The following is a 56,137-nucleotide window of genomic DNA, read 5'->3' on the forward strand; positions in this document are numbered from 1 at the left end:
GTGTCGCGTCGCTGTCGCGCTCCGGGGTTGCCACCACATCGGCCTCCCGTCGTCTGGGTTCGCGGTGGTCTGGCCTCACGGAAGGAACGGTAACCATACGCTGTTGTTCGGCAACGAGCGGAATGAACGTACCGTTCACCCGGTTCGTCTTCGATGCGATAGCTGATTGGCAGCATCAACGAGAGTTTAGGCATCCGCCACGACCGAGCCTCATGGCCGATCTCAACCCGCTCGCAAAGCGGATTCACAACGTATCGCCCGACCCGGTCCGGCTGACGCTCGACGACGGTACTGCGGCCGTCTTTCGCATGGCCTCGACCGAGTTCTTCCAACAGGAGTTTCAGGCCGAGGGATCCCGCGAGGACGACGCTGCCGACTACCGACTCGTCTCCAGTGAGGACAACGAGTCGATTCTCGTCGGGCGACAGCCCGCCGACGCCGAGGGCTGGGAGATGATCGGGACGGTCGTCGAGGCCGAAGCCGCCGACGGCGACGACTAACCGGCGTCTTCCCCCGAGTCTTGGGCGTCGACGACGGCGACACCGGCGAGGTTGACGATGTCCTTCACTTCGTCGCCGCGCTGGAGGACGTGGACCGGTTTGTCCATGCCGACCAGCATCGGTCCGATGGCCGCCGCGCCGCCGAGCCGTTGGAGGAGTTTGTAGCCGATGTTGCCCGATTCGAGGTTCGGGAAGATGAGGACGTTTGCGGGGGCGTCAAGATCGGCGAAGTCGTAGGTATCGGAGAGGATCTCTTCGACGACGGCGGTGTCGGCCTGCATCTCGCCGTCGACCGGGAAGTCGACCGAGGCGTCGCCGTGGAGCCGCGAGACGGCGTCGCGGACCGTATCGGTCGCCTCGTTGCGGACGCTGCCGAAGTNNGAGTACGACAGCANCGCNNCCCGCGGCTCGACGTTGAACCGNCGNGCNANNTCNGCGGTGTGGCGNGNGACCTCCNCCANCACGTCGGCGTCGGGGTNNTGGTTNACCGTNGNGTCNGCNCAGAANACGACNCGNTTNTTGAACGNCAANANGTAGACGCCGGCGNCGTANTCGGCATCGTCGGCGGTGCCGATCACCTGCANCGGCGGNCNGAGCGCGGNNGGGTAGTGNTGGGTCAGCCCGGTNAGCATCGCGTCGGCGTCGCCGGCCTCGACCATGACGCTGCCGAGGTAGTTGGTGTCCCGTTCGATGAGTTCGGCCGCCTCGCTGCGGGTGATGCCGCGCCGACACCGCAGCTCGTGGAGGTGGTCGGCGTAGGCGTCGAGTTCGCGGCCGCTGGGATCGACGACTTCGGGCTCGAACGCGAGACCGAGCTGATCGGCCGTCCGTCGGATTTCGGTTTCATCGCCCAAGAGAATCGGCTCGGCGATTCCCTCCTCGTCGAGCTGATAGGCCGCCCGGATCATCTTTTCATCCGTGCCTTCGGCCAAGGCGACNCGTTTGGGGTCGNNTTTNGCCTTGTTGAGNACGANCCGCATCATCTCGCGGGANTTGCCGAGGCGGGCTTCGAGCTGTTCGGCATAGGTGTCGAGATCGTCGATCTCGGTACGGGCACAGCCGCTTTCCATCGCCGCCTCCGCGACTGCGGGCGCGACCTCGAAGAGGACGCGCGGATCGAGCGGTTTCGGGATGACGTAGTCGGGACCGAACTGGAGAGGTTGATCGCCGTAGGCTTTNACCACCNCGTCNGGCACGTCCTNNCGGGCNAGCTCCGCCANCGCCTCGGCTGCGGCGCGTTTCATCCGTTCGTTGATTTCGGTTGCGCGGACGTCGAGCGCGCCGCGGAAGATGAACGGGAACCCGAGCACGTTGTTNACCNNNTTCGGGTANTCNGAGCGGCCGGTGGCGACGATCACGTCATCCTCGCGGGCCGCTTTGGCGTCCTCGTAGTCGATTTCCGGGTCGGGATTGGCCATCGCAAAGATGATCGGATTGTCGGCCATCGACCGCACCATCTCTTGGGAGACGATGCCGCCGACCGAGAGCCCGACGAAGACGTCCGCGTCTTCCATCGCGTCGGCAAGGTCGCCTTCCGGTACGTCGCGGGCGAACCGCTGTTTGTACTCGTTGATCCCCTCGCGGTCGGTCGTAATGATTCCCGAGGAGTCACACATCGTGATGTTCTCGCGGGCGACGCCCAGCGAGACGTAGAACTCCGCGCTGGCGATGGCGGACGCACCCGCCCCCGAAAAGACGACATCGAGATCGCCGAGATCCTTGCCAGTGATGTCGGCGGCGTTCAGCAGAGCCGCACCCGAAATAATGGCTGTTCCGTGTTGGTCGTCGTGGAAGACGGGAATATCCATCCGGTCGCCGAGGCGGTCCTCGATCTCGAAGCACTCGGGGGCCTTGATATCCTCCAGGTTGATGCCGCCGAAGGTCGGCTCCATGGCGGCAACGGACTCGACGAAGGCGTCGGGATCGCTGATATCGAGTTCGATATCGAAGACATCGATGTCGGCGAACCGCTTGAAGAGGACGCCCTTCCCCTCCATGACGGGTTTGGAGGCCTGCGCGCCGATGTCGCCGAGGCCGAGGACGGCCGAGCCGTTGGAGACGACGCCGACAAGGTTGCCCTTCGCGGTGTACTCGAAGGCAGCACCGGGATCGTCGTCGATATCGCGGCAGGGGGCAGCGACGCCCGGCGAGTACGCGAGGCTCAGGTCCCGTTGGGTGTTGGTCGGCTTCGTCGTCTCGATGGCTATCTTCCCCGCCGGCGGCTCCCGGTGGTACTCGCGTGCATCGTCATCTAATCCCATAGCTACCGATTGCGGGGCAGCGACAAAACGATGGTGGCGAATTACTCGCCGTCCGCAGCCGATCCCCCGGCATCCCGCGTCGGCAACGTGACACGAATCCGGTTGCCGCCGGATTCGGGTGTCTCGACTGCAACCGACCCCTCGGAGAGTTCGACGACCCAGTAGACCAGCCAGAATCCGAGCCCACTGCTGTGATACAGCGCGTCCATTTCGTGGTCGCCCGTGAGGACGCTGGCCTCCATCGAAGGGATCCGCACGCCGTCGTCCGCAACGGTCAGCGTGACCACGTCGCCGACGCTGACAGTCACATCGACCACGGGCTGTGCTCTCTCGTTGTGTGTCACGGCGTTTTCGATGAGTTCGAGGACCGCCGCTTCGAGTTCGTCGATCCCGCAGGTCGGGGCGGTCTCCGGCATCGACACCGTGAGTTCGGCATCAGGGTAGCGGTCGCGGACGGTGTCGACGCTTGCCTCGACGATCGGGACGAGATCGAACGGGCCGACCGATGACGACCCGGTCAGCACCTCGATGACTTCACGCTGTTTCTCCGCGCTGTCGAGGAGATCCGCGCCGGTGCGTCTGATGATGGCCGCGCGGTCGGCTGCCTCGGGGATCGTCTCCTCGATCAGTTCAGCGTGTCCGAGGATCGTCCCCATGTCGTTGCGGACGTTGTGCCGGAGGAGGTTGTCCATCACAGAGAGCTGTCGTTCGCGGCGACGGCGGTCGGTGATATCACGGACGAAGCCCGTGATTCGAACGACCTCGTCGTCCTCGATGATCGGGTCCGCCTGGACCCACACCCAGACCTTGTAGTTCTTTGCCGGATTCACACGGTACTCCATGTCGACCGATCGGCCCGCCGAGAGGCACTCCATCGCGCTTTTGACGGCCGGTACGTCGTCAGGGTGGATCGCATCGAGGAACGCTGCAGGATCGGCCTTGGCGACATCGATCGACTGGCCGAACACCGATTCGTAGGCGGGATTGACAAAGAGGAGTTCCGACCAGTCGCTGTTGAACATCCACAGCACGTCGCTCGTCGTCGAGGAGAGTTCCCGGAGCCGCGTGCTGATCTCTTTGCACTCGCGTTCGGCCGTCACGCGGTCGGTGATGTCGCGGGAACTCACGACGTAGCCGTCGAGGGCCTCGTCAGTGACGTTCGACATCCGGCTTTCGAACCAGACCCACGAGCCGTCGGCCGCCCGGAAGCGGTACTCGATGCTGCCGCTGGTGTAGGTCTCGCTGGTGACCGCATCGATGAACTGGTCGCGGACCGCCGCGACATCGGCAGGGTGGATATAATCGAACGTGTTGGTGCCGATGAGTTCGTCGGGGTCGTAGCCAAGGATTCGTTCGGCCGCGTCGTTGACGTACGAGAACTCACCGTCTTTGTCGAGGAGGGCGATCTTGTCTTGGGCGTGATCGAGGAGGACGCCGAGGGAGGCGGATTGGGACATGGAGGGCGATACCGGGGCTGTGATCGTGGCCGACTGGCTGGACGTTTAACTAGTGTGACACTCTGAGCGGATAAAAACATGCGGGTCGGTTCAGTCCTCACTGGCTGACTTGTCGGCAGTGTTGGCGTCTGCGGCGTCGGCGTCAGCGTCCGCGGTTTCGGCGGGCTCAGTGTCGGTATCGGCGGTGTCGGTGTCGGCGGTTCCGGCAACAACCAACACGAAAGCGACGACAGTGACCGCAAACGTCAGCAGGATCGCCACGGTGTAGCCGTCGGTGTAGGCGATCGTTGCAGTACCGAGCGGCGGCATCAACAGCGAGCCGAGGCCGCCGGCGACGTTGAACACGCCGATGATCGCCGTATCCTTCTCCGGCGGATAGACCGTCATCAACACCGGGATATACAGCGTCGCGGAGCCACCCAACCCGAGGCCGACGAGGCCGATACTCCCGATCAACACGGCCGGGGTGGGAACGACCAACAAAACGATCCCGGCGGTCGCACAGCCCAACGAGAGCAGGAACGCCCGCCGGGAGCCGAGCCGGTCGCCGAGGTGACCGCCGCCGATCCGGGAGATGATGCTCACGCCGCCGATGAGCCCGAACGCTGTCGACGCTGCAGTCTCGCCGAGCCCGCGAGCGGCGAAGAGATCGACGGCGTAGGCCGCCAGCAGTTGGTACCACGCGAAGGCCAGCCCCATCCCGACGAAGAGGTACTGGAACTGTCGCGTCCGCGCGAGGCCGCTCACCCAGCTCAGCAGGTCGCCCGCCGTTGCCGACGACTGGGAGGCCCACGGCGGCCGGCGACAGACCAGCCCCGTCGCCAGAAACGCGAGTGCCGAGACCGCAAGGATCGCCAGAAACCCCTGTCGGACGCCGAGCCTTGCGAAAGCGACCTGCCAGATCGGCGGCAGGATGAACAGCCCGAGGCCGTTGCCAACGAAGATGAGCCCCGTCGCCGCGCCGCGTCGCTCCTCGAACCATCGCGGGACGATCGAGGCTGTGAGGACGAACACCGTCCCGAGTGCTAACCCGAGAATGGCGAAGATGAACAGCAGGCCGACGTAGGAGTCGACGAGATACAGCGACGGCGCGATGAGACCTGTCGCGGCCGCCGCCGTCAGCAGGACGCCGCGGGCTGGCCACCGGACTGACAGCACGCCGACGACGCCCGAGCCGATGAAAAAGGTGAACAGCATGACGGAAAACACCGTCGAGAGCGCGACGGGCGCGATGCCGAAGGCGTCGCTGAACGGCGCGCGGAAAATACCGTAGGACAGCGGCGTGCCGAACGTGAAGATCATCGCTACCGCGCCGACGGCCGCGACCAGCCAACTGTGACGACTATCAGCGACATGGCCGGAGTGCACACCTACAGGTTCGCGGCGCGACGGCCGAAAACGTTCCCTTTGTCGTGACCGCGGCGAGGGACTTTACATACTGGCGTCGAACGGCACGGTATGGCACCGACACACGTCCTCGTCGCCCTCGACGGCTCGCCGCTGGCCGACGAGGCGTTAGCCCACGCGCTGGCCGTCTACGAGTGCCGACTGACGGTCCTCAATATCGTGACGCCGCTGGACGCCGGGATGGCCGAAGGCGGTGTGTTGACGGCCGACGACAGCCGGCTGGAAGCCGCCGAAGAGCGAGCCGAACGCCTGATCGAGCGCGCGAAAACACAGGCCACTGCGGCCGACCGCGAAATCGACACCGCTGTTCGATCCGGTGATCCGGCCGAGACGATCGTCGAGTACGCCGACGCGAACGACGTTGATCATATCGTGATGGGCAGCCACGGCAGTGAGCGCGGCGCGGTTACCCGTCGGCTGCTCGGGACCGTTTCGACGGACGTGCTCGGGGAGGCACCCGTGTCGGTGACGGTCATCAGATAACGGCTACCGCATATCATCTGAGGCACTCACCTAACTGAGTGAAACAACAATCAGATTAGCGATATTGTTATTGCTTGGCGTGCAAGATGGACAGCGCGAGTCTTGCACGGAGCCATTGTGAAAAAGCGGCAGTCCAAATAGATCAGTCAGGTTACACACTGACTGAGATCTCCGAACAATTATAAGAAATATGTTAGAAATACCTACAATTATAAACGGTGAGTTCAGCATGTCATCGACGGCATCACGAGTGCCTCTCAGTGATGTGCCTGAGACAGCGGATTTGCTGCACTTTCGAGGAGAATACACATGGCTGCCATATGGACGTTTTTATACACACTGAGCTGACATCTTTGCTACCATTTACCGACATCTATATACGTTAACATAACAATCATAACATGAATGAAAAATTCTACAAATGGTTATAATGTTGATATCGATGACGAATCTGGGTTCTCACTCACCCGCCGGTCGATGCTCGGCGCGCTGGGTGCCAGTGCAACCGTTGGGCTAGCCGGTTGTTCCGGCGTCACAAATCAGAGTTTCACGGCGCCGTGGGTCGGCATGACCGGCGAGACATTCCCCCATCCCGAGCAGGGCGACCGGCCAGTGACCCTGACGAACGACGAGACGGCCTCCATCGTCGAGACGCGGGATGCGGGCCCGCTAGGCGAGGTCAGCGCGACGCTAAACATGAAAGGGACGAGCTACAACTGGCAGCTGGAAGAGGAGTACCCAGCAACGGTTGGATTCGTGCCGATTCCGATTCCGATTTTGGGCGGCACGGAGATCGCGGGCCCCCTCGACGACCCGCTGGTCTCGCTGGTGTCCGGTGAGTGGGGGCTAGAGCTGTTCAATCGGATGGGGTTCACAGACGAGCCTGTAGACTCTGTTAATTACGTTCGCCAGGATTATGAAGGTTCCGGTGAGTTTCGCCATCCGGACTTCACAAACCTCATTGATTACAAGGTTTTCACCGCGACGGCGACAATGAACGACGAGTCGACCGAGGAGTACTGGATAGGATTACTTCGCATGCGGACGAAGACGGAGGTACTCCCGGACGGCACGGACGATAGCTACGTATTCACTGGTGTGGGAACGTTGGCTGAGAATGTGGACAGCTTCGGATATAACCCAGAGTTCTACGTTGATGAAGCTTCCGACGACTACGGTATCATTGACGAGCCGTAGCACGGCGTCTGGGTTTCGAGTGACTCCACGTGTGCGGAGTGACGCCGGTCGTCGGGGCCTTCGATGGCGGCAAACCAGCGACGGTTCGTCCGCAGCGACTGCCGGCAGTCGCTGCAGCACTCGCAGCTTCTGTTTTGCACGACTCCGAGAACAGCGAAAGTTTCTGTCAGAACCCACAGCGGTCGGTTTCCAGGTATAGCAGGCCCCTGATTCAGTTGATTTCGGCCCGTAACGAAAGAAAACACTGTGCTGGATAGAACCTCTGAATCGGTCACTGGGCCATCTATCAACTACCATATAGAATAATTCGCCGAGTGATGAATACACCGCGCGAGTCTTGCACGGAGCCATTGTCAAAAAGCGGCAGTCCAAATCGGTCAGTCAAGTTACACACTGACTGAGATCTCCGAACAAGTATAAGAAATCTGTTATAACACCTGCAAGTATAAATGGTGATTTCAGCATGTTATCGACGGCATCACGAGTGCCTGTCAGTGATGTGCCTGAGACAGCGGATTTGCTGCGCTTTCGAGGAGAATACACATGTCAGTTATATAAATGGTTTTAGCTGCATCTGAGATGACATCTTTGCTACCAGTTACCGACATCTATATACGTTAACATAACAATCATAACATGAATGAAAAATTCTACAAGTGAACATAATGTTGATATCAATGACAAAAATGGGTTCTCACTCACCCGCCGGTCGATGCTCGGCGCGCTGGGTGCCAGTGCAACCGTTGGGCTAGCCGGTTGTTCCGGCGTCACAAATCAGAGTTTCACGGCGCCGTGGGCCGGCATGACCGGCGAGACATTCCCCCTTGGCGGGCGGGGCCCCCGGCCAGTGACCCTGACGAACGACGAGACGGCCTCCATCGTCGAGAGGCGGGATGCAGGCCCGCTTGGCGAGGTCAGCGCGACGCTAAACATGAAAGGGACGAGCTACGACTGGCAGCTGGAAGAGGAGTACCCAGCAACGGTTGGATTCGTGTCGATTCCGATTCCGATTTTGGGCGGCACGGAGATCGCGGGCCCCCTCGACGACCCGCTGGTCTCGCTGGTGACCGGTGAGTGGGGGCTAGAGCTGTTCAATCGGATGGGGTTCACAGACGAGCCTGTAGACTCTGTTAATTACGTTCGCCAGGATTATGACGGTACCGCTGATTTGGGCCATCCGGACTTCACTCCGCTCGTTGATATCAATGCTTTCACCGCGACGGCGACGATGAACGACGAGTCGACCGAGGAGTACTGGATAGGATTAATTCGCCTGCGGACGAAGACGGAGGTACTCCCGGACGGCACGGACGATAGCTACGTATTCCTTGGTTTGGGAACGGTGTCCGAGAATGTGGACAGCTTCGGATATGCACCTGGTTTCCACGCTGAAGAAACTTTCGACGACTTCGGTATCATTGACGAGCCGTAGCACGGCGTCTGGGTTTCGAGTGGCTCCACGTGTACGCGGAGTGGCGGCGGTCGTCGAGGCCTTCGATGCCGGCAAACCAGCAACGGTTCGTTCGCAGCGACTACCGGCAATCGCTGCAGCACTCGCAGCTTCTGTTTTGCACGACTCCGAGAACAGCGAAAGTTTCTGTCAGAACCCACAGCGGTCGGTTCCCAGGGATAGTAGGCACCTGATTCAGTTGATTTCGGCCCGTAACGAAGGAAAACACTGTGCTGAATAGAACCTCTCTGTCTTGCACAGCGCGATATCTCTCTTTCTAGACAGATACTGCTGTTTCACTATCTTCGGTAAGAGCCTTATCTGATACCGAACAGCATCGACAGCGCGGCGTAGAGTCCGTAGCCGATACCAATCGACCCNGCGAGCGTGATGAGCCANAAGNCGANNGTNACNCCGATTTTCCGGCGNGAGACGCCCGCGGAGCCGCCGGCGAGCCCGCCGCCGATGACGCCGGAGATGATGATGTTGTTGAACGAGATGGGAATGCCCAGCGCGATGGCCAGCTGTGCGATGATGAAGCCGGGAACCAGCGCGGCGATCGAGCGTCTGGCGCCCAGCTGTGCGTACTCGCGGGAGGTCGCCTGGAGTAGCTTCGGCGCGCCCATCCACGCGCCAGCGAGGATGCCGGTCGCGCCGAGCGACAGCAGCACGATGCCGGGTAGGCCGAGTTCGNNNCCGTAGAGGTTNTCNAGCGGNCCGGTNGCNAGGCCGACCTGACTCCCGCCGCTGGAAAAGGCGACCGCACTCCCCAAGCCGAGCAGCAGCGTCCGAATCCCGTTGTCGACCGAGGCCTGCGTGCGTCGGCGAATTATGCGAAACCCACCGGCCGCGAAGGCGAGTGTCACGAGCCAGACGACGGGCTCGAACCCGCCCACTGAGGGATCGCCGGCCAGCCGCGCGATTGCCTCGGCGACCGACCCCTGGGCACGGTCGGGGTGTGGAATCACGCCGAGGCGGACGTTGGCGAGGATGCCAGCGACGATCGCCGCGAGCAGCGGGATGGACAGCGTTTCGGGGATGTCGTCGCGACGGAGGAGTTTTGCGGTGCCGTAGGCCAACCCGCCGGATGTCGGTGGGACAAGCAGCCAGAACAGCCCGATCCGCTGGTAGGTCTCGAAGGCCGGGTCGCCGCCCAGCGAGAGGCCGACGCCGATCATCGCGCCGGTCGTTGCGAACGCCGCCGGGACGGGATAGCCGCTGTAGACGCCGAAGGCCATGAATCCGGCTGCGACCAGCAGGCCGGCGGCCGCTGCGAGCGGTGAGATCGTAACGCCGTCGATCAGGTTTTGGCCGACCGTCTCGGAGATCGCACCCCCCTGTGTCAGCGCGCCGGCGGCCGCAAGAATCCCGATCAGAAACGCCGCCCGCATCGTCGAAACGGCGTTGGCTCCGATCGCCGGTGCGAACGGCGGCGAGTTGCTGTTCGCCCCGAGCGACCACGCCATAAACAGCGAACTCAGCGTGGCAAACGCCACGAGTGCCCAAAAGACGAGACTCATCAGGATCGCACCATCTTCCACTACGTACTCGCCGGAGACGGTATATACCTGTGCTCGGCTCCTCGCGTCTCTCTCGGCTCACCCCGCGCTCTCGAATCGACGGCGGTCGACCGCCGAACGGTAGTTCTTTTTATCGACCGGCCGACCCACGGCTATGACCAGTTTGGGACTCGTGGTCGCGCAGTTCAACAGCGCGGTCACCACGGAGATGCAGGCCGCCGCCGAGGACGCCGCCGCCGAGCGCGGTGCCGAGATCAGCGAGACGCTTGAGGTACCCGGTGCCTACGACGCCCCGCTGGCGGCCGACCGTCTCGCGCGCCGCGATGACATCGACGCCGTCGCCGTCATCGGTGCGATCGTCACCGGCGACACCAACCACGACCAGGTGATCGCTGACGCCGCCGCACAGGGACTCACGGATGTAAGTCTTGACCGCGACACACCGGTCACGTTCGGCGTCAGCGGGCCGGGCATGAGCGGGGCCGAAGCCCGCGAACGCGAGGCGAAAGGAGCGGAAGCCGTAAACGCCGCCGTAGATATGGTTGAGGTACTAGCATGAACTTCGAGTTTGCCGACCGGGTCGAGCGGGTGGAACCGAGCGCGACGCTGGCGATCAGTAACCTCTCCAGTGAGCTTGAAGCCGAGGGCATCGACGTGGTCGACCTCTCGGTCGGCGCGCCAGACTTCCCGACGCCGGAAAACATCGTCCAGGCCGGTAAGGACGCGATGGACGCCGGCCACACCGGCTACACGACTTCGAACGGGATCCTCGAACTCCGCGAGGCCATCGCCGACAAACTCACCGGCCAGGGCGTCGACGCCGACGCCGACGAGATCATCGTTACCCCTGGCGGGAAACAGGGGCTCTACGAGACGATCAACACGCTGATCGACGACGGCGACGAGGTCGTCTTGCTTGATCCGGCCTGGGTCTCCTACGAGGCGATGGTCAAACTGTCGGGCGGCTCGCTCAACCGTGTCGACCTCTCGCCGTACGACTTCCAGCTCGAACCCGGCCTCGACGACCTCGCCGCAGCCGTCTCCGACGAGACGGAACTCCTCGTCGTCAACTCGCCGTCGAACCCCACTGGAGCCGTGTACTCCGACGACGCCCTCGAAGGCGTCCGCGACCTCGCCGTCGAACACGACTTCGCCGTGATTTCGGACGAGATCTACGAGCGGATCACCTACGGCGNNNTTGAGCCGACTTCGCTGGGCTCCCTTGAGGGGATGGAAGACCGCACGATCACGCTCAACGGCTTCTCGAAAGCGTTCTCGATGACGGGCTGGCGACTCGGCTACATCCACGCCCCACAGGACCTCATCGACCAAGCCGGCAAACTCCACTCGCATTCGGTCTCCTGTGCGGTCAACTTCGTCCAGCACGCCGGCGTCGAAGCTCTCTCCGAGCGCACCGACGATTCGGTCGTCGAGATGCGCGAGGCCTTCCGCGAGCGCCGCGACATGCTCGACGAGCTATTTGCCGAACACGGCGTCGATGTTCCGGTCGGCGACGGCGCGTTCTACATGATGCTGCCCGTCGACGACGACGATCAGACGTGGTGCGAGGAAGCGATTCAGGAGGCTCACGTCGCCACCGTTCCCGGGAGTGCCTTCGGCGCGCCCGGTTACGCCCGAATCTCGTATGCTGCCAGCGAAGAACGGCTCCGCGAAGCGGTCGACCGGCTCGCCGAGGGCGGCTTCATCTAACGTCGCTAGCGACAGCCGCTGTCGACGACACCGACGGGTTTCACTACCACCGCGGTCGGCACATCCTTTTGCCACAGCAGGTCCCAGTCCCGGATAGATGCACGTCGGTGAGTTACCGTTGGCGACGCCACACGTTGCCCACTTCGAGCGACAGGGTATCGAGGAGCTGTACCCACCCCAAGCCGAGACCGTCGAGGCCGGAATCTGCGATGGCGAGAACGTCATGGCGGCGATCCCGACCGCCAGCGGCAAGACGCTGATCGCCCAACTCGCCATGCTCACCGCCGACGGGCCGGGGCTCTACATCGTCCCGCTCCGAGCCCTCGCCACGGAAAAACACGCCACGTTCAGCGACCTCCCGGGCGCCGATGTCGGGATCGCGACCGGCGACTACGACTCGCCGGCCGCGGAACTCGCCGAGCACGATATCGTCGTCGCCACGAGCGAGAAAGTTGATTCCGCGATTCGCAACGGCGCGTCGTGGGTCGACGACATCGGCTGTGTCGTCGTCGACGAGGTCCACCTGCTGGGCCAGACGGATCGCGGCCCGACGCTGGAGGTGACGCTGGCGCACCTCCGCCGGCTCACGCCGGGCGTCCAGCTGGTCGCGCTGTCGGCAACCGTCGCCAACGCCGACGAGATCGCCGACTGGCTCGGCGCGACACTGATCGAATCCGACTGGCGACCCGTCGATCTCCGGACCGGCGTCGCTGACACCGAAAGCGTCGCCTACGACGACGGCACGACCGAGACGGTCGCCATCGACGAGGGAGCGATCCCGCCGAGTGCGGATCTCGAAACCGAGACGACGGCCGCGCTCGTCGACCGCGCGCTCGGTGACGGCGGCCAGTCGCTGGCGTTCGTCCGCTCGCGGCGCGAAGCCGAGTCGCTCGCGGATCGACTCACACGCGATGTTGACGACGCGAGCGACGCTGGTGAAAATAGTGGCGACGCAGACGACGACACGGCAGCCGAGCAGCGGGAGCGGGTCGCCAGCGAGATCGAATCCCTCGACGGTACCGTCACGGGCCAGCGACTCGCCGATTGCGTGCGCGAGGGCGTCGCCTTCCATCACGCCGGCCTCCGGAGCGGCCACCGCGCGCTCGTCGAGTCAGCGTTCCGGAACCGAACGCTGGATGCTATCTGTGCGACGCCAACGCTCGCAGCCGGTGTCAACGTCCCCGCCCGCCGGGTTGTCGTCCGCGACCAGCAACGCTACACCGACTCGGCGATGGAGTGGCTTCCCGTCCTCGAAATTCACCAGATGTGCGGGCGGGCGGGGCGGCCGCATCTCGATCCATACGGCGAGGCGATCCTCGTCGGCCTCGACGACCCCGAGGCATTAGCCGAGCGGTATCTCGGCGCCGAGCCCGAGGCCGTCGAGTCGAAACTGGCCAGCGAGGCCGCGTTGCGAACGCACGTCCTCTCGATCATCGCCTCGGGTTTCGCCGAGACCGAAGCCGGAATCCTGGATGTGTTGTCGGCAACGTTCTACGCCCACCAGACGCCCGTTGATGATCTCGCCGGGATCGTTGCCGCCGTCATCGAGGATCTAACCGAGATGGCGATGGTCGTCCGCGAACCGGCTGCGGCGACAAACGAGGAAAGCAGCGAAAGCGATCCGGCGACCGTCCTCTCGGCGACTGAGATCGGCGCGACGGTTTCGACGCAGTACATCACGCCCGAAACCGGCGCGCGGATCGTCGATGGGCTCCGGACGGCCGCAAAGATGGACGCACCGACCGCGCTCACCGCGCTGGAAATCATCTGCGACACGCCGGACATGCACGACACCTATCTCGGCAACGAGGAGCGGGCAGCGATCTACGAGTACGCCCGACAACACGCCGACGAGTTCACCACGGCGATGACCGAAGCCGACGACTTCGAGACGTGGCTTGAGGCGGTCAAAACCGCCCGGATTCTCGCCGAGTGGAGCGAGGGCGCGAGCATCGAGACGCTCGTCGAGCAGTACCGCCTCGGTCCGGGCGATCTCGACTCCCGGCTCGAACGCGCCGACTGGCTGTTGGGCGCGGCCGACGCGCTGACCGACGTGCTCGAAATCGCGTTCCCGGCAGTCAGGCGGGTGCGAGACCAACTCTGAGAGTTGGGATTGTGCAACTCCGCGGCGGTCGATTGGGTTGAAAAGTTGTCATTCAAAAGAAACGAACGCAGTAGGCCACATCATGACAACGAAGTAACTACTATCAGACTGAAATTATTTATATAGCCGGTGAGTGATACGTTTTCGTACTCGTGGGAGAAACGGAACAGGCCCAAAAGCCAGTAGGGGGTGCCGATCCCCCACCCCGCAAGCAGCCGCTGGAGGTGATCGAAACCGACCGCGGCTATCTCCTCAGAGAGTTCCGACGCGACCCCGACAAGTCGACCGTCTTCTCGGTCCATCACGACCGCGTGAAGGCGATGGCGGCGGCCTCGGACAAACTCGAAGGTAGCCACCATCCCTGCCTGCTCCGGTGGGATTCCCACAACAGCGTCGGCGACATCTACTGGAACGACGTGTTCAACACCGTCCGCGTCGAGTACAGCCCGATCCTCCGGAAGTGGGTCGTCGTCCCGAAGAACAACCACTTCATTTTCGCCTCGACGAACGACGTGAAACAAGCCTACGAGTACGGCAAGGACGTCCAACAGCAGTACCATTTCAAGGAGCTTGAGGTCTGTTCGCAACGCGGCGAGGTCGAAAAGACCGTCGAGCACCCGTTTCTCCGCCGGTCGATCACCGATCCCGACGTGAAATTCAACCGCTGAGCCGGGCAGTGTGCCCACAGCAGCGACCCGTCCCGGCCGCAGCCGACCGGTTGCGACAGCCTCAACACGCCGGCCGGTCGTGAACCGATATGACCGACATTCACCCGAACCAGCGGGTTGCCGTCCTCGCGGATTCGCAGAACCTCTACCATACGGCCCAAAGCCACTACTCCCGAAACATCGACTACGAAGGGCTACTCAGCGAGGCCGTCGCCGGCCGCGAATTGACCCGCGCTATCGCCTACGTGATCCGGGCGGACGCCCCCGAAGAGGAGAGTTTCTTCGAGGCCCTCGTCGACATCGGCTTCGAGACGAAGATCAAGGAGATCAAAACGTTCGGCGACGGCTCGAAGAAGGCCGACTGGGACGTGGGGATGAGCCTCGATGCGGTGACGCTGGCCGACCACGTCGATACGGTCGTCCTCTGTACCGGCGACGGCGACTTCTCGCGGCTCTGCTCGCACTTGCGCCACGAGGGCGTCAAAGTCGAGGTGATGGCCTTCGGCTACTCGACGGCCGAGGAACTCATCGACGCGACAGACGAGTTCACCGACCTCGCTGACGACGAGGAGACGTTCCTGCTCTAAGATGGTCGACGCTTCGACAATCGAGGGCCTCGCGCTCCCGTTCGTGTTCGGGATGGCCTTCGGCCTCGCAGTCGGCCGGACACTCCTCGGAAACGCGCTGCTCGGCGTCATCATCGGGCTGGCCTTCTTCGGCCTGTTCGCGGTGATCCGCAACCGAATCGTCAGCTGACAGCGAGCCACCACGGAACCGGCCCTGTTTTCATCTCGCGGATTGAATCCGAACGTATGAGCGACGAGCCAGCCGACCGGTCGGGAACGGCACCCGATGCTGACCCGGGCGATAGCGATAGCAGCGGCGATGGCAACGCAGCTGCCAGCGGCGACGACACTGCTGACGGCGACGACGACTTCAACCGCGATCTCGACGACCTGCGCACGGTCGCCGACTACCAGTTCGGAGCCGGCGCGGGCGAGGCCCTGTTTCCACTCGAGGAGGACATCGAGATTCACCGCTCCAGCAGCGGTCGCCCGCGACAACTCGTCGCCGACAGCGGTCGTTTGGTTTCCTACGGCGTCGACGGCCGGTTTACGCTCGGTATCACCGGCGGCCGCCGGCTGGCCGCGGCGTTCGACCGCCCGCAGTGCCGCGTCGTCGTCGGCGACGAGTCNGAGCCGTTCGTCCGCGACGGNAAGAANNCNTTCGCNAAGTTCGTNNGCGNGGTCGNTCCNGAGATNCGGCCGGGCGACGAGGTGNTNGTCGTCCACGACCGCGGCGACCTGCTGGCGGTCGGGCGCGCCGAACTCTCAGCTGACGCGATGGGTGATTTCGATACTGGAATGGCCGTCAAAATACGCGAAGGCGTCGATGACTGATCGCGCTGCTGCGGCTTAGAGGAAGCCGGTGATTCCGAGGGCTTCGGCGAGTGGAATCCCGACCCAGAGCGCGCCGAGCAAGTAGCCGCCGATCGCGCCGCCGTTGAGCAGTGGCAAGCCCGCGTGGGGTTTGCCTTTCATCACCATCGACATGAGGACGAGTAGTCCGCCGAGCGTGCCGACCAGTGAGAACAGCGCGGGCGTGTTGAGTTCGATGATGGGCACGGCATACTGCGGGGCCGACGAGAAGAAGGCCGCGCTGGCGACCATCACGCCCGGGATCACGGCGTCGCCGAGGCCGATGAAGAAGGCCTCGCGCTCGTCGTCGCCGGGTGCGATGTCATCGCTCGGGTCCTTGTTTGCGTCGGCTGGGTCGTCGCCGTCGTTATCAACGATCTCGTCGGTTGCATCGTCAGTGTCACTGTCGTTCTCGTCGTCACCAACGTCCTCCAGCAGCGAGTACGACCACGACAGCGGAATCACGAGGATCACGGGTATCCGGAGATCCATCACGCCGTCAGCAAGATCCAGCATGTGTTCGGTTTTGTAGACGCTGATGGCGTCATAGACTGCCAGCACCGACAACAGGACGATAGCCGGCAGCAAGCCGAACGTAATGCCGAACAATCCCGCTGCGCCCGCACCCATCAACACGCCGGCGGTGTCGACGACGTACCACTCGGGGTAGACCCACAGCCCGACAGCGACGCCGGCCCCGAGTACCGCGGCCGCCGTGGAGGGGACAATCGCACTAAAGACGTACCACGAGAGCATCCCGCTGGTGGCGACAATAACGACCCGGACGACCCAATCGAGGTCGTATTTGAACGCCGCCAGAAAGAACACGGTGGCGAGCAGCACGGCCCCGATATAGACGATACTGTTGGTCGGATCGCTGGGATCCTCGACCGCTTGGTAGCCCTGATCGAAGAACGTCTGCACCAACGCGAGCGCGCCGAGTTGGACAAGTAGGAACAGCACGACGGCGACGGCGACGCCGCGGTACTCCCGAGGGAACATGGTCGCGTTTGGACCGTGGGGGCTTTGGCCGTTGTGTTTGGCGATGGAGGAGACAACCGTGGAAAACAGACGCTACTCGGCGTACAGCGTCGTCCCAACGAGATCGGTCAGCGTCGCCCCGTCTGTCGGCGTGATCGCAACATACGGCGCGGCAACGGGACCGAACACGTCAACGACGCGGCCGACCGTCGACAGCGACTCGTCGATGACCATTAGCCCGATATCGGGTGTCTCATCAGTGTCGAGTCCGACGATGGCGAGCCCTTGGGCGGTTTTACCGACAGTGCCGATTCGCTGCATACTACTCCCGGAGGACGCCGAGGTACGCGCCGATCGCTTGCACGAGGTCGTTTTTCGTGTCCTCCGCGCCCTTGACGAGTACGCGCCCTCGGGGTTCGAACTCGCGGGGATACGTCTTGTCGCGTTCGATCACGGCGTCGTAGCCGATCTGCTGGACGGCGGTGGCGATCTCGTCGACCGTCGGCTCGTCGACAGCCATGTCGGTGGCGACGCGGCGACCGCCCGACCGCGTGTGGTCGGCGTCGAAGTACGCCGGCCAGAGTACGTTTTCGACCATATCGACGCAAGACAGGGCGCGGGTAATACCGTTACGACTATCGAGTCGGTGTCTGACGGCACGGTGAAAGTGGTTTTTCGTGGTGTCGTCGTGTCGCTGTAGGGCGGTTTCGATCCGAAGACGAGGGGTCGTCCGGGTCGACAGAACGAGGAGGAGGGCGAAAGCGGCGTTATCGGTTCAGCCAGTAGCCAGCGACGCCGACGAGGCCGAACAGCAGCGTCGCCGGCAACCAGTAGCCGGCGTCGGTGTCAGTGCGGCGGCTATGGAGAAACACGCCGACCGCGAGTATCGTGTGGGCGACGGCTGTGCCGACGGCGAGCGTCGTCAGTCGGCCCATCAGTCGCTGGCGACCTTTCGGCTGAGATCGGCGTCGCGCAGGTCGTCCCCATCGACCGAGGAGCGCAGGCTGTCCATCCCGTCGTCGCGGTCGATCCCGAAGTTGTCGGCGTAGAGTTCCTCGACGCGGGCGCGCTCGTCATCGGAGAGCGGCGGCACCTCCGCGGCAGCGGCCCACTCGGTGACATCTTCCTTCGTGCGGAACGTCGGCGTCACGGTGGCGACGGGGTCGTAGCTCAGCAGGTAGGCGATAGCGGCTTGGCCCATCGTTCGCGTGCCGTCGCTGTGGTCGGGATCTTCGAGGAACCGCAGCGACTCGATCTTCTCCCAGCCGGTTTCGTACCACTCGTCGGGTCGGAAACCGCGGTGATCGCCCTCGTCGAGTTCGGTCTCGGGGGTGACCTGCTCGTTGAGCAGCCCGGAGGAGTGGGGGACACGGGGGATAAGACTCGTCGACGAGCCCGTTTCCTCGATTGTGTCGAGGAAGTGGTTGCCGACCTCCTGTTCGAGGACGTTCCAGACGAGTTGGAGGGAGTCGAACTCTTCGGTGATCGCCTTGTCGCCCTCGGCGAGCCAGCCGATGGAGGGACCGAGTGCCCAGCCGGTCGCTCGGATCAGGCCCTCCTCTTCGAGTTCGTCGAGGACTTCGAGGATGTCCTTGTCAACCTCATCGACATCGGCGTTGTGGAGTTGGAGGACATCGACGTACTCCACGTTGAGCCGGTCGAGGCTCTTTTCCGTGGCTTCGCGGATGTACTCGGGAGTGATTTCCTTGGGGAGTTCGCCGTGGCCGGCCTGTGGATGATTGTAGAAGTCGTAGCCGACCTTGGTTGCCAGCGTGACCTCATCGCGGTAGTCGGCGAGCGCGCGGCCGACGACCTCCTCGGAGTTGCCGTGGCCGTAGACGTCGCCGGTGTCGAAGTAGGTGATTCCCTCCTCAATGGCGTGCTGGATCAGCTCGATGGCTTCCGGCTCGCTGCGGTCGCCCCACCAGTCGGTGCCGACGACCCACGCGCCGAAGCCGACCTCGCTGACCTCAACGCCGCTTGTGCCGAGTTCTCGATGCTGCATACGCTGCCGTAGGGGATCGGGTCACTTAGCGAAACTGGTTCGTTTTCACACGGTGGGAACGCGACAAAGCGTTATTCCTCGAACGGCCCGCGCCACTCCGTGGGATCGCGGTCGCCGCGGCCGCGTTCCAGTTTCCGGGCCTCGTTGAGCAGGTCGCTGTGGGAGCGAACGATGTCGGTCATCGTGATGATGCCCTGGACATCCAACTCGTCGACGACGGGCAGTTTCTTGATATCCTCGTCGATCATCCGCTCCGTGGCAGTCCTGACGGTCGCCGTCGGCTCGATGGTTTGCAGCGGATGGCTCATCGCCGCAACGACCGAGACTTCGGAAAACGGCTTGTTGGCAACGTACCCGACCGTGAGTGCGTCCGTCTCGGTGACGATCCCACAGGGCGTCCCGTCGTTGGTGACGAGCACGCTGCCGACGCGGTTGTGCAGCATCCGTTCGGCGACCGTCCGCATGTCCGTCTCGGCGGGCACCGTCACGAGATCGGTGCTCATCAGCTCACGGACGCGCATTGTTTGGTATTGTATCGCACGGTACAAAACATATTCGGCAGCTAACAGCTCGTACCGTTCGGGTACGGTGAATACACAACCGAATCCATTTATCCGCGCACGGACAATCGAATCCAATGACCAAGCGACACGTGTCCCTGCCGGCCGAGGCGGCCGACGGGGTCGACCGCTTCATCGAGTCGGTTGATGAACGGCTCTCGGGCGATGAGGACACCTGCGATGTCGTCACCGACGTGCTCGTGGATCTCTTCGGGGACAGGGAGGCATACGAGGCGTGGCAGGCCGGCGAGGACGTGTCGCCGGCGACTCGGGTTCGACTGCAGGGCTACGACCCCTGTAATACGACACTCGAATCCGAATANTANGCNGANAAGGACGAGNANNNNTTCNNNCGCTCNAAACACCTNCAGTGGCTCTGGCGGCAGTTCGACGCGACGCCGATGGCCGACAACNTCGCNTTCGCCNTNCNGTTCCGNNAGATGCTCGCNNNNCACCTNTTCGACGAGNNCGGNGACAACTGCCGCTTCTTCAAGGGGATCACATTCACCTACGGCCACAACATCTCGGTCGGCGACAACGTCGTCGTCCACGACGATGTCCACCTCGACGACCGCGGCAAACTGACCGTCGGCGACCGCGTCTCCATCTCCGACGGTGTCCACATCTACAGCCACGATCACGACCTCGTCGACCAGACGCACGTCGACAACTTCCACACGATCATCGACGACGACGCCCGCGTGACCTACGACGCGATGGTCCGGGCCGGCTGCCGCGTCGGCGAAAACTCGGTCGTCGGCGCGCGAGCAATGGTGCAAGGCGACGTGCCGGCCCACCACGTCGTCGTCGGCATGCCCGCCAAGAGCGTCAAGATCAAACCCGGCTGGGAAGAGGTCGCCGACCCCATCGACGACGGCCGACTCCCGCACCGACAGGACGAGCGGGAGATCGACCACGAGATCGACGACGAGGTCGAGATTTTCGACGAGTTCCAGCGGACGCTGTCGCCGCCGGACCCGCCAGCCGACGCGCCGCCGACCAGCGAGTAGCCAGCCGTGGCTCGCGCCCTCGCCATCAACGTCGCCGCCAACACCAATCTACCGGGCGTTCGCGGCCCCGTGTATCCCGACGGCAGTTTCGTCTATCTGCCGATTCCCGAACGGGAGCCAGTCGATCCCGCTGCCGACGTACCAACCTACGCCGACCTGCTCGACGCGCTCGATCCGCTCCCGTTTGACCTCCCAGCGGATAGCCGCGACCGCGCGGTCCACCTTGACCCCGAGTTCGCGGCGTATCCGTACTGCGAGAACTATACTTACGGCGACGAACACGGCGTCAAGGCCGGGCCGATCAGCGAATTGGAGCCGGGCGATTCGCTGTTCTTCTATGCGACACTGACGACCCACGAGCCGCCGGCTGGCGTCGCCACGGGCCCGGCCGCTGACTGGGTGACACCGGACTGGGGCGCGTATCTGATCGGCGAGTTCCGCGTCGAGCGAGTGCTCGACAGCGACGCCTGTGCGTCGTTGTCAGCGACCGAGCGGGAGGCGTTCGCCAGCAACGCCCACTGCAAGCGCGCCGATTTCGACGCGAAGGTCTTGGTTCGCGGCAGCGACAACTCCCGGCTCTTCGATCGCGCAGTGCCACTGAGCGCGCCGGAGTCTGGGGCGACAGCCAACAGCATCGTCACCGAGCTCTCGAACGACTCCGGGAAGGGGCCGTGGTGGCGACGCCGACTGTGGTTCGACGAAGCGGCGACTGCGAGGCTGCGTGGTCTTGTTTGAGACCAATCGGGCGAAGAATTAATCAATAACATTGCCAGTAAGGACTGACTTCCGGACAAACTGGCCTACACAGCCACCTGCGCCGCGACTGAGTTCACCCGATCGACAGCCGCAGCCAGCAGATCCTCTGCCGCAGCCTCGCTCCGAGCTTCCGCCGTAATCCGAATCAGCGGTTGTGTGCCGCTCGATCGAACCAACACCCATCCGGTGTCGGTTTCAGCGCGGACGCCGTCACTCGTCGCTACGTTGTCGTACTCGGCCAGCATGTCGTCAGCGACGCGCTCCATCACCGCTGCCTTGTCAGCGACTTCGATACTTCGCCGCTGGATCGGGTAGGTCTCGACCGACGCTACCTGCTCGGAGAGAGAGCCGTCAGTGGCAACGAGTGCGGTCAGTTTTGCGGCGGCAAGCGAGCCGTCCGGACACAGCGTCTCCTCGGGCCAGATCCACGCGCCGGAGGGCTCGCCGCCGAAGACAGTGCCGTCGCTGGCGGCGGCTTCCGCGACGAACACGTCGCCGACTTTGGTTCGGTTCACGCTGCCGTCAAGCGGCTCGATCGCGTCGTCGACACAGAGGCTGGTATCGACCGGTGCAGCGACGACACCGCCGCCAGCGGTGTCGACTGCGCGGCGGGCGAACAGCGCGAGCAACACGTCCTTCGGGACGAACGCACCGGTTTCGTCGACTGCGACCATCCGGTCGGCGTCGCCGTCGTGGGCGATTCCGAGGTCGGCGTTGGTGTTGCCGACCTGCGCGCGGAGGGCGGTCAGCGTCTCGGCGGTCGGCTCGCTCGGCCGGCCGGGGAACGCACCGTCGGGCTGGGCGTTGAGCGTCGTCACCGCGGCGCCGAGGTCGCCGAGCGCGTCAGCGGTGACGCTGCCGACGCCGTTGCCGACATCGACGACCGCTTCCAGCCCCGCCATCGCCGCGGCTGCCTCGTCGTCGATAGCGTCGACGACGGCAGTCGTGTGGGCTGCGTCGGCCGCGTCAGCCGCACCCTCGGTCGTTCGCTCGCCGGAGGCGTCCCACGGGGCGAAGTCGTAGGCCTCGCGATCGATAATGTCGGTGATTCGGTCTCGGCGGGCGGTATCGAAGGCCTGTCCCGAGGGCGTCCAGAGTTTGAGGCCGTTGTCCTCGGGTGGGTTATGCGAAGCGGTCACGACGATCCCGGCGTCGGCGTCAAGGCGGGCGATACTTCGGGCGAGCGTCGGCGTTGCTGTGAGTCCGAGATCGATCACGTCCGCGCCGCACTCCGCACAGCCGGCCGCGGCAGCGTCGGCGAGGAATCGCCCGCTGTCGCGGGCGTCCCGTCCGATCACGACCGTGTCGGCACCGTCCGTTGCGACCGCGCGGCCGACCGCCAGTGCGAGGTCGGCAGTGACGGTCTCGCCGACGGGGCCGCGGATACCGCTGGTTCCGAACATACCTCGGTATTGCCTGCCCACCTAATGAGTATGCGGCTTCTACGGCAGGCCGGATCGGCCCACGGCAGCCGCACCGATACCGTGTCACGGCATCCCATTCCAACAGCAGGCTATAAGTCACCACAGTCAGGTTGTGCTGGTATGGATGCAATTGTTCTTGCCGGTGGCTACGCAACCCGAATGTGGCCGATCACGCGGAACCGACCGAAGATGCTGCTCCCGGTCGGCGACACCACGGTGATCGACAAAACGCTCGCCCAACTCGACGACAACGACGACGTCGAGGACGTCTACATCAGCACGAACGAGCGGTTCGCCGCCGACTTCGAGAACTACGTCGACGAGCAGGGCTACGAGAAACCCGNCCTCTCCGTCGAGGANACNANCGANGAGGACGAGAAGTTCGGNGTCGTCGGCGCGCTCGCCCAGCTCGTCGACCGCGAGGGGNTNGACGANGACCTGCTCNTCNTCGCCGGCGACAACNTNNTCGGCTTCGACATCGAGGACTTCGTCGAGTTCTTCGAGGAGAAACAGTCGCCCATCCTCGCCGCCTACGACGTGGGCGACCGCGAACGCGCGAAATCCTACGGACTCGTCGAACTCGACGGCGACGAGGTCGTTAACTTCCAGGAGAAACCCGACGAGCCGAACACGACGCTGGCCTCCATCGCGTGTTACGCCTTCCCGGCGGACGTGCTGCCGAAGTTCGATACCTACCTCGCCAACGACGAGAACCCCGACGAGCCCGGCTGGTTCCTCCAGTGGCTGCAGGACCGCCAGTCCGTCTACGCCTTCACCTTCGAGGACGTGTGGTTCGACATCGGCGAAGCCGCGGCCTACCTCGATGCAGTCGACTGGAAACTCGGCGGCGAGCCGAAAATCGCCGACAGCGCGACCGTCGAAAACAGCGATCTCAACGGCTCGACGCACGTCATGTCCGGCGCGACCGTCAAGAACGCGACGCTGACGGACACGCTCGTCTTCCCCGACGCCCACGTCGAGGACGCCGAGTTGACCGACACGGTCTTCGACGAGAAGGCAACCGTTGAGGGGATCGACCTCAGCGAGAGCCTGATCGGCTCCTACAGCGTCGTCAGCGACGAGTAAGTCGTCACCAACTTCTCCGATTTTTCCTGTTTGGGTAGCCGCTGGACCACACAGCGGCGCGAGCAGTCCCTGACGGCCAAACGAACTCCTTTTGATGACGGCTCTCGGAACGGGACGTATGGCTACTGACACAGCAACCGGGCTCTCCGATCACATGCGGGGAGTGACGGTCACGACCTCGGCCTGTCTGGCGGGGGTACTCGCTGCGGCCGTCTCGGCGTTCGTCGTCGGCACGACGGCCGAAGCGGCGAGCGGCTTCCAGCCGGTGTTGATTCTGGCGGCGGCGGTCTTCGCGCAGTTCCCGTTGCTCAGGCTCCTCGGCGTCGATGTCGCCGACTTCGGCATCAAGGACAACCTCTATCTCACGTTCATGACGTTCTGTCTGTGGTTTATTACGTACGCAGTCCTGCTCACGTCGGNGNNGANNCTGTAGATGGCCGACGACNNCATCGCGGTCGTNGACCTCGACCGCTGNCANCCCGACNGATGNAACTACGAGTGTNNGAACTNCTGCCCGCCGAACCGGACGGGCNAGGAGTGCATCATCACCCGCGAGGAACGCTTCGGCGACGACGATCGCTATGAGGGTGAGCCNGANCAGNTNNNCATCTCCGANGAGNTCTGTCTCGGCGAGACCTGCGGCATCTGCGTCGAGAAGTGTCCGTTCGACGCCATCGAGATCATCAATCTCCCTCAGGAGCTCGACGANNANCCGACCCACCGCTACGGNGACAACGCCTTCGNGCTNTACGGGCTGCCGGTGCCCTCACCGGGCAACGTGACCGGCATCCTCGGGCCCAACGGGATCGGGAAATCGACCGCGGTCAAAGCGTTGGCCGACGAACTCATCCCGAACCTCGGCGAGTACGGCAGCGACGCTACGTGGGAAGCCGTCCTCGACCGCTACCGCGGCTCCGAACTCCAGAACTACATCACGCGGTTGATGGACGAGGAGATCACTGTCGCGCGCAAACCACAGTACGTCGATCAGATTCCCAAACAGTTCGACGGCAACACCCGCGAACTACTTGAGCAGACTGACGAACGCGGTGTCCTCGACGAGCTTGTCGATCGCCTCTCGATTCGGCCGATCATGGACCAATCTATCGACTCGATCANNGGCGGNGANCTCCAGCGNGTCGCCNTNGCGGCGACGCTNGNGCGNGACGCCGACTTCTACTTCCTCGACGAGATCACGCCGTATCTCGACATCGGCCAGCGGGTCACCGCCGCGCGGCTCGTCCGCGAACTCGCCGAGGANNNNGAGGNNGANCGNTCGATGCTCGTCGTCGAACACGACCTNGCNNTNCTCGACCTNCTCGCGGACACGCTCCACGTCGCCTACGGTGAACCCGGCGTCTTCGGCGTGATGACCGACCCGAAATCCGTCCGCAACGGGATCAACGAATATCTCGAGGGATATCTCAACAACGAGAACATGCGCATCCGGCNGGAATCGATCACCTTCGAGGAACACGCCCCGCGGGAGACGACCCGCGGCACGCCGCTGGTCGAGTACCCCGAACTCAGCAAGTCCTACGGCGACGGCGAGTTCTCGCTTGAGGTGGATGCCGGCATGATCTACGAGGGCGAAGTGCTCGGCGTCGTCGGCCCCAACGGGATCGGGAAATCGACGCTCGCCAAACTGTTCGCCGGCTCCATCGAGCCCGACAAAGGCGACCTCGATTTCGACCTCGANATCTCCTACAANCCGCAGTANNTCGAGATCGACCAGCCGATGCGCGTCGACGCGTTCCTCTCCTCTATCACCGACGAGTTCGGCTCCTCCTACTGGAACACGGAAATCGCCCAACCCCTCCAGCTGGAGCNGNTNATGGAACAGCAGCTNACNGACCTCTCTGGAGGGGAACGCCAGCGCGTCGCCATCGCGGCCTGCCTCTCTGAGCCCGCCGATCTCTACGTGCTCGACGAGCCCTCGGCNCANCTNGACGTGGANCAGCGCGTNCNNGCNACNNNNGCNATCCGNCGCTACNCNGAGAACCACGACGCGACGGCGATGGTCATCGACCACGACATCTACATGATCGACCTGCTCGCCGACCGGCTACNGGTNTTCGACGGNNNGCCNGCCNAACACGGCCACGCCGNCNAGCCNNANGNGATGCGCGCCGGCATGAACGACTTCCTCGCGGACCTCGATATCACGTTCCGCCGCGACGAAGGCACGGGTCGCCCGCGGATCAACAAACCGGGCAGCCAGAAGGACAGCCAGCAGAAACGCGACGGCGAATACTACTACTCGGCGTAGTCGTTGCCGCGGGTGCCACGCCCTCAACCAACAACCGTTTTCCGTCCCCCGGTCGAACGCGGAGCTATGACAGACGACGAGGAATCCACGCCGGACGCCGAGGAACCGGAGGCAGCCGACAACGGTGACAGCGAGAGCGATGGCGAGGAGAAATCCTTCCGCGAGCGCGTCGAAGAGATCCGCGAGAAACGCGAGCAGGAACGCGAGGAAGGCGAGGGCGACGGCCGCCCGAGCCCCGAGGAGATGATGGGTGGCGGCGGCGCGCCCGGCGGCATGGGCGGCGGCGGTGGCAACCCCTTCGCGCAGATGATGAGCGGCATGATGGGCGGCGGCGGTGGCGGCCCCGGCGGCATGGGCGGCGGCCCACCCGGAATGGGCGGCGGCGAGGAGTCCGCCGGCAACGAACAGCTCGTCCGCGAGATCCGCCAGCTCCGCGACGAAGTGCGTGACGCCAACCGCGAACTCCGCCGGATCGCCGACGCGCTCGAAGACGACTAAGGCCCCGTCGGAATCGACGCACCACTCTTTTTTGCCCATCGCAACTCGGTCGGAACAGCTAACAGGCCGCCGGCCCGGAGATGACCCACATGGGAATCGCCGCCGAGCGGATCGACCGCCTGTTCGCGTTGGCGAAAGCGGCGGCCGCCGACGGCGAGTTCGACCGCTCCCGGGAGTACGTCCGGCTGGCCCGGCGGATCGCCGAGCGGAACCGCTGTGGCCTCCCCCGCAAATTCAAACGCTTCACCTGCCCGCGGTGTGATGTCGCGCTCCGGCCCGGTGTCAACGTACGCGTGCGGGTGCGCGACGGGCGGGTCGTGATGCGCTGTGACTGCGGCGCGACCAAGCGCTATCCATACGCGGAGGAAGCTGCCGAAAGCGACTGAAACCGTCGCCACTGACGGCGAACCAACCAATCATCTGACATTTGGCTGACGACGAGTGAGCTACAATTATTAGCCAGTAGGAAAAACGATGAGGAAATGCCAGCACCGCACGTGCTTCTTGTGGAAGACAGCTCTTTCATGGCGACGCGCGTCGCCGAAACGCTGGAGGACATCCACAATTTCTACGTGACCACTGTCGCTACGGCCGACGAGGTGGAAAACGCCCTCGACGAGTACGACGACATCGAGTGTATCGTCTCGAACTACGAACTCCCGGATACGAACGGTGTCAAACTCGCCGCGAGAATCAACGGCGGCTCCACCGAGCCCGACGTCCCGATCATCATCCTCACCGGCAAGGCACTCGAACCGATCGCCAACGATGCGATCCGGGCCGGCGTCACCGAATTCGTCTACAAGGGCGATCACGCGACCGGCGAAATGGACGTACTGGCCAACCGGATCGACACCGTCATTCGCGCGTACGGCGACCGCTGATTTCTGCCCGTTACGCCAGCTTTCTGTCTCCGCTATCCCGCCCAATACCCATCGAACCCGTAGGCTTTTGACGCGCCCGACCCGAACTGCAGCCAATGAAGGAGTCACTGATGGACATTATTTGCTGTCCGATGGACAAACACGATCTCGATCTCGAGGTCGAAACGAAAGACGACGAGGAGATTATCGAGGGCAGCCTCACCTGCAGCGAGTGCGGCGAGGTCTACCCCATCGAGGACGGCATTCCGAACCTCCTGCCGCCGGATATGCGCGACGAAGCGGCGGCCTAAGCGGCTGTTCGGCCTGTAGTTTTTTCTCCCTCGGCTCCGAGCGTTAGGTGTGCCTCGCCTGACAGTGGATCTCAACGAGGACGGCCTCCACTCGATAGCCGCGCCCTCGACGTTCGAGACCGGCGGCCCCTTCGAGATCGAGTTGGACAACCACGACGAGGCCGTTCACGTCCATCTCAACCTCGACGACACGCTATCCACTGTCGCCCATATCCGCGCGAACAACCATTACGTCGAACCCAACCGCAGCCGGTCGGTGACCGTCGATGTCGAACCCAGAGGGACCGATATCTCTGGCCGCCTCAAGATCGCCACCGGCTACGGCTCGGAAGTCGTCTACACCACGGTCACGGTCACGCCGCCGGACGAAGAACCCCACCGGGTCGACGTCGACGAGTCGCTGTCGGTGCCGGCAACCCCCGAACCCGAGGAGCCAAGCCTTGCCGAACTACTGGCCGACAACGGGATGCTCCCCGGCGAGGCGGGGCCGGTCATCGTCATCGGGCTCGTCGCCATCGCGCTGTCGGCCGTCGCGGCGGCGACCATCGAGAGTCCGGCAGTCCTCGCCGGCTCGCTGATCGTTCTCGTCGGCGTCGCTGTCGCTGTGGCGATTTCAATACGACCATAGCTGGGTCGGACTTCGGCCGCCGATCAGTGATCGTCGCCGCCGTCGTCGGGATCGTGGCCGTCAGGATGGGTCGGCGTGCCCGAGAGGTTCCCCTCGTCGTCGAATCGCTTCTCACGGAGGTACCGGACCCGCCACCGGTTGGCTCCGTTCCCGATATCGGCCTCTCGAATCTCGTCTATTTCGTCGTCCGCAACGGAATCGATGATTGCTTCCAGCTGGTCCTTCTCGCTCGGCGTCAACTCGAACTCGTAGGTTTGGGTGTCTTCGCGTTCCAGTTTGGCCCATTCACGACCCGCAGCGACGACCATCGAACACGGTTCGCGGCACGGGAAGACGCCGTCGCCGCCGTCGGCATCGAGTGGTTCGTCCTCCGAAAGCTGCCATTCGCGGCGTTTGAGACACTGCGAGTCGTCACAACACGCCGCAGCCGCCCACTCGACGGCCTCGTCCGGCAGGACCGTAATGAGATTGTAGATGCCGCTCTGCCGGTCTTGTTCGTCTCGCCAGTGGTCGATGTCGAGTTCGCCGCGCTGTTCGCGGTGCCAGTTGACGACCGTTGCCGGATAGAACGCCTCGACTGCCTCGTATACTTCGTCGGCAGCGAGATCAGGGAAAATCCAGCCAGAGTCGAGCGATGGCGCGGTCCGCAACGGGCGGTAGCGACCGTCCGCATCGAGCGTCCCGATATCGCGGGCGTCGAACGGATCCGTGTGAGTTGTCAGCGCGTCGGCGTCAACGTCGCTGTCGTCGATGTGGCGAACCTCGTAGTGGCGAGTACCGTCGTCTGCCAGTGTCGTGGTGATGCTGAGTTGCCCCCACTCGCGGGCAATTCCGGATTCGAGCGCGTCGTAGCGGTCCGGAACCGAGTGGTCGTCAGCCAGTTCGAGCCACCGACAGAACGCCTGCTTGACCTCACTGCCGACCGCCTGCGTATAGAAATACCAGTTCGTAATATACGCTGCCTGCTCGGCAGCGACCGTATCGAGTGCATCGGCATCGACAGTTGCATGTCGGTCAGGCGTCTCGATGTGATAGGTCTCCTCGTCGGCGTCGTATTCGGCAGCCAGCCCATCGTACTCGATTGCTCCCTCCGCAAGCGTCTCGCTGAACGCTGCCAGTTGCGTCTCCGAAAGCGCGGGTTCGACAACCGACATCTAATCGCCCGCCACCAGTGTCGTTGGTTTGGTCTGCTGGCGCACCCGTTCTATCGCATCACCGATATCGGCACCGGCGTCGGCAGCGCGTTCGAGAATCACATCGGCGGTCAGTTCCTCAGTGCCGACCGCACCGCCGTACCAGATTCTGTGGCCGTCAACCTCGGCAGGAACATCGTACCCAGTCCGGTAATCATCAGTCAAGCCCATGTCTTCGGGAATGTCTTCCTGCGTGTGGAAGCCGTCAGCGATGAACAGTGGGACGACGATGATATCCTCGCTATCGAAGTGCTCAGTGACGTCGTCGACTTCCGGCTCTTCGTCCATATACAGTGCTTTGACCTCGTCGAACCGGCCGGTCTCACGGACGCGCTCGGTGTGATACTCGATCGCTTTGGCACTCTTTTCGTTGCGCTCGGTTCCGTGGCCGACGACGGCGAACCCAAAGCCATCGCCGACTGACGGATCGCCGGTGACTGATTCCGCGCGACGAATGAGCACATCCGTCATCGCTTCATGCGTGCCGACGGGGCCGCAGTAGTGAACCTCTTTGTCGATGTCGCTGGCGACGAGCGTAGCGGTATCCGCCGAAATTCCCTCGGAATCCCACAGGTCCGGATCCCACCCTTCCAACCGGAGTTCACGGGGGATGACCCGTTCGGTGAAATAGCCTTCACTGATGAACAGCGGGACGACGTAGATGTCGTCGCCGCGAGCCGTGCGAAGCACCTCACGAAGCGAGGGTTCCTCCTTCCAGAACCCGGTTCGGACCTCGTCGAAGGCACCCGTTTTGCGGATCGTATCGGCGTGGGTGTGTGTCGGCGTCGCAGAATCGGGGTTGAGATGGGAGCCGTGGGCGACGATTACCAGCGATTGCATACTACAGCCAACGAATGGAACGGCCTTAGGGACTTCGGGTAGCCTCGGCGACCACTACAAACAGCAATCGACACGGTAGCTATCAAGAACGATAGTCGCTGAGACGATAGCGGATTCCGCATATCGATTCTGCATGCTGGTTTCGCCTCTCAGAAAGTGTTTTTGAAACATACTATAATCACAATCGATAATTCAGACAGAGCTTTTATTACCATCTCCCAACATTTCCGATGTAACGCCCGACCCTTACTGGGTTGCGGGCGGGAGCAAAAAACCATGTTCAACACTGAAAACCGAGGTCAGGTTGGTATCGGGACGCTCATCGTGTTCATCGCGATGGTGCTCGTCGCCGCGATCGCCGCGGGCGTGCTGATCAACACCGCAGGCCTCTTGCAAGCACAAGCACAGTCAACCGGTGAAGAAACAACCGCGGAAGTCAGTGATGTTGTTGTGATCGGTGAGATAGTCGGCAATGACACAACCGATAACAGTGAGCTGGATCAAATAAACGCGACACTTCGACTAGCATCTGGTGCCTCAGCAGTGAACCTGAGTGAAACGTCATACACACTTGAGACGAACGGCAATGCCACTGTGATTACTGGTTATGCTGAAGATACCGACAGTATCGTCGCGTACACGCCAGTGCAAGGCGACTTCGAAAGCAACGTCAATCCGATCTTAGCCGAACAGGGAGACCGAGTCGAAGTCGGTTTCGATTTGGATAGCAGTGACGATCTAAACCAACTCGATGAATCGACACGAATGACGATTGTGCTGAACTCACCAGCCGGCGGGAGTTCGTACAAATCCGTTCAGGCACCGCGTAACATCGACGAAGGCGAATCCTACATCCTCTAAGCCCACTACGTTATACCGTTTTTATTTTGCACTGGTCAGGCAGTATCTCACCGGCAATAGTGTGCACACGACGCTCACTGTTGCTTATTTTTTATTAACATCCACGAGTGCGTAATTTGTCGTTACTTTTAACACTTTAGCCTGACTACTAACAGATACAAGTCTGGACTCCAGCTAGTGAGTCACAGACAGGAGCAAACCATGTTCAACACTGAAAATCGAGGTCAGGTGGGTATCGGGACGCTCATCGTGTTCATCGCGATGGTGCTCGTCGCCGCGATCGCCGCGGGCGTGCTGATCAACACCGCAGGCCTCCTCCAAGCACAAGCACAGTCAACCGGTGAAGAAACAACGCAAGAAGTCAGCGACCTCGTTGTGATCGGCGAGGTAATCGGCAATGACACCGGTACTGACTCAAAACTCGATCAACTGAACGCAACGCTGCGTCTCGCATCCGGTGCTGAGGCAGTCAATCTAAGCGAAACGTCATACACACTCGAAACGAACGGCAACGCCACTGTGATTAGCGGCGATGCTGAGGGATCGAATGTTGTGGCGTACACACCGATCCAAGGAGAATACGAGAGCAATGTCAATCCGATTATGGCAGAACAGGGAGATCGGGTTGAAGTCGGCTTCGATCTGGCCACCGAAGATGATCTCAACGTACTCGAAGAGTCGACTCGAGTACAGATTGTTGTACAAGCACCGGCCGGCGGAAGCTCATACAAATCCGTTCAAGCACCACGTAACATCGACGAAGGCGAATCCTATATCCTCTAATCGTCCGGCCTCGCTTCCTCGCTAATTTCAGTGTTGGGCTGGCGTTTTGTTTGAGTATTTTCAACCGCAGACCAACCGCGTTTTCTTTGGTGGCAACAAGATTAATATCGATTCGATAGAACAGGGTCTATATGGATCGACGACAACTGTTGGTTGCTACTGGAACGCTCGCTTCAGTCGGCCTTGCTGGGTGTGCTGGTCTCGGCGGCTCCGACGACGGCCCAGACCAGCCGTACGTTGCGGATTCGACCGTCGCTGACCAAGCGGGGCTGATCGTCAACGTCGCCGTCGTGAATCCTACTGACAGTCCTGTCGAGATCGAAGTCTGGGCACGGCTTCTCGACAACGATGGTAACGAACTCGACAGAGGCTCCGTTACTGCAACCATCGACGCGGGCGACAACGCAACACTTCCGGTGACGTTCAACCCCTCCGGATACGTATCCTCCGCTGTCGAATCCCACGAAGTCGATCTGATACGTCCCGGTGGCGAACCCTCGTTCTCGAACTCCGAGTCCTCGTAGGGACAACACTCTTTATCGAGACGGCAGAACGCAGTGGTATGGGCTCCGACGACGCCGATGACCAGCCGCAAGAGCAGGGAATACTCGGTCCCGACGAGCTCGATATTACCGACCACCCGAAGGTCGAGTCGATTGACGAGGGTCGGTACGTCGTCTCGGCGGATGGTCCGGATGTCGATCCCGACGAGCAGCTCGAAGACCCTGGCTTCGACGACGATGCTGCCGAGCTGCCGTCGGGGCAATCGGCGTCGTCCCCAGCAGAGCCACAGAGTACGGAGGAACCACCGACAGCCGAGCAGTCAGCATCGACGCAGCCCCCAACCGAATCCGGTGACGAAGACGACGAGGAACCCGAGGAGTCAGCGACCTCGACGGAGGAAGAAGCCGAATCGAAAGAGAAGACGCCTCCTTCCGGTTCGGGTGGCGGGTCCGAAACCCAATCACCGCCGCCAACGACCGACGAAAGCAAAGAGTCGGCCGAGCCGCCGGCCGTCGAGTTGACTCAACAGACGGTCAGCCAGTTCCTCGCGGAGTCGCTGGCCAAGACGGAGGAGTCCTACGGGTTCGACGCGACGGTCAACATCGAGGGCGATGTGAAACGCGGCCGGATGAGCTCCGACGATATCGCCGAAACGTTAGAGGGCCTGCTGCGCTGGTACGCCAAACAGACCACCGACGAGGTCGAACCTGAAGCGGCCCTTGGCATCATCCTCGCGGGCAGCAGTCTCGAAGTCGAATACCCTGTCCAAAGCGTCTACACGATGTTGAAACAGTACGGTCTCCAGCCGGACGATTCGATCAGCGAGCTGTTGACGGCGGTGCGCAAGGAGGGGTCGTTCACGATTCCCCCCTCGAAAAACAAGTAGTCCAGCCGAACCGGCAGGAACGGCGAAATTATTCTCAGGTGTGATACCTATAGGGGAGTGTTTAATAGACTTCGCACGTCCTACAGGCATATATGGCAAAGCGTGTGATGATCGCCGACGACTCGGAGTTCATGCGGAACCTGCTCCGAGAGATACTGGAAGACGACTTCGAGATCGTTGGGGAAGCCGAAAACGGCGTCGAGGCAGTAAACCTCTACGAGGAGGAGGAGCCCGACATCGCCATGATGGACATCGTCATGCCGATCCGGAGTGGGATCGAGGCGACAAACGAGATCACGAACAACTACCCGGACGCCAAGGTGATCATGTGTACCAGCGTTGGCCAGGAGGAGAAGATGAAACAGGCGATCAAGGCCGGTGCGTCGGGGTACATCACCAAACCGTTCCAGAAACCGAACGTTCTCAACGAGATCAACGACGTCATCCCAGCCTAACATGAAAGTCGATATCCGCGAGCTGGGGCAGTTCAACCACCTCGCCTCGCAGGGTGCCGAGCGGGCCGCGGAGTCGCTCTCACAGCTCGCGGGCGTGGAGATGGATGTCGACGTGACCGACGTGAGTCTCGTCACCGAGACCGTGCTCGCCGAGACCTTCGCGGATCGGTCGTTCGTCGGCGTCGAACTCGGGCTCGAAGGGGGGCTTGAGGGGGAAACCGTCCTTGCCTTCGAGCGGGAGCGCGCACTGAAACTCCAGGATCTCCTGATGGATGCCGCCATCGACACCGATTCGGACTCCGAGAGCACGCTGGCGAAAAGCAGCGTCACCGAGCTCGGCAACATCATGATCGGCGGCTTCATCGACGGCTGGGCGAGCCACCTCGGGACGGCGATCAACATGACGCCGCCGCGGTACACTGAGGCCAACGGCCCCCGAATCCTCCCGGATCAGGCCATCGAGGCGGCGAAGAAACACGGGGTCTTCCTCTTCGAGAGCAAGCTCCGGGGGATGGACGTGGATCTGGACTTCTCGCTGTATATGCTGCCGGAATACCGGCAGTTCGTCCAGCTGTTATCGGGCAACGAGAGCAGCAACCAGATCCCGGTCAACCGCCTGAGTACGTTCGAGGAGCTGGCCAAGGAGGGCGCGGGCAACGCCGCCGGCCAGATCGGGATGATGACCGGCCTCGACACCAGCGTCGACGTGAGCCGGCTGCGGTTCGTCCCGCTGTCGGGCGTGCCGAAACAGGTCGGCAACGACCAGTTCGTCGGCGTCGTCTTCGAACTCACGGGCTTGCCGAGCGGCTACCTCGTCGTGCTGTTCGACGAAGCCTCGGCGAAGACGGTTGCGAGTTCGATGATGCCGGGTGGCTCCGAGGAGGATGGTATCGGGACGATGACCGAGGGGGCGATCAAGGAACTGGGCAACATCATGACGAGTGGGTTCATCGACGGCTGGGCGAACGTGCTCCAGACGAGTATCGAGCACTCCCCGCCGAACTTCGTCCACGACATGGGCGAGTCGATCATGAGCCCCGTCGTCGGCAAACTCGGGCAACAGCAGGATTACGCCTTCGTCATCGATTCGGCGATCGAGATCGACGGCCAAGAGGGGCAGTGTGACATCTACGCGCTGCCGGACGAACGCGAGTTGGCCCGGGCACTGTCGGCCCTTCCCGCCCAGACTGAGTAGGGGTTACCTACCCCTGAGTATCGGAGGATCGACTGACTGCTGTCAGAGGATGGACACGTGACCACAAACCGGAGTTCGGATCAGGGACCGACCCGACGGAAAGTCGGCATCGCGGAGTACGTGGTAGTCACCGGCGGGACGAAACTGGTCACCAGCGGGGTCGGCTCCTGTCTCGGAATCGTCCTCCACGACGGGTACAACAACGTTTCCGGGCTTATTCACGTCATGCTACCGACCGCCGAGGAGAGCCGCGATACGAACCAGGCCAAGTTCGTCGACTCCGGTGTCCCGATGTTGATCGAGGCGATGGAGGAGGCGGGGGCGAGTCGCCGGCGACTCCGGGCGTGGGTCGTCGGCGGCAGCGAGATGCTGAGTTTTTCGTCGGATGGTGACAGCATCGGCAAGCGGAACATCGCGGCAGCAAAACACGTCCTCTCGGAGCTTCGGATCGATGTCGCCGGGACCGATGTCGGCGGCAACCATGGTCGGTCGATGACGTTTGACCCTGTCACCGAAACGGTGACCATCCAGACGGCCGACGACACGACCCAAACGATCTGATAATCGGCCGACAACGTCCGCCATCCGTCAGACATACCAGCTCATACTGGTATCAGTACTGAAACTTAGAGGGGTGGTTTGAAGTAGACGCACGTAGATCAGTATTAATAATGGGTCTCGGTATGTCACTCCTCGTCGCACTCCCAGTCGACGGCAGCTCCCTGTTGGGAGCCGAGCTCTCGATCTGGGCGGTGACGACAGCCACAGCCACCATGGTCGGTGCGAGTATCATCGACCGGATCCTCGAAGGTGATGATGAGGACGGTGGCGGTGGCGGCGACGACGGGATGATGGGCGATGACCTCGGCGGCGGAATGGACGACGATCTCGGCGGCGGGATGGATGGCGACCTCGGCGGCGGGATGGATGACGACCTCGGTGGGATGGACGGCGGGATGGACGATGACTTCGGTGGGATGGACGGCGGCGGCATGGACGACGGGATGGGCGATTTCGGCGGTGGCGGTGGTGGCGGTGCCAACACCGACGAACTCGAACATCAGGTCGAAGAGCTGGAAACCGAAGTCGCCGACCTCTCCTCGACGGTCGGAACCATCCGTGAGGAGAACACCGAGATCAGCGAACGTGTCGAAGAAGTCGAGGAGGACATCCGCAACCTCCTCGATATCTACGAGATGGTGACCCGCGGCATCAACCCGTTCGTCGACGAGGGCGGCGGCGGTGGCGGCGGATTCGATACCGGCGGCGACGGTGGTGGCGGCGGGCTCGGCCTGTTCGATGACGATGACGACGACGATGTCGCCGAGGACGTCGACGACTCGGTGATGGACGCCGACGCCGACGGCTTCTTCGACGATGAGCTGACCGAGGAAGACGGCGACATGGGCGATATGGCCGGTGGCGACGACTTCGACGACGACGGCGGCGACGACTTCAGCGACGGCCTCGACGAGGAGGGCAGTTTCGACGAGGATCTCGATGCCGAAGACGATTTCAGCGATGACCTCGAAACGGAGGGTGAAGACGACTTCGCCGACGATCTCGACGCTGGCGGTGAGGCCGACTTCGGGGAGGATCTCGACGACGGCGGCGAAGATGAGTTCGGCGACGACCTCGACGACGAAAGTGATCAAGATATGTCCGGCGACAAAACATTCAGTGAACTGAAAAACGAGTACGACTCCGGCGACGCCGAATGGGCCGAAGAGGACGAGGAATCGGCCGACGACGGCGAGGGGATGGAAGCGGCGTCCGAATCACTCGACGAGGGGCTCGACGAGAGCGAGCCGGACGCATCCGACGGCTTCGATGAGGGCTTCGAGGAGGACACCGGTGACGATGCCTTCGACGATGGCTTCGAGGAGGATACCGGTGACGACGCCTTCGACGACGGCTTCGAAGAAGACACCGGTGAGGATGCCTTCGATGAGGGCTTCGAGGAGGATACCGGCGACGACGCCTTCGACGACGGCTTCGACGAGCCCGAGGACGCCGGTGGTCCACAAGCGACCGCCAGCGCGACGCAGGAAGCTCCCCAATCCGGCGGCCAGCCGGCCAACGAGATGGACGACCAACAACAGCAAGCTGGCGGCCAGTCCCAAGAGCAGGCCGGCCAGCAAGCACAACAGCAGGGCGGACAAGGCCAACAAGAAACCCAACAGCAGGCTGGCGGGCAGGGCACCCAACAGCGCGGCAATCAGGGCCGCTCTGAGTCCGAACCGCTGTCGCCGATCCGCCAGCAGGGCAGCGGCGACTTCGAGTACGTCAGCCCCGATCACCTCTCGACGGCCCGCGAGAAACCCTACCTTACCACGCTGCCGAACGACTACCTCGGCGACCTCGTCATCATGGAGTGGCTCGAATTCCTCGTCGAGGAGTCGACGGTCACCGACGCCGCCCGCGCGATCAACTACTACGAGCGAATCGATTGGGTCGACCCCGCCGTCGCCGACCACCTCCGGTCGTTCCTTTCGGGCTTCGGCCACATCGACCGCAACAAGATCGACCGGCCGGGCACTGACCACCTCACCCGCGAGCACCACATCCACAGCCTGAAATACATCATGCAGCTCAACGGGACCACCGCCACGTCGGTGATTCTCGACCGGTGGGACACCTTCGCACCGGATAGCAATGGGTTTTAGCGTCAGTGCGTCGACCGCGATCGTCTTCGCCGGACTGTTTTTAGCCTTCGGGATCTTCTATCCGGCCGCTGTGAACGGTTACGAACGCGTCACCGAGGCCCAACAGACTTCGATGGATGCGGCCTTGAACGAGAAGAACGGTGATACCGCCATTGCGAGTGCTTCCCTCGACACAGGTACGGATACGCTTACGGTTGATGTCGACAACACCGGCTCAACGACGTTCTACGTTGACGAGGTCGATCTCGTCGTTGGCGGGGAGTACATTCCCCGTGGTCAGTTCGATAGTACGGAGGTTGACGGTAATCCTGACACTAATCTCTGGCAGCCGGGAACAACACTTACTATCGACTATACCGATAGTTCCATCCAGAGCGGTGACCGTGTTGTGATCATCACTGAACACGGCATACGGGATTCGGTGACACTCTAACCATGGCCAGCGTTTCAGTCTCCCACCTAATCATCTTCATTGCCAGTCTCGTCGTCGCCGCCGGCGTCGCCGGCACCCTCACAACGGGCGTCGAGCGCGTCAGTAGCTCCATCGAGGACGGCAGTATCGACACAAGCCAACAGGTCCGGACCGACGTGGAGATCATCAGCGACCCACAAGCTACCTATAGCGAGCCAGTGACGATCCACGTTCGCAACACCGGGTCGCAGAACATACCGATCGATCCCGGATCTGTTAATGTCATCTTTAACGGCGAGTTCGTGCCGAATAGCGATATTAGCATTGAGGACGCCAACGACGCCAGCAATACTGTTTGGCGGAACGGCGATGTCGTCAACGTCACGATTTCGAACGTGGCACTGGAAACGGATAACCGCATATTCCTAACAGTTAATGGTGATCGTGAAGAACTTGAATTCACTAACTAATCATGGGGGCCGCAAGTCGTAGCATCAAGTCGATCGGGCTCGAAGGCCACGACCAGCTGAACGCGGAGCTGGGTGGCGGGTTTCCGCCCGGTAGTATCGTCCTTATCGAGGGCGACTACGGGGCCGGCAAAAGCGCGCTGAGCCAGCGGTTCAGTTACGGCTTCGTCGAGGAGGGGACGACCGTGACCATGCTCTCGACGGAGCTCACCGTCAGCGGGTTCATCGACCAGATGCACTCGCTGTCCTACGATATCGTCTCGCCGCTGCTCGAAGAGCGACTGCTGTTTTTGAATGCCGACTTCGACAGCGGCGGCGCGCTCACTGGCGGCGATGATCAAGAACGCAAGGAACTGCTGAAGCGGCTGATGGAGGCGGAAGTCATGTGGGAACAGGATGTCGTTATTATCGATACTTTCGACGCCATCCTCCGCAACGACCCCAAGTTCGAATCCCTCGTTCGCAACGACGAAGGCCGGCAGGCGGCCCTCGAAATCATCTCCTTCTTCCGGGATCTGATCTCCCGCGGGAAGATCATCATCATCACCGTCGACCCCTCGACGGTGACCGAGGACGCGATCGGCCCGTTCCGCTCGATCGCCGATATCTTCTTGGAGCTACAGATGGTAGAGGTGGGCAACGAGGTCCGGCGCTCGATCGCTGTGAAGCGATTCGCCGGTATGGGGGAGCAAGTGGGGGACAACATCGGGTTCTCCGTCCGCTCCGGTACCGGCATCGTCATCGAGAGCCGGAGTGTCGCCTAATACACCATGACAGATCAGGGAACTCCGACGCCATCCGACGAACTGAAGCAGGTCGCAAACCGGCGGCCACACCTCCGGGAACACCTGCAGAAGTTCAAACAGATCGCCGGCGAGTTCCCGATGTTGGTCGACGAGCCCGACGACTACGAAACCGACCGCCCGAACATCGTCTACCCGGTCGGCGGCGCGGTCTACTGTCACATCTACGGCGACGTCGGCCAGAAGATGAAGTACTACACCATCGAGCCGACGCTTTCCGAGGAGGAGTCGGTCACCCTCCAAAAAGTAAAGCGGAAGCTACTCTCGATGAGCGGCCACCACACTTCCCCGGAGGACGACGCCGAGTACGACGACCTGATCGAGGAACTCCTCGATGAGACGACGTACATCACCGACGGCGACATGTCGTTCTACGAGCGGGTCAAACAGCTTTGGAACTTCGGGAAGGTCAAAGTCGACCAGAACACCTACGAGAGCATTCGTTACCGGCTCAACCGGGATATCGTCGGCTTCGGGCCGCTGGAGCCGATCATGCGCGACCCACAGAACGAGGACATTCACGTCATCGGGCCGCATGAGTGCCACGTCGACCACGGCACGTTCGGCATGATGCCGACGACCGTGGACTTCGGGACGCCCCAGGAGTTCGACAACTGGCTGAAGAACATGGGCGAACGGATGGGCGACCCGGTGTCTGACTCCGACCCCATCGTCGACTCGACGCTGCCCGACGGCTCCCGTGTCAACATTATTTACTCCGACGACGTGTCGCTGAAGGGGCCGTCGCTGACGATCCGGCAGGGCGAGGGTGTCCCGCTGTCGATGTTCCAGATTACCAACTGGGGGACGCTGTCGCCGATGATGGCGGCGTACCTCTGGATCTGCTTGGAGAACGAGCAGACGGTCTTCGTTGTCGGCGAGACGGCATCCGGGAAGACGACGACGCTCAACGCCTCGTTCTCCTTTATTCCGCGGGACTCGAAGATCTACACCGCGGAGGACACCGCCGAGGTCATCCCGCCGCACGACACGTGGCAGCAACTGCTCACGCGTGAGGGGATGGGCGACGAGGGCGCGGAGGTCGACATGTTCGACCTCGTCGCGGCCGCGCTGCGTTCGCGTCCCGACTACATCATTGTGGGTGAGGTTCGTGGGGCGGAAGGGCGGATGGCGTTCCAGGCCGCCCAGACCGGCCACCCCGTCATGCTGACGTTCCACGCCTCGGACATCGTCTCGATGATCCAGCGGTTCACCTCCGAACCGATCAACGTCCCCGAGACGTTCATGGGGATCGCCGATGTGGCTCTGTTCCAGAACCGTGTCAAACAGGGCGACGACGTGCTGCGACGGGTGACGAGCGTCCAGGAAATCGAGGGCTACTCCTCCGAGATGGACGGCGTCGTCACTCGGCAGGTCTTCGAGTGGGACCCCGTCGAGGACGAACACAAGTTCAAGGGCATGAACAACTCCTACGTGCTGGAAGAACAGATCGCGCCGCTGCTGGGGTACGCCGACACCCGCCAGATCTACGAGACCCTCGATCACCGTAAAGAGGTCATCGAGCGATGTATCGACGAGGGGATCCTCGGCTACCACGAAGTCAACGACGCGATCGCCTCCTTCCAGCGTGACGGGGCTGAGGGACTGCCGTTCACGATGGCCGCCGCGCCGGAAATCAAGTAGGTGCTCGCTGATGGCGACACAGGGCGAAGGATCGTCAAGCCGGCTCAACACCGTTCTCTCGTTCGTCGCCGAGCTGCTGGCCTCCTACGACAAGCTCGACATGTCGCGGCGGCGGTACATGCTGCTCATCTTTCTACCGTCGTTCGCGTTCTTCCTCGCTACCATTGGTGCCGCCGTCGTCATCGACCTCCCGATCTTCGTCAGACTCCCAATCCCGTTGCTCGGACTGTTGGTGTGGGCGACCGCACTCGTCTATCCGAAAATCTACATCAGCCAGCGACGGACAGCGATGGAAAACCAGTTCCACCTCGTCATGGTTCACATGACGGTGTTGTCAACGACGAACATCGACCGCGTCGAGGTGTTTCGGCGACTTGCTGCTGAGGAGGAGTACGGCGCGTTGGCCGAGGAGTTCGGCCGGATCGTCACGCTCGTCGATACGTGGAATCAGAGTATCGACGACGCCTGTCGCCGGCGGGCTAAGGAAGTCCCGAGCCGACCGCTAGCTGACTTCTACGAGCGGCTGGCGTTCACGCTGGAGGCCGGCGAGGAAATGAGCGACTTCCTGCTGGGCGAACAGGAATTTATCATCGAGAACTACCAGACGATCTACGAGGGCAACCTCGCTAACCTCGAAGTCATGGAGGACCTCTACATCTCGATGATCCTCTCGATGACCTTCGGGCTCGTCTTCGCTATCGTGCTGCCGATCCTGACCGGTGTCAACCCGACGGTCACCGTCACCGGTGTCATCGGGCTGTTCATGCTCGTCCAGTTCGCGTTCTACTACGTCATCCGCAAGGTTTCGCCGTACGACCCGGTCTGGTACTTTCCAGATCCCCGGCTCATCGAGGACAAGGAGCTGTGGATCGCCATGGCGGTTGGCGGGCTCGGCTCGCTGAGTATTATCGCGTTCATGGGGCTGGGCTTCCTCGGGATCGGTCCGGGCCTCGGGTCGTTGTTCTTCTTCCTTGAGGACGTTCCGCTCGGCCTGTATATCGCCGTCCCGGTGACGCCGCTGGCGATCACTGGGATCATCATGCGCCGGGAGGAACAGCTCATTCAGGAGCGCGACGAGGAATTCCCGAACTACATCCGATCGCTGGGGACCGCTGAGACAGCCAAGCAGAGCACGACTGCGGATGTCCTCGAAACGCTGCAGAACAAGGACTTCGGCGGGCTGACCCCGGCGATCCAGCGGCTCTACCGCCGACTCCGGATGCGTCTTAGCCCGGAACAGGCGTGGGGCGAGTTCACGCTGGAGGCGAAATCCTACCTCATCCAGAAGTACAGCGAGATGTACTTGATCGGCCGACAGATGGGTGGGACGCCGAAAGTCCTCGGCGAGCTCATCAGTGAGAACATGAATACGATCAATCAGCTCCGCGAAAAACGCCGGCAGGAGACGGTGACGCTGATCGGGCTGCTGTACGGGATCACGGCAGCGGCAGTGTTCGCGTTCTTCATTGGTCTTGAAGTCGCCAATATCCTCGGGCAGTTCTCCAGCGAGCTAACGCTTGATCAGGCCGAGTTCGGCCAGCTCATCTACACCTCCGCGTACAACGTCCCGGTCATCGAGTATCTCCTGTTACTCGTCGTGCTGTTCAACGCCGCACTCTCGTCGCTGATGATCCGCACGATCGACGGCGGGAACAAGGCGACTGCCTACATCCACTTCGTGTTGCTGACGTGGCTCGGCGCGCTGATCGCCATCCTCACCCGGCGAGTCGTGAGCGTGTTGCTGCAGATCGACGTGTAATCACCGGCCGTGACGAATGATGACTGATCAGTACTGTTGACCCGCGGTCGATCACGGTGTTTTATCGGATCGCTCCCGAAGGCCGCGTATGCACGATCCGTTTCCGACCTTCGAGGTAATTCCGGCGGTCGACGTTCAGGACGGCGAGGTCGTCCAACTCGTCGCCGGCGAACGGGGGACCGAAACCCGGTACGGTGATCCGGCAGCCGCAGCCGACCAGTGGGTCCAGCAGGGCGCGAGCACGCTGCATCTCGTCGACCTCGATGGCGCCTTCGAGGGCGAGCGCGTCAACGCCGACGCCTTCGCATCGATCATCGAGACAGCGTCGGTTGATCTCCAGATCGGCGGCGGGATTCGCACCGTCGACGACGCCGTCGAGCTACTGGATCTCGGTGTCGATCGTGTCATCCTCGGGACGGCCGCGGTCGAAACCCCGGAGATCGTCGGCGAAATCAGCGACGAGTATCCGGGCTCGGTGATGGTCAGCCTCGACGCGAANGNNGGNGAGGTCGTCGTCTCGGGGTGGACNGAGGGNACNGGCCTCGANCCNGCCGAGGCNGCNGCCCGNTACGAGGANNTNGGCGCGGGCGCGATCCTGCTGACTGATGTGGATGTCGAGGGCCAGCTCGCGGGCGTCAACACCGAGCTGATCAGCCGCGTCTGTGAGAGCGTTGATATCCCAGTCGTCGCCAGCGGCGGCGTGGCGACCGTCGACGACGTTGTCGCGCTCCGCGATGCGGGTGCGGCCGCGGTCGTCGTCGGCACCGCGCTCTACGAGGGCGAGTTCACCTTAGCGGCGGCGATGGCGGCTGTCGAGGAGTAGCTGTCGTCGCTGATGGTGCCCCAAACGGCGATAGCCGCGTCGCCGAGGGAAACCACCATAGGCCCCGGGTGTTTCAGAGACGGTATGAGCGATACTCAGTCCGCCTCGCGCGCGGCGGCCGTCAGTCGGGAAACCGGCGAGACGACCATTGAACTCACGCTGGAGATCGACGGCGACGGCGACAGCACCGTCGANACNGGNNTCGGCTTCTTCGACCACATGCTNACCGCGTTNGCGNNCCACGGNCTNTTCGATCTGACCGTGCGCTGTGACGGCGACCTCGCGATCGACGACCACCACACCGTTGAGGACGTCGGCATCGCGGTCGGCGAGGCCTTCGACGAGGCGCTCGGCGAGAAGCGCGGCGTCGTCCGCTACGCTGACCGGCGCGTCCCGCTCGACGAGGCCNTCGCNTCNGTCGTCGTCGACNTCNNCGGNCGNCCGTACTTCGTTTTTGAGGGTGAGTTTACCCAAGCGGAGATCGGCGAGTTCACCAGCGACATGGCGCGGCACTTCGTCGAATCGGTGGCGATGAATGCCGGGCTGACCGTCCACGCCAGCGTCGACGGCGAGAACGCCCACCACCAGGTCGAAGCCCTGTTCAAGGCACTGGCGCGCGCGCTCGATGACGCGACCCGGATCGACGACCGCCGGACGGACACGCCGAGTACGAAAGGCCAGCTGTAGGAGCGAGCCATGTTTGATGAGATCATGGAAAAGTTCGAGGGCAGCCCGAGCCAGCAGGCAGTGATCCGGCTGCTCCTCGAACGGGGTTTTTCGGTCAACGAGGAGGGCCGCGTCGTCTCCGGCGGTATCGAGATCCCATTCACTGGTATTGCCCGCGAGATCGACGTCGACCGGCGGGTCGTCGACTCGACGACTGACGCCATCCGGGAGGATCCTGAACTCCAGCGCATCTTCGAGAATATCGGTGCGATCCCAAGCCTCCGCGACCTCGCGCCCGTCCTCGATCTGACCGTCCTGACGGTCGAAGTCGCCGACGCCGACGAGTCCGGCATCGTCGCCGCGGTCACCGACCGGATCGCCGAGGCAGATATCTCGATCCGGCAGGTCATCAGCGAAGATCCCGAATTCACCGACGAGCCGAAGCTCTACATCATCACCGACGAGTCGATCCCGGGCGAGGTGCTGGTAGCGATCCGCGACCTCCCCTTCGTTCGGCGGGTCGAATTCTGAGCGGCGAGGATTCGTCGCTCGCAAATCGGTATCGTTTACCCCGGCTGCCGGCCAACCGTGGCGTGTGCCCGAGTCCTTTCGGACAGTCGCCGAGCGCGCTGAGGCCAGCTTCGAGGTCAGCGGCTCGGAGTTCATCGGCTACGTCGCGCCCGCCGATACGGTCGACGCCGCCGAAGCAGTCATCGAGGAAGTCGAGGCCGAGCACCCGGAGGCAACGCATGTCGTGCCGGCCTACCGCGTCCCAGCCGGCACAGCTTCGGCCGACCAACCGGGATCGGTGATGCTGCGGGAGTGGTGTAGCGACGACGGCGAGCCGAGTGGCTCGTCCGGCAAGCCCGCGCTCAACGTCCTCGTCCAGCAAGAGATTCGCAACGTCGTTGCCGCAGTCGTCCGCTACTACGGCGGGACGAACCTCGGTATCGGCGGGCTGGCACGGGCTTATTCGCGGGGTGTCAAGGAGGCCGTTGACGCCGCCGGCGTCGTTGAGGATGTCCCCCACGAACAGTTTGAAGCGACCGTCGAGTACGACGACTCGGGAACAGTTCGTGGGATTCTGGAGTCCGAGGATGTCGAGTTCGACGCCAGCTACGAGGAAGCAGTCGAGTTCGTCGTTCGTGTACCGGTCGCAGCGGCCGGCGAGCTTCGGGAGCGACTGCGGGACGCGACGAGCGGGCGCGTTGAAATCGAATCGTTGTGAGGATTTCATCGGCTCAGACCGCTGTGAATACACGGCTGAGCGGGCTAATCTTTACAAGCGTTATTTTCGATACGTCTCAATATCGATGACCTGCCTTGTCGCTTCGTGCGTAAGATCGCTATCGGCCGAGACCACTGGTGCGTCCAGTTCGCGTCCGACAGCGGCGATCAGTGCATCGAGCCCGTCGAGAAACGGTCCCTCGGGGCCGACCTCCGCCGCGATCTCTCCGGCGACGACAGCTGTGTGTGCATCGACTGCGTGCGGTTCGCCCCACGCGAGGGCCGCGCGAGCACCCTCGACATCGCCTTCCGGGAGGTTGCCCGCTCCAACGAGGGCCTCAGCGTAGGCTGGAACTGGCATCACCCACCGCTCGGCGTTCCCACCGTTGGCTTCGTAGAACGTTTTGGTCGTTTCGTCGCCGTTGAGGTAATCGATGAGAAAGTTCGCATCGATCACCTTCATGCGTCAGCGTCCTCATCGCCGGAAGCAGCCAGCCGGCGCATCCGTTCCTTTCGCTGCTCCGTGGCCTGTTTACGGTGGCTGCGAACGCGCTCGGCCTGTTTGTCCGACCAGCGACCGAATCCCTCGTCGAAGTCACCCTCGTCGCCACCGAGGACGCGCTCAAGAACGTCGTTGTACGACTCACCCTCGCGTTGGTATCGTTCGAGGATGCGTTTCACGCGATCGCTGACGCGAATCTGTTCGTCGGCTGTCGCCATTACGTCAACATTCACGTTGACGCGGCTTAGTCTTAGGGGTGCTGCTCAGACCGTCCCGAACGCCCGATCCCCGGCGTCGCCCAACCCAGGCACGATGAAGCCGTCGTCGTCGAGTTCGTCGTCGATAGCGACCGTCAGCACGTCGGCTTCCGGGACGGTTTCGCTGACCCGCAGGACGCCCTCCGGAGCCGAGACCGCCGACAGCGCGATCAGATCCTCGAAGTCGTCGGCCGCGTCGATGACATGATCGAGAACGGTGCACATCGTCGACCCTGTTGCCAACATCGGGTCGGCAACGATGACCGTATCGTCGGCGGTGATCTCGGGGATTTTNANNTANTCGANNGTGATNGGGAACTCGCCGTCNTCGTTCATNCCNGCCTCCTCGTCGCGGCCCGCGGAGATGACGCCCTGCTTCGCCCGCGGGAACGCCTTCAACAGCCCCTCGACGAACGGNGTNGCNGCNCNGAGNACGNTGACGATGACNACGTNNTCNAGGCCGGTGACACGCTCGCCGGTCGTGTCGGCCAGCGGCGTCTGGATCGGGACGAACTCGGTGTCGATCACGCCGTCGATGATCTCGTAGCCACAGACTCGGCCGAGATCGATCAAACCCTCTCGGAAGGCGACTTGCTCGGTGTCGACCGACCGCAGCGTCGAGAGGGTGTCTTTCGCCAGTGCGTGGGTGATGAGGAAGGCATCGTCGCGCTGCTCGATGGGCATACCGTGAGGCGGCGTGGCATCGGCATAAAACTCCGGCCGACAGCGAGGTTTATGTGGGTTCCCGCCCTTATTCGGCATTGAATGGAAGAGAGCATCTCGGGCTTCAAGGTTCGCGGCGCGTGGGATGAGGTCGTCGAACACGGCGAACGCATCACCCAAGCCCTGCGACAGGAAGACATCGAGGAGCAACCCGAGGAGATACAGGAGGCCTTCGCTGACTGGGACGAGTGGCGGCCCAAGGCCCACGAGCGGCTCAACACCGACGTGAGCGAGAAGACCGCCGACCAGGCCAGCGTCGACGAGGGCGAAGGCGAAAAGGTCGGCAAGGCCGCCAGCGACGACGTGAAGAAGGCCGGCGAGAAGCTCTCGGAATCCTACAAAAAGATGGAAGACGGCGACGACGAGGGCGCGGTCGAACGTTGGCAGGATTCGATCGGCTACGTTACCCGCGCCGCCGACTCCGCTGGGCGGAAGGCACTCCGCACCGTCGAGAACACGGTCTATCGGAACGTGATGACACAGCTCGCCCCCTACTACTTCGACAACGCGCTCATCAGCGCGAACCTTCAGCAGCCGAGTCGCGGCGGCGACGACGAGGAACTGTTCGTCTTCGAGGTCAACATCAACGACGACGACCTCAAGGAGGCCGTCTCCGAGCGGCTCGGCGAGTACGAGGACACCATCGACCGCTGGCACGTCACGACCGAAAAGGAGACAGATACCGTCGAAGCGGCTGAAGGCGTCGAAACCCCCGACCAGTCTGGCGATGACACCCAATCGACGACGAACTGAGCGTTGCAATCCAGCACACGACCGATATCGCGCGGGGGCAGCATGTTCCGATCCCCGACGATTAAAAACATGCCAGCCGAAGCTTCACCAATGGACTCCCCACTGCAACTCGACTCCGGCGAGTTGACTGCCGACGAGATCCTCGCGGAGCTCCGGGACGGGCGACGGATCTTAGTCAGTGTTGAGCTCCTCGGTAGTTCCAAGGAGATCAGTCTCCGGTACGACGGCGAGACCTACTACTGCGATACGCCGACCCAACTCCACAAACACAGCGATGAAGAGGGCATGCGCGACTGCATTACCGAGATGGGATATGCTTCACAGTCGCCGTAGTTTTACGGGCTGGGGGTCGAACCAACAGTTATGAGCGGCTCACCCGACATCGAAGACCTCGTTGGCAACGCCGACCCCGATTTCACCCACATTCTCTCCTGCGTGTTCGGGATTCGGGACCACGAGAGCCGGACCTATCTGGAGCTCCGCGATCACCCGGGCAGCACCGTCGAGGAGTTGGCCTCGCTGCTGGAGCGCGACCGGAGCAACGTCAACCGTTCGCTGTCGACGCTCCAGGAGAAGGGACTGGTCGACCGCGAGCGTCGCCTGCTGGACTCCGGCGGGTACGTCTATCAGTATACCGCCGTCGACCTCCCGGAAGCGAAGGAAATGCTGCATGAGGCCCTCGATGAGTGGGTCGCAGCGGTTCACTCGGAGATCGACGCGTTCGGCGAGTAGTACGTAACCGACCGTCTTTTTACCGCGCCGCCACCAGTAGTTACCAATGAGTCTTGAGCTGTCCGCGCCCGCCCAGTCGGAACCGGCGTGTGCCGACGACGGCGTCTGGTTGGAGTGCATCGAGTGTGGCGAGCAGTTCGCCCCGTTCGACGAGATCCACTACACCTGTGCCGACTGCGACGCGCTACTCGAAGTCCGGTACGCCGACCCGCCGACGTTCGATGATTTCGAGGGTCGTGGCGTCTGGCGGTACAACGCGGCACTCCCCTTCGAGGTGGGTGTTACGCTACCCGAGGGAGATACGCCGCTGCACGAAGCCCCGCGACTGCGTGAGGACATCGGCGTCGACAGTCTCCGTGTCAAACACGAGGGCATGAACCCGACCGGCGCGTTCAAGGATCGCGGGATGACCGTCGGCGTTGCCGTCGCCCAGGAACTCGGCGTCGGTCGACTGGCCTGTGCCTCGACCGGCAACACCAGCGCGGCCCTTGCGGCCTACGGGGCCCGCGGCGGGATGGAAACGCTCGTCTTGCTGCCCTCTGGCAAAGTCGCCGCCGGGAAGATCGCCCAAGCCAGCCTGCATGGCGCGCGCATTCTCGAAGTCGATGGCAACTTCGATAGCTGTCTCGATATCGTCCAGGAACTCGCCGCCCTCGGCGAGGTCTACCTCCTTAATTCGTTGAACCCGTTCCGCCTCGAAGGCCAGAAGACAATCGGCTTCGAGATCCTCGAAGAACACTACGAGGACTACGGCGAGTACCCCGACCGGATCGTGCTNCCNGTCGGCAACGCCGGCAACACCGCCGCNCTNTACAAGNNGTTCCGCGAACTCGTCACCAGCGGCGCGCTTGCCGAAAGCGAGGTGCCGAAACTCACCGGCGTCCAAGCCGAGGGCGCCGCACCGATGGTCGAAGCCGTCCGGAACGGCCGCGACGAGGTCGAACGCTGGGATGAGGTCGAAACCCGCGCGACGGCGATCCGTATCGGTAACCCGGTCAACGCGCCGAAGGCCCTCCCGGGCATCTACAACACCGGCGGCACCGCCGTCGCCGTCAGCGACGACGAGATCACGGCCGCCCAGCGGCAACTCGCCGGCGAAGGCATCGGCGTCGAACCGGCCTCCGCCGCGTCGGTCGCGGGCCTCCGCAAACTGCGCGACGCCGGCGAGATCGGGGCCGACGAATCGGTTGTCTGTCTCACGACCGGCCACCTGCTGAAAGATCCCGACGCTGCCTTCGAGGCCGGCGGCGATCCCGAACCGGTGCCGAACGACACCGACGCCGTACTGGATCACATCGACGACGGCGACAGCTCGGCACTCAACAGCGTGATCAAGCGGGTCTCGAACGCTGCCAGCGGGTCGCTGCTCCCCGCGCTGGGCGGCCTCGGTGCCGCGTACCTCGGCTACCGAAAACTCCGGTCGAACGGAAAATAGCGCTGCGGTTGCGATACCACAGCCAGCGATCACGGTTCGCTGGCTGCCGGTGACCTGTTTTCTCCTCAGCCTCAGTCGTCGTCGAGCGTGATCGACGTGATCTCGGTGATGCGGTCGTCGGCCAGCAGTTGGTCGGCCACGTCGCCGGGGATATCGACATCGAGATTGTAGACCGTCAGGGCCTCGCCNCCGATGGTCTCGCGGGCGTTGNACATNCCGGCGATGTTGATGNCGTNNTCGCCNANNANGCNCCCGATNANGCCGATNACGCCNGGNNCGTCNNTGTTNCGNGCGACGACCATGTGGCCCGACGGGATGGCGTCGACGCGGTAGCCGTCGATGCGGACGATTCGGGGGTCGTCGCCGGCGAACAGCGTCCCCGAGACCGTGATCTCCCCGTCGCCGTCCTCGACGGTGACGCTGACGAGGCTCTGGAAGTCGTCGGTCTGCCGCGTTTTCGACTCAGTGACGTCGATCCCGCGTTCCTTTGCGAGTTGGGGNGCGTTGACGNNNTTNACCTGCCACTCNAGCGGCNNGAANACNCCNTTNAGCGCGCTGGCAGTGANGAGGTCGACNTCNTCCTCNGCGATGTCGCCCTCGTAGNNGACNTCGACGNNCTCGATGCGCTTGCCGAGCAGTTCGGCGGCGATCTTGCCGGCGGTTTCAGCCAGGCCGAGATACGGCTTGATCCGCGGGAAGGCGGTCTCGTCGACCGACGGCGCGTTGAGCGCGTTGAGTACCGGTTCCTCGTTGAACGCGGCCAACACCTGGTCGGCGGTGTCGACGGCGACGTTCTCTTGGGCGGCCTCGGTTGAGGCACCGAGGTGCGGCGTCACGACGATCTCGTCAACGTCGAGCAGCGGCGAGTCCTCACTGACGGGTTCCTCGGCGAAGACGTCGAGGGCCGCGCCGGCCATCGGGCCGTTCTCGACGGCCTCGGCGAGGGCGGCCTCGTCGACGATCCCGCCGCGAGCGCAGTTGATGAGGAAGCCGTCGTCCAGCAGTTCGAGTTCGTCGCTGCTGATCATGTTTTCTGTCTCGGGTAGCAGCGGCGTGTGGATCGTGACGAAGTCGGAGACCTCCAGACACTCATCGAGGTCATCGATGAGCTCCGCGCCGAACTGGTCGGCGCGCTCCTGAGAGATGTAGGGGTCGAAGACGACGAGATCCATGCCGAGGCTGTCGAGCCGTTTGGCGACTTCTTGCCCGACACGGCCGAGGCCGACGATGCCCAGCGTCTTGTTGTTGACCTCGTAGCCGAGGTAGTCGGATTTCGCCCACTCGCCGTCCTTGAGGCGGGTGTGGGCCTGCGGGATCCAGCGGGCGGCGGCGAAGGCCATCGCNACNGTGTGTTCNGCNGCNGCNCGGACGTTNCCCTNCGGCGCGTTGGCGACGACGACGCCNTGGTCGGTCGCCGCGTCGATGTCGATGTTGTCGACGCCGATGCCCGCGCGACCGACGATGACGAGNTCNTNGGCNGCCTCGAANANCNCNNNGNNNACNTCGGTGCCCGAGCGGACGATCAGTGCGTTGGCGTCGGCGACCGCCGCAAGCAGTGCGTCGCCCTCGATTTCGTATTCGGTCTGGACCTCGTGACCGGCTTCACGCAACCGATCGAGCCCCGCGTCGTCGATCGGATCCGTGACGAGTACCTTCATACCGAATCGATTCCGTGGCTCGGGGTAAAGCGTTTCCACTTTCGGTTCAGACCGCGGTATCGCTTGGCATACGGACTGCTGCGGTTACTCACCGGTCCGGCTGTGACGGCGGTTGACGCGCCCGCTCAGCGTTCCGGCGAGTCGTCGTCCGGGAGTGATGGCTCGGCGGCTGCGTCGATCAATTCCTCCTTCTCGGCGCGGCGAAGCTGTTTGAGTTCGTATTCGCGGCTCATCGCGGCGGATTGCGACTCGTGGGCTTCGAGATAGACGAGGTCGACCGGCGTTCGCCCGCGGGTGTATTTCGCGCCCTCGCCGGCGTTGTGCTCGGCCAGCCGGCGTTGCGGATCGGTCGTATACCCGGTGTAGTAGCTGTCGTCGGCACACCGGAGGATGTAGACGTAGTGGTCGCTGGCCACGGCACCGGTTCGGCCGCGGCTGACTCACCGCTTGTGCTTCCGGGTCGTATATAAACCCACCGCCACCGGAAACCGCGATTCGGGCTTTACACCGGCCGAGCCGACCGGAAACGGCCGTTCAACCGAAATCACATAATAACCCTTAATATGGAGGCTGGGGTACGAGAGCCTGCATGGCAGACCTTATCGTCAAAGCAGCGGTTAAAGAGGCCCTGAGCGACAAGAACGTATCGTCGGATTTCTACGCCGCGCTTGACGCGGAAGTCGAGGAACTGCTCGAAGACGCAGCCGACCGTGCCGAGGCCAACGACCGGAAGACGGTCCAGCCTCGGGACCTGTAAGCGCGGTTTCGCTCACTCGTTTTTCCGCTGTCTAACCGACTAGCCAGTGCTCAGTACGTCGTTGTCGAGACGCCTTCGTCGCTGCCGACCGAGACGGCCGTGGCGTACTCGACGAACAGGCCGTGTTCGACGACGCCCGGGATGGTGGCGAGATCCGTCGCCAGCGACGCCGGCTCATCGATCCGTCCGAACTCAGCGTCACAGACCAGATTCCCGTTGTCGGTGACGACGGGGCCGTCCTTGTCGCTGGCCCGCCGAAGCGTGGCGTCGCCGCCGAGTGAGTCGATCGCGTCGGCAACGACCGTGTGCGCGTCGGGCAGGACTTCGACGGCGACCGTGTGATCCAGCACGTCGATCGTTTTCGTCGGGTCGACGACGATATGCAGGTCGTCGGCCGCGCTGGCGACGAGTTTCTCGCGGCTGTGGGCCGCGCCGCCGCCTTTGATGCAGTTGCCAGAATCAAGAACGATCTGATCCGCGCCGTCGATAGCGAGGTCGATGCCGTCGACTTCATCGAGGCCGACGAGCGGAATCTCACAGTCGATAGCGAGTTCGCGCGCGCCGAAGGAAGTCGGCACGCCGACGATATCGAGGCCGCTCTCGACGGCCTCGCCGAGCGCGCGGATCGCATGCGCGGCGGTGCTCCCCGTTCCGAGGCCGACGACCATCCCCGATTCGACGGCGTTGGCGGCGGCCTCGCCGGCCCGCCGTTTTTGCGCTTCAGTTCCGCCAGTCGATTTCATACTCGCTCCTGTGTGCGGGAGGGTCAAACAGCTATCGGAGGCGACGCAGTCGCGCCCGCTGACGCTGGTCGCGCAGTCGACCGTCGCTCGCTCAGTCCAGTCGGTCGCGGATCGCTTCTTTGTCGTACTCCAAGGCGAGTTCTCGGGAGCGACCTCGGCCCTCGACATCGGCGTACGTCGCGGTAATGAGCCCGAGTTGGTCGAGTTTGTTCACCAACTCGGAGTATCGCGTGTAGCCGAGGTCGGTTTCGGCCTCGAAGACCTCATAGACCTCGCCGGCCTGCGCGCCGTCGTGTTCCAGCAGGACTTCGAGTAGCGCGATTTCGGAGTCCGACAGGCCGCGCAGACACCGCGAGAGGTGGACGTGTTTCGACTTCTCGTAGGCGGCTTCGATATCCTCTTCGGTGATCTCGCGGGAGGCTCGCATCTCGGCGTGCAAGCCCGCCCGGCGCAGGAGGTCGATGCCGACCCGGAGATCGCCGCTGTCGGCGGTGTACTCGGTGACGATATCGAGTTGCGGCGCGCCGATGACGTCGTCGTGGAACCCGCGGTCGATCCGCTCTTGGAGGATCGCGGTGATCTCATCGCGGCTGTACCGGGGGAAGTAGATCTCCTCGGGCCGGAAGACGCTCTGGACACGGCTGTCGAGTTCGTCGATCATATCCAGCGAAAGGTCCGAAGAGATGACGATGACGCCGATTTTCGAGCCCGGATGGGTCTCGTGGGCGCGCAACAGCGAGTACAGCGTGTCGTCGGCCTCGTTTTCGTAAAAGAGGTAGTTGATATCGTCGAGAGCGACGACGAGGACCGTGTCGTCCTCAACCAGTCGATCAGTTAGTTGTCCAAAGAGCTTCTTGAACGAGANGCCNGANGCGGGNGGNTCGTACTCGAAGANNCCCTCGAACAGCCGCGAGAAGACGGAGTAGCGCGTCGAATCCACCTGACAGTTGACGCGGACGNCTACGGACNTCNNNTNCNCCNNCGAGTTCGCCGAACAGNTTCTGGANNGCNGTCGTNTTGCCGGTCCCCGGCGGGCCGCGGATCATCGAATTCAGCGGACGCGAACCGCGAACGGCGGGCCGCAGCGCGTACTTCAGGCTCTCCAGTTGGCTTTCCCGGTGACGGAACGTCTCGGGGAGGTAGTCGATCTCGAAGACGTGTTCGTTCCGAAACACGGACTCGTCCCACGAGAGCATCTCGTCGGGATCGTCGGCCATCTGGCTGTGTGAATCCGGGCTGGCTACTTAATCGTTCCCCGGGGGTGTCGGTGCCGCCGACAAGCATTTCGTGGGGCGAAACCACACAAAACATATCCCCGTCCCATTGTAGGCTGAGATATGTCTCCGGGCTCGGATCGACGGCAGTCGCGGGGCGCCGAGCTGACCGCTCCCGCCGGGCGGCTCGCACCGTTCACGTCGCGGCTCCGGGATCGACTCCGCGTCGATACCCGTTCGCTCGCTGCCCTTCGCATCCTGCTCGGGAGCATCCTGCTGATCGACCTCGCCCATCGCGCGGGTGCCATCGCGAAATACTACACCGACAGCGGCGTCTACCCGGTTGCGGCCTACGAGGTGAGCTACACGCAGTTTACCGGGTTTTCGATTCACGCGCTGTCGGGCGCGCTGTGGTTTCAGCAACTCCTCTTCCTCATCGCCGGGTTGTTCGCGCTTGCGTTTGTCGTCGGCTATCGGACGCGTCCCGTCGGGTTCTGTTCGTTCGTCCTGTTGGTGTCGTTGCACGCGCGCAACCCGGCGGTGCTCAACGGCGGCGACATCCTGCTGCGGACGTTTTTGCCGTTGACGTTGTTGACGCCGCTCGGCGAGCGGTGGTCGATCGACGCGCTCCGCCGCGGGGAGTACCGCGAGACCGTCCTCACCGCGGCAACGACCGCGGTGCTGGCCCAACCGCTCGTCGTCTTCGGGCAGAACGCCGTCCTCAAACACGGCGGCGACACGTGGTACAGCGGCGAAGCCCTCAAAATCGCCTTCGCCAACGACGAGATGACTGTTTTCCTCGGGAACTACCTCAGCGCGTATCCGACGCTGTTGGAAGCCCTCAACTGGGGCTGGGTGACGCTGTTGGCCGGCTCGACCGTGTTCCTCCTGTTTACGGCTGGGCGACTGCGCGCCGCGGTGGTGCTCGTTTACATCGGCGCGTTCCTCGGGATGCTGCCGACGCTGATGGTCGGGCTGTTCCCGTTGGTGTTGACGGCGTCAGTAGTGGCGTATCTGCCGCCGGTGTTTTGGGACGTAGCCGCACGGCTGGTCCCCGATTCCGTTACATCTCAGTCGTCGACAACGCGGCTTGGTCCGCTGGCTGGCCCGCCGCTCGAAACGCGGCTGTACGACGCGCTTCGTCAGCAGGGGTACGGTTCCGTCGTTGACTACAGTCACGCCTACGGGCGGTCGTTGCTAACGATCCTCGGCGTCTTCGCGCTCGCCTTCGTCCTCGTGTTCGGCGTCGGCCACGTCGCCGTCGACGACGTGCCGTACGAGGACGAAGCGACGGCGATCCTCGACCAGTCGTGGGGCCTGTACGCGCCGAACCCGACGGACTCCTACAGCTGGTTTATCACCAACGCCACGCTCGAAAACGGCTCGACGGTGGCGGCGTTTGGCGAGGGTCCCTCGTTTGATCGGCCACCCGATGCCGCAGCCACCTACGAGTCGTTCCGCGAACGGAAGTTCATGTCCGCAGTGAGTTCCGACCGTGACGGGACAATCGGCACCAGCTACGCCGAGTGGGCCTGCCGACAGGCCGCAGACCGCTACGACCAGCCGGTGGAGTCGATCACGCTGTACCGGATGTTCCAAGACAGCCCGGTCGA

At 62.9% G+C, this 56,137-nt stretch carries 61 protein-coding genes and 3 pseudogenes (1 of these 64 running past the window's edge); 44 read left to right on the plus strand and 20 right to left on the minus strand.

Features of this window, described 5'->3' with window-relative positions; genetic code table 11:
- Positions 1-212: 212 nt before the first annotated feature.
- The gene (locus EGH24_RS07505; protein WP_142979551.1) at positions 213-500 is read left to right on the plus strand and encodes a transcriptional regulator; all 288 of its coding nucleotides are present in this window, start codon (positions 213-215) and stop codon (positions 498-500) included.
- On the opposite strand, the gene EGH24_RS07510 is transcribed toward EGH24_RS07505, so the two are convergent.
- The 3 genes from EGH24_RS07510 to EGH24_RS07520 form a co-directional block, all read right to left on the minus strand.
- Positions 497-2,761, minus strand: a complete 2,265-nt coding sequence (locus EGH24_RS07510) for an NADP-dependent malic enzyme (RefSeq protein ID WP_142979552.1) — start codon at positions 2,759-2,761, stop codon at positions 497-499. The two genes, EGH24_RS07505 and EGH24_RS07510, sit on opposite strands and share 4 nt — an antisense overlap.
- Before the next feature lie 41 nt (positions 2,762-2,802).
- Positions 2,803-4,218 carry a PAS domain-containing sensor histidine kinase gene (locus tag EGH24_RS07515; protein WP_142979553.1) on the minus strand — a complete coding sequence of 472 codons (1,416 nt, stop codon included), beginning with the start codon at positions 4,216-4,218 and terminating at the stop codon, positions 2,803-2,805.
- 90 nt (positions 4,219-4,308) lie between these two features.
- Positions 4,309-5,520, minus strand: coding sequence for an MFS transporter (locus EGH24_RS07520; RefSeq protein WP_142979913.1), 1,212 nt, complete (start codon positions 5,518-5,520; stop codon positions 4,309-4,311).
- Between the two features lie 156 nt (positions 5,521-5,676).
- On the opposite strand from EGH24_RS07520, the gene EGH24_RS07525 reads away from it, so the two are divergent.
- From EGH24_RS07525 to EGH24_RS07535, 3 genes are all read left to right on the plus strand, one after another.
- Complete coding sequence (locus tag EGH24_RS07525; RefSeq protein WP_142979554.1) at positions 5,677-6,108, plus strand: universal stress protein; 432 nt, start codon at positions 5,677-5,679, stop codon at positions 6,106-6,108.
- Between the two features lie 405 nt (positions 6,109-6,513).
- Positions 6,514-7,305: a hypothetical protein gene (locus tag EGH24_RS07530; protein ID WP_142979555.1), complete on the plus strand. Its 792-nt coding sequence runs from the start codon at positions 6,514-6,516 to the stop codon at positions 7,303-7,305.
- 802 nt (positions 7,306-8,107) lie between these two features.
- The gene (locus EGH24_RS07535; protein ID WP_142979556.1) at positions 8,108-8,737 is read left to right on the plus strand and encodes a hypothetical protein; all 630 of its coding nucleotides are present in this window, start codon (positions 8,108-8,110) and stop codon (positions 8,735-8,737) included.
- A gap of 335 nt (positions 8,738-9,072) precedes the next feature.
- Here EGH24_RS07535 and EGH24_RS07540 read toward each other — a convergent pair whose 3' ends face one another.
- Positions 9,073-10,275 carry an inorganic phosphate transporter gene (locus EGH24_RS07540; protein WP_142979557.1) on the minus strand — a complete coding sequence of 401 codons (1,203 nt, stop codon included), beginning with the start codon at positions 10,273-10,275 and terminating at the stop codon, positions 9,073-9,075.
- Positions 10,276-10,429: 154 nt separating this feature from the next.
- Between EGH24_RS07540 and ribH the strand changes: the two genes are divergently transcribed.
- From ribH to EGH24_RS07570, 7 genes are all read left to right on the plus strand, one after another.
- Positions 10,430-10,834 (plus strand): 6,7-dimethyl-8-ribityllumazine synthase, encoded by a 405-nt coding sequence (gene ribH / locus EGH24_RS07545; RefSeq protein ID WP_142979558.1) that lies wholly within the window; start codon positions 10,430-10,432, stop codon positions 10,832-10,834.
- Entirely contained in the window at positions 10,831-11,985 is a 1,155-nt protein-coding gene (locus tag EGH24_RS07550; protein WP_142979559.1) for a pyridoxal phosphate-dependent aminotransferase, read from the plus strand. Before ribH ends, EGH24_RS07550 begins: the two co-directional genes overlap by 4 nt.
- 97 nt (positions 11,986-12,082) lie before the next feature.
- A complete protein-coding gene (locus EGH24_RS07555) occupies positions 12,083-14,089 on the plus strand; it encodes a DEAD/DEAH box helicase (protein ID WP_142979560.1) in 2,007 nt (668 codons plus the stop codon).
- A gap of 152 nt (positions 14,090-14,241) precedes the next feature.
- Positions 14,242-14,757 (plus strand): hypothetical protein, encoded by a 516-nt coding sequence (locus EGH24_RS07560; RefSeq protein WP_142979561.1) that lies wholly within the window; start codon positions 14,242-14,244, stop codon positions 14,755-14,757.
- An 89-nt stretch (positions 14,758-14,846) separates the two neighbouring features.
- Entirely contained in the window at positions 14,847-15,344 is a 498-nt protein-coding gene (locus tag EGH24_RS07565; protein WP_142979562.1) for a LabA-like NYN domain-containing protein, read from the plus strand.
- A gap of 1 nt (position 15,345) precedes the next feature.
- Positions 15,346-15,513: a hypothetical protein gene (locus EGH24_RS15310; protein WP_185903271.1), complete on the plus strand. Its 168-nt coding sequence runs from the start codon at positions 15,346-15,348 to the stop codon at positions 15,511-15,513.
- Positions 15,514-15,569: 56 nt separating this feature from the next.
- Positions 15,570-16,157, plus strand: a complete 588-nt coding sequence (locus tag EGH24_RS07570; RefSeq protein WP_142979563.1) for a PUA domain-containing protein — start codon at positions 15,570-15,572, stop codon at positions 16,155-16,157.
- A 15-nt stretch (positions 16,158-16,172) separates the two neighbouring features.
- On the opposite strand, the gene EGH24_RS07575 is transcribed toward EGH24_RS07570, so the two are convergent.
- The 6 genes from EGH24_RS07575 to EGH24_RS07595 all read right to left on the minus strand — a co-directional run bounded on the left by EGH24_RS07575 (position 16,173) and on the right by EGH24_RS07595 (position 19,682).
- Positions 16,173-17,177: a presenilin family intramembrane aspartyl protease PSH gene (locus EGH24_RS07575; protein ID WP_142979564.1), complete on the minus strand. Its 1,005-nt coding sequence runs from the start codon at positions 17,175-17,177 to the stop codon at positions 16,173-16,175.
- Between the two features lie 72 nt (positions 17,178-17,249).
- Positions 17,250-17,477: an H/ACA ribonucleoprotein complex subunit GAR1 gene (locus EGH24_RS07580; protein WP_142979565.1), complete on the minus strand. Its 228-nt coding sequence runs from the start codon at positions 17,475-17,477 to the stop codon at positions 17,250-17,252.
- 1 nt (position 17,478) lies between these two features.
- Positions 17,479-17,754, minus strand: a complete 276-nt coding sequence (gene srp19 / locus EGH24_RS07585; RefSeq protein WP_142979566.1) for a signal recognition particle subunit SRP19 — start codon at positions 17,752-17,754, stop codon at positions 17,479-17,481.
- A 169-nt stretch (positions 17,755-17,923) separates the two neighbouring features.
- A complete protein-coding gene (locus EGH24_RS15315) occupies positions 17,924-18,091 on the minus strand; it encodes a hypothetical protein (RefSeq protein WP_185903272.1) in 168 nt (55 codons plus the stop codon).
- Positions 18,091-19,161 (minus strand): aldo/keto reductase, encoded by a 1,071-nt coding sequence (locus EGH24_RS07590; RefSeq protein ID WP_142979567.1) that lies wholly within the window; start codon positions 19,159-19,161, stop codon positions 18,091-18,093. Before EGH24_RS07590 ends, EGH24_RS15315 begins: the two co-directional genes overlap by 1 nt.
- Positions 19,162-19,232: 71 nt before the next feature.
- Positions 19,233-19,682 (minus strand): CBS domain-containing protein, encoded by a 450-nt coding sequence (locus EGH24_RS07595; RefSeq protein ID WP_142979568.1) that lies wholly within the window; start codon positions 19,680-19,682, stop codon positions 19,233-19,235.
- 116 nt (positions 19,683-19,798) lie between these two features.
- On the opposite strand from EGH24_RS07595, the gene EGH24_RS07600 reads away from it, so the two are divergent.
- A complete protein-coding gene (locus EGH24_RS07600) occupies positions 19,799-20,731 on the plus strand; it encodes an acyltransferase (protein WP_142979569.1) in 933 nt (310 codons plus the stop codon).
- 6 nt (positions 20,732-20,737) lie between these two features.
- Positions 20,738-21,466 (plus strand): Nmad3 family putative nucleotide modification protein, encoded by a 729-nt coding sequence (locus tag EGH24_RS07605; RefSeq protein ID WP_142979570.1) that lies wholly within the window; start codon positions 20,738-20,740, stop codon positions 21,464-21,466.
- A 65-nt stretch (positions 21,467-21,531) separates the two neighbouring features.
- On the opposite strand, the gene glmM is transcribed toward EGH24_RS07605, so the two are convergent.
- Positions 21,532-22,890, minus strand: a complete 1,359-nt coding sequence (gene glmM / locus EGH24_RS07610) for a phosphoglucosamine mutase (protein WP_142979571.1) — start codon at positions 22,888-22,890, stop codon at positions 21,532-21,534.
- 141 nt (positions 22,891-23,031) lie between these two features.
- Between glmM and EGH24_RS07615 the strand changes: the two genes are divergently transcribed.
- From EGH24_RS07615 to EGH24_RS07650, 8 genes are all read left to right on the plus strand, one after another.
- Positions 23,032-23,997, plus strand: a complete 966-nt coding sequence (locus EGH24_RS07615; RefSeq protein ID WP_142979572.1) for a nucleotidyltransferase family protein — start codon at positions 23,032-23,034, stop codon at positions 23,995-23,997.
- A gap of 118 nt (positions 23,998-24,115) precedes the next feature.
- A complete protein-coding gene (locus EGH24_RS07620; protein ID WP_142979573.1) occupies positions 24,116-24,430 on the plus strand; it encodes an EMC6-like membrane protein in 315 nt (104 codons plus the stop codon).
- The gene (locus EGH24_RS07625) at positions 24,431-26,266 is read left to right on the plus strand and encodes a ribosome biogenesis/translation initiation ATPase RLI (RefSeq protein ID WP_142979574.1); all 1,836 of its coding nucleotides are present in this window, start codon (positions 24,431-24,433) and stop codon (positions 26,264-26,266) included. It begins immediately after the preceding gene.
- 66 nt (positions 26,267-26,332) lie between these two features.
- Positions 26,333-26,764, plus strand: a complete 432-nt coding sequence (locus EGH24_RS07630) for a hypothetical protein (RefSeq protein ID WP_142979575.1) — start codon at positions 26,333-26,335, stop codon at positions 26,762-26,764.
- 89 nt (positions 26,765-26,853) lie between these two features.
- A complete protein-coding gene (locus tag EGH24_RS07635) occupies positions 26,854-27,150 on the plus strand; it encodes a ribonuclease P protein component 4 (RefSeq protein ID WP_142979576.1) in 297 nt (98 codons plus the stop codon).
- A gap of 96 nt (positions 27,151-27,246) precedes the next feature.
- Complete coding sequence (locus EGH24_RS07640; protein ID WP_142979577.1) at positions 27,247-27,648, plus strand: response regulator; 402 nt, start codon at positions 27,247-27,249, stop codon at positions 27,646-27,648.
- Between the two features lie 95 nt (positions 27,649-27,743).
- Positions 27,744-27,938, plus strand: coding sequence for a methytransferase partner Trm112 (locus EGH24_RS07645; RefSeq protein ID WP_142979578.1), 195 nt, complete (start codon positions 27,744-27,746; stop codon positions 27,936-27,938).
- A gap of 49 nt (positions 27,939-27,987) precedes the next feature.
- On the plus strand, positions 27,988-28,566 hold the full coding sequence (locus EGH24_RS07650) for a DUF7524 family protein (protein WP_142979579.1): 579 nt from the start codon (positions 27,988-27,990) through the stop codon (positions 28,564-28,566).
- A gap of 23 nt (positions 28,567-28,589) precedes the next feature.
- On the opposite strand, the gene EGH24_RS07655 is transcribed toward EGH24_RS07650, so the two are convergent.
- On the minus strand, positions 28,590-29,720 hold the full coding sequence (locus EGH24_RS07655; protein WP_185903273.1) for a DR2241 family protein: 1,131 nt from the start codon (positions 29,718-29,720) through the stop codon (positions 28,590-28,592).
- Entirely contained in the window at positions 29,721-30,599 is an 879-nt protein-coding gene (locus EGH24_RS07660; protein ID WP_142979580.1) for a CbiX/SirB N-terminal domain-containing protein, read from the minus strand.
- Between the two features lie 276 nt (positions 30,600-30,875).
- Here EGH24_RS07660 and EGH24_RS07665 point away from each other — a divergent pair, with 276 nt between their 5' ends.
- The 17 genes from EGH24_RS07665 (at position 30,876) to EGH24_RS07745 (ending at position 45,751) form a co-directional block, all read left to right on the plus strand.
- Positions 30,876-31,460, plus strand: a complete 585-nt coding sequence (locus tag EGH24_RS07665; protein ID WP_142979581.1) for an archaellin/type IV pilin N-terminal domain-containing protein — start codon at positions 30,876-30,878, stop codon at positions 31,458-31,460.
- Positions 31,461-31,661: 201 nt separating this feature from the next.
- Positions 31,662-32,243 carry an archaellin/type IV pilin N-terminal domain-containing protein gene (locus EGH24_RS07670; RefSeq protein WP_142979915.1) on the plus strand — a complete coding sequence of 194 codons (582 nt, stop codon included), beginning with the start codon at positions 31,662-31,664 and terminating at the stop codon, positions 32,241-32,243.
- A 131-nt stretch (positions 32,244-32,374) separates the two neighbouring features.
- On the plus strand, positions 32,375-32,767 hold the full coding sequence (locus EGH24_RS07675; protein WP_142979582.1) for a hypothetical protein: 393 nt from the start codon (positions 32,375-32,377) through the stop codon (positions 32,765-32,767).
- A gap of 38 nt (positions 32,768-32,805) precedes the next feature.
- Positions 32,806-33,633 carry a DUF7500 family protein gene (locus EGH24_RS07680; RefSeq protein WP_142979583.1) on the plus strand — a complete coding sequence of 276 codons (828 nt, stop codon included), beginning with the start codon at positions 32,806-32,808 and terminating at the stop codon, positions 33,631-33,633.
- 92 nt (positions 33,634-33,725) lie between these two features.
- Positions 33,726-34,088, plus strand: a complete 363-nt coding sequence (cheY, locus tag EGH24_RS07685; RefSeq protein WP_142979584.1) for a chemotaxis protein CheY — start codon at positions 33,726-33,728, stop codon at positions 34,086-34,088.
- A gap of 1 nt (position 34,089) precedes the next feature.
- Positions 34,090-35,283, plus strand: a complete 1,194-nt coding sequence (locus tag EGH24_RS07690; RefSeq protein ID WP_142979585.1) for a chemotaxis protein CheC — start codon at positions 34,090-34,092, stop codon at positions 35,281-35,283.
- 57 nt (positions 35,284-35,340) lie between these two features.
- On the plus strand, positions 35,341-35,844 hold the full coding sequence (locus tag EGH24_RS07695; RefSeq protein WP_142979586.1) for a chemotaxis protein CheD: 504 nt from the start codon (positions 35,341-35,343) through the stop codon (positions 35,842-35,844).
- Positions 35,845-35,966: 122 nt separating this feature from the next.
- Entirely contained in the window at positions 35,967-37,949 is a 1,983-nt protein-coding gene (locus EGH24_RS07700; RefSeq protein ID WP_246057933.1) for a FlaD/FlaE family flagellar protein, read from the plus strand.
- On the plus strand, positions 37,939-38,382 hold the full coding sequence (locus EGH24_RS07705) for a flagellin (protein WP_142979587.1): 444 nt from the start codon (positions 37,939-37,941) through the stop codon (positions 38,380-38,382). Before EGH24_RS07700 ends, EGH24_RS07705 begins: the two co-directional genes overlap by 11 nt.
- 2 nt (positions 38,383-38,384) lie before the next feature.
- On the plus strand, positions 38,385-38,831 hold the full coding sequence (locus EGH24_RS07710; protein ID WP_142979588.1) for a flagellar protein G: 447 nt from the start codon (positions 38,385-38,387) through the stop codon (positions 38,829-38,831).
- Between the two features lie 2 nt (positions 38,832-38,833).
- Positions 38,834-39,592, plus strand: coding sequence for an ATPase domain-containing protein (locus EGH24_RS07715; RefSeq protein ID WP_142979589.1), 759 nt, complete (start codon positions 38,834-38,836; stop codon positions 39,590-39,592).
- A 6-nt stretch (positions 39,593-39,598) separates the two neighbouring features.
- Positions 39,599-41,275, plus strand: coding sequence for a type II/IV secretion system ATPase subunit (locus EGH24_RS07720; protein ID WP_142979590.1), 1,677 nt, complete (start codon positions 39,599-39,601; stop codon positions 41,273-41,275).
- 10 nt (positions 41,276-41,285) lie between these two features.
- The gene (gene flaJ, locus EGH24_RS07725; protein ID WP_142979591.1) at positions 41,286-43,034 is read left to right on the plus strand and encodes an archaellar assembly protein FlaJ; all 1,749 of its coding nucleotides are present in this window, start codon (positions 41,286-41,288) and stop codon (positions 43,032-43,034) included.
- Between the two features lie 88 nt (positions 43,035-43,122).
- A complete protein-coding gene (hisA, locus tag EGH24_RS07730; RefSeq protein ID WP_142979592.1) occupies positions 43,123-43,857 on the plus strand; it encodes a 1-(5-phosphoribosyl)-5-[(5-phosphoribosylamino)methylideneamino]imidazole-4-carboxamide isomerase in 735 nt (244 codons plus the stop codon).
- Positions 43,858-43,941: 84 nt separating this feature from the next.
- Entirely contained in the window at positions 43,942-44,544 is a 603-nt protein-coding gene (hisB, locus tag EGH24_RS07735) for an imidazoleglycerol-phosphate dehydratase HisB (protein WP_142979593.1), read from the plus strand.
- A 9-nt stretch (positions 44,545-44,553) separates the two neighbouring features.
- Entirely contained in the window at positions 44,554-45,054 is a 501-nt protein-coding gene (locus EGH24_RS07740) for an amino acid-binding protein (RefSeq protein ID WP_142979594.1), read from the plus strand.
- 64 nt (positions 45,055-45,118) lie between these two features.
- Entirely contained in the window at positions 45,119-45,751 is a 633-nt protein-coding gene (locus EGH24_RS07745) for an IMPACT family protein (RefSeq protein ID WP_142979595.1), read from the plus strand.
- Positions 45,752-45,811: 60 nt separating this feature from the next.
- Here EGH24_RS07745 and EGH24_RS07750 read toward each other — a convergent pair whose 3' ends face one another.
- The 3 genes and pseudogenes from EGH24_RS07750 to upp all read right to left on the minus strand — a co-directional run bounded on the left by EGH24_RS07750 (position 45,812) and on the right by upp (position 47,193).
- The gene (locus EGH24_RS07750; RefSeq protein WP_142979596.1) at positions 45,812-46,213 is read right to left on the minus strand and encodes a PIN domain-containing protein; all 402 of its coding nucleotides are present in this window, start codon (positions 46,211-46,213) and stop codon (positions 45,812-45,814) included.
- Entirely contained in the window at positions 46,210-46,470 is a 261-nt protein-coding gene (locus EGH24_RS07755; protein WP_142979597.1) for an antitoxin VapB family protein, read from the minus strand. The genes EGH24_RS07750 and EGH24_RS07755 overlap by 4 nt, the downstream gene beginning before the upstream one ends.
- Before the next feature lie 45 nt (positions 46,471-46,515).
- Positions 46,516-47,193: pseudogene (gene upp / locus EGH24_RS07760) on the minus strand (uracil phosphoribosyltransferase).
- Between the two features lie 81 nt (positions 47,194-47,274).
- Here upp and EGH24_RS07765 point away from each other — a divergent pair.
- From EGH24_RS07765 to thrC, 4 genes are all read left to right on the plus strand, one after another.
- Positions 47,275-47,985, plus strand: a complete 711-nt coding sequence (locus EGH24_RS07765) for a DUF5828 family protein (RefSeq protein ID WP_142979598.1) — start codon at positions 47,275-47,277, stop codon at positions 47,983-47,985.
- A 90-nt stretch (positions 47,986-48,075) separates the two neighbouring features.
- Complete coding sequence (locus EGH24_RS07770) at positions 48,076-48,318, plus strand: hypothetical protein (protein ID WP_142979599.1); 243 nt, start codon at positions 48,076-48,078, stop codon at positions 48,316-48,318.
- Between the two features lie 30 nt (positions 48,319-48,348).
- Positions 48,349-48,717 carry a helix-turn-helix domain-containing protein gene (locus EGH24_RS07775; RefSeq protein ID WP_142979600.1) on the plus strand — a complete coding sequence of 123 codons (369 nt, stop codon included), beginning with the start codon at positions 48,349-48,351 and terminating at the stop codon, positions 48,715-48,717.
- 46 nt (positions 48,718-48,763) lie between these two features.
- A complete protein-coding gene (thrC, locus tag EGH24_RS07780; protein ID WP_142979601.1) occupies positions 48,764-50,152 on the plus strand; it encodes a threonine synthase in 1,389 nt (462 codons plus the stop codon).
- A 71-nt stretch (positions 50,153-50,223) separates the two neighbouring features.
- Here the strand turns inward: thrC and serA are convergent.
- Positions 50,224-51,810: pseudogene (gene serA, locus EGH24_RS07785) on the minus strand (phosphoglycerate dehydrogenase).
- Positions 51,811-51,935: 125 nt separating this feature from the next.
- The gene (locus tag EGH24_RS07790; RefSeq protein ID WP_142979602.1) at positions 51,936-52,226 is read right to left on the minus strand and encodes a GIY-YIG nuclease family protein; all 291 of its coding nucleotides are present in this window, start codon (positions 52,224-52,226) and stop codon (positions 51,936-51,938) included.
- 173 nt (positions 52,227-52,399) lie between these two features.
- On the opposite strand from EGH24_RS07790, the gene EGH24_RS07795 reads away from it, so the two are divergent.
- Entirely contained in the window at positions 52,400-52,567 is a 168-nt protein-coding gene (locus EGH24_RS07795; RefSeq protein ID WP_142979603.1) for a DUF1931 domain-containing protein, read from the plus strand.
- 50 nt (positions 52,568-52,617) lie between these two features.
- Here EGH24_RS07795 and rpiA read toward each other — a convergent pair whose 3' ends face one another.
- Together rpiA and EGH24_RS07805 are read right to left on the minus strand one after the other, a co-directional pair.
- The gene (gene rpiA / locus EGH24_RS07800; protein ID WP_142979604.1) at positions 52,618-53,310 is read right to left on the minus strand and encodes a ribose-5-phosphate isomerase RpiA; all 693 of its coding nucleotides are present in this window, start codon (positions 53,308-53,310) and stop codon (positions 52,618-52,620) included.
- A 91-nt stretch (positions 53,311-53,401) separates the two neighbouring features.
- Positions 53,402-54,458, minus strand: a pseudogene (locus EGH24_RS07805) (ORC1-type DNA replication protein).
- A gap of 189 nt (positions 54,459-54,647) precedes the next feature.
- Here EGH24_RS07805 and EGH24_RS07810 point away from each other — a divergent pair.
- Positions 54,648-56,137 carry the 5' portion of an HTTM domain-containing protein gene (locus EGH24_RS07810; RefSeq protein ID WP_142979605.1) on the plus strand. It continues 61 nt past the right edge of the window, so the window shows 1,490 of its 1,551 coding nt (coding positions 1-1,490); its start codon is at positions 54,648-54,650; its stop codon lies beyond the right edge, outside the window.

The sequence above is a fragment of the Halonotius terrestris genome (assembly GCF_006861665.1).
Taxonomy (GTDB): Archaea; Halobacteriota; Halobacteria; order Halobacteriales; family Haloferacaceae; genus Halonotius; species Halonotius terrestris.

What these genes read in the sequence shown, in the direction of transcription:
- EGH24_RS07505 (WP_142979551.1), top strand. Translation starts at nt 213, where the DNA reads ATGGCCGATCTCAACCCGCTCGCAAAGCGGATTCACAACGTATCGCCC.
- EGH24_RS07515 (WP_142979553.1), bottom strand. Translation starts at nt 4,218, where the DNA reads ATGTCCCAATCCGCCTCCCTCGGCGTCCTCCTCGATCACGCCCAAGAC.
- EGH24_RS07520 (WP_142979913.1), bottom strand. Translation starts at nt 5,520, where the DNA reads ATGATCTTCACGTTCGGCACGCCGCTGTCCTACGGTATTTTCCGCGCG.
- EGH24_RS07525 (WP_142979554.1), top strand. Translation starts at nt 5,677, where the DNA reads ATGGCACCGACACACGTCCTCGTCGCCCTCGACGGCTCGCCGCTGGCC.
- EGH24_RS07530 (WP_142979555.1), top strand. Translation starts at nt 6,514, where the DNA reads ATGAAAAATTCTACAAATGGTTATAATGTTGATATCGATGACGAATCT.
- EGH24_RS07535 (WP_142979556.1), top strand. Translation starts at nt 8,108, where the DNA reads ATGACCGGCGAGACATTCCCCCTTGGCGGGCGGGGCCCCCGGCCAGTG.
- ribH (WP_142979558.1), top strand. Translation starts at nt 10,430, where the DNA reads ATGACCAGTTTGGGACTCGTGGTCGCGCAGTTCAACAGCGCGGTCACC.
- EGH24_RS07555 (WP_142979560.1), top strand. Translation starts at nt 12,083, where the DNA reads ATGCACGTCGGTGAGTTACCGTTGGCGACGCCACACGTTGCCCACTTC.
- EGH24_RS07565 (WP_142979562.1), top strand. Translation starts at nt 14,847, where the DNA reads ATGACCGACATTCACCCGAACCAGCGGGTTGCCGTCCTCGCGGATTCG.
- EGH24_RS15310 (WP_185903271.1), top strand. Translation starts at nt 15,346, where the DNA reads ATGGTCGACGCTTCGACAATCGAGGGCCTCGCGCTCCCGTTCGTGTTC.
- EGH24_RS07575 (WP_142979564.1), bottom strand. Translation starts at nt 17,177, where the DNA reads ATGTTCCCTCGGGAGTACCGCGGCGTCGCCGTCGCCGTCGTGCTGTTC.
- EGH24_RS07580 (WP_142979565.1), bottom strand. Translation starts at nt 17,477, where the DNA reads ATGCAGCGAATCGGCACTGTCGGTAAAACCGCCCAAGGGCTCGCCATC.
- srp19 (WP_142979566.1), bottom strand. Translation starts at nt 17,754, where the DNA reads ATGGTCGAAAACGTACTCTGGCCGGCGTACTTCGACGCCGACCACACG.
- EGH24_RS15315 (WP_185903272.1), bottom strand. Translation starts at nt 18,091, where the DNA reads ATGGGCCGACTGACGACGCTCGCCGTCGGCACAGCCGTCGCCCACACG.
- EGH24_RS07590 (WP_142979567.1), bottom strand. Translation starts at nt 19,161, where the DNA reads ATGCAGCATCGAGAACTCGGCACAAGCGGCGTTGAGGTCAGCGAGGTC.
- EGH24_RS07595 (WP_142979568.1), bottom strand. Translation starts at nt 19,682, where the DNA reads ATGCGCGTCCGTGAGCTGATGAGCACCGATCTCGTGACGGTGCCCGCC.
- glmM (WP_142979571.1), bottom strand. Translation starts at nt 22,890, where the DNA reads ATGTTCGGAACCAGCGGTATCCGCGGCCCCGTCGGCGAGACCGTCACT.
- EGH24_RS07630 (WP_142979575.1), top strand. Translation starts at nt 26,333, where the DNA reads ATGACAGACGACGAGGAATCCACGCCGGACGCCGAGGAACCGGAGGCA.
- EGH24_RS07635 (WP_142979576.1), top strand. Translation starts at nt 26,854, where the DNA reads ATGGGAATCGCCGCCGAGCGGATCGACCGCCTGTTCGCGTTGGCGAAA.
- EGH24_RS07640 (WP_142979577.1), top strand. Translation starts at nt 27,247, where the DNA reads ATGCCAGCACCGCACGTGCTTCTTGTGGAAGACAGCTCTTTCATGGCG.
- EGH24_RS07645 (WP_142979578.1), top strand. Translation starts at nt 27,744, where the DNA reads ATGAAGGAGTCACTGATGGACATTATTTGCTGTCCGATGGACAAACAC.
- EGH24_RS07655 (WP_185903273.1), bottom strand. Translation starts at nt 29,720, where the DNA reads ATGTCGGTTGTCGAACCCGCGCTTTCGGAGACGCAACTGGCAGCGTTC.
- EGH24_RS07660 (WP_142979580.1), bottom strand. Translation starts at nt 30,599, where the DNA reads ATGCAATCGCTGGTAATCGTCGCCCACGGCTCCCATCTCAACCCCGAT.
- EGH24_RS07665 (WP_142979581.1), top strand. Translation starts at nt 30,876, where the DNA reads ATGTTCAACACTGAAAACCGAGGTCAGGTTGGTATCGGGACGCTCATC.
- EGH24_RS07670 (WP_142979915.1), top strand. Translation starts at nt 31,662, where the DNA reads ATGTTCAACACTGAAAATCGAGGTCAGGTGGGTATCGGGACGCTCATC.
- EGH24_RS07675 (WP_142979582.1), top strand. Translation starts at nt 32,375, where the DNA reads ATGGATCGACGACAACTGTTGGTTGCTACTGGAACGCTCGCTTCAGTC.
- EGH24_RS07680 (WP_142979583.1), top strand. Translation starts at nt 32,806, where the DNA reads ATGGGCTCCGACGACGCCGATGACCAGCCGCAAGAGCAGGGAATACTC.
- cheY (WP_142979584.1), top strand. Translation starts at nt 33,726, where the DNA reads ATGGCAAAGCGTGTGATGATCGCCGACGACTCGGAGTTCATGCGGAAC.
- EGH24_RS07690 (WP_142979585.1), top strand. Translation starts at nt 34,090, where the DNA reads ATGAAAGTCGATATCCGCGAGCTGGGGCAGTTCAACCACCTCGCCTCG.
- EGH24_RS07700 (WP_246057933.1), top strand. Translation starts at nt 35,967, where the DNA reads ATGTCACTCCTCGTCGCACTCCCAGTCGACGGCAGCTCCCTGTTGGGA.
- EGH24_RS07705 (WP_142979587.1), top strand. Translation starts at nt 37,939, where the DNA reads ATGGGTTTTAGCGTCAGTGCGTCGACCGCGATCGTCTTCGCCGGACTG.
- EGH24_RS07710 (WP_142979588.1), top strand. Translation starts at nt 38,385, where the DNA reads ATGGCCAGCGTTTCAGTCTCCCACCTAATCATCTTCATTGCCAGTCTC.
- EGH24_RS07715 (WP_142979589.1), top strand. Translation starts at nt 38,834, where the DNA reads ATGGGGGCCGCAAGTCGTAGCATCAAGTCGATCGGGCTCGAAGGCCAC.
- EGH24_RS07720 (WP_142979590.1), top strand. Translation starts at nt 39,599, where the DNA reads ATGACAGATCAGGGAACTCCGACGCCATCCGACGAACTGAAGCAGGTC.
- flaJ (WP_142979591.1), top strand. Translation starts at nt 41,286, where the DNA reads ATGGCGACACAGGGCGAAGGATCGTCAAGCCGGCTCAACACCGTTCTC.
- EGH24_RS07740 (WP_142979594.1), top strand. Translation starts at nt 44,554, where the DNA reads ATGTTTGATGAGATCATGGAAAAGTTCGAGGGCAGCCCGAGCCAGCAG.
- EGH24_RS07750 (WP_142979596.1), bottom strand. Translation starts at nt 46,213, where the DNA reads ATGAAGGTGATCGATGCGAACTTTCTCATCGATTACCTCAACGGCGAC.
- EGH24_RS07755 (WP_142979597.1), bottom strand. Translation starts at nt 46,470, where the DNA reads ATGGCGACAGCCGACGAACAGATTCGCGTCAGCGATCGCGTGAAACGC.
- EGH24_RS07765 (WP_142979598.1), top strand. Translation starts at nt 47,275, where the DNA reads ATGGAAGAGAGCATCTCGGGCTTCAAGGTTCGCGGCGCGTGGGATGAG.
- EGH24_RS07770 (WP_142979599.1), top strand. Translation starts at nt 48,076, where the DNA reads ATGGACTCCCCACTGCAACTCGACTCCGGCGAGTTGACTGCCGACGAG.
- EGH24_RS07775 (WP_142979600.1), top strand. Translation starts at nt 48,349, where the DNA reads ATGAGCGGCTCACCCGACATCGAAGACCTCGTTGGCAACGCCGACCCC.
- EGH24_RS07795 (WP_142979603.1), top strand. Translation starts at nt 52,400, where the DNA reads ATGGCAGACCTTATCGTCAAAGCAGCGGTTAAAGAGGCCCTGAGCGAC.
- rpiA (WP_142979604.1), bottom strand. Translation starts at nt 53,310, where the DNA reads ATGAAATCGACTGGCGGAACTGAAGCGCAAAAACGGCGGGCCGGCGAG.